Annotated in this window: 41 protein-coding genes; 20 read left to right on the top strand and 21 right to left on the bottom strand. The window is 59.9% G+C overall.

Annotated features, from left to right (window positions below; genetic code table 11):
* Nucleotides 1–104: 104 nt before the first annotated feature.
* The gene (locus tag PHI30_RS07465; RefSeq protein WP_300026032.1) at nt 105–1,139 is read right to left on the bottom strand and encodes a type I restriction endonuclease; all 1,035 of its coding nucleotides are present in this window, start codon (nt 1,137–1,139) and stop codon (nt 105–107) included.
* A 350-nt stretch (nt 1,140–1,489) separates the two neighbouring features.
* The gene (locus PHI30_RS07460; RefSeq protein WP_300026030.1) at nt 1,490–1,765 is read right to left on the bottom strand and encodes a zinc-ribbon domain containing protein; all 276 of its coding nucleotides are present in this window, start codon (nt 1,763–1,765) and stop codon (nt 1,490–1,492) included.
* A 236-nt stretch (nt 1,766–2,001) separates the two neighbouring features.
* Here PHI30_RS07460 and PHI30_RS07455 point away from each other — a divergent pair, with 236 nt between their 5' ends.
* Nucleotides 2,002–3,330, top strand: coding sequence for a TrkH family potassium uptake protein (locus tag PHI30_RS07455; protein WP_300026027.1), 1,329 nt, complete (start codon nt 2,002–2,004; stop codon nt 3,328–3,330).
* A gap of 14 nt (nt 3,331–3,344) precedes the next feature.
* Nucleotides 3,345–3,995 carry a TrkA family potassium uptake protein gene (locus tag PHI30_RS07450; protein WP_300026025.1) on the top strand — a complete coding sequence of 217 codons (651 nt, stop codon included), beginning with the start codon at nt 3,345–3,347 and terminating at the stop codon, nt 3,993–3,995.
* Between the two features lie 37 nt (nt 3,996–4,032).
* Here PHI30_RS07450 and PHI30_RS07445 read toward each other — a convergent pair whose 3' ends face one another.
* Nucleotides 4,033–4,206 carry a hypothetical protein gene (locus PHI30_RS07445; protein ID WP_300026023.1) on the bottom strand — a complete coding sequence of 58 codons (174 nt, stop codon included), beginning with the start codon at nt 4,204–4,206 and terminating at the stop codon, nt 4,033–4,035.
* Between the two features lie 117 nt (nt 4,207–4,323).
* Between PHI30_RS07445 and PHI30_RS07440 the strand changes: the two genes are divergently transcribed.
* Nucleotides 4,324–4,962, top strand: coding sequence for a thiamine diphosphokinase (locus PHI30_RS07440; protein ID WP_300026021.1), 639 nt, complete (start codon nt 4,324–4,326; stop codon nt 4,960–4,962).
* A 129-nt stretch (nt 4,963–5,091) separates the two neighbouring features.
* A complete protein-coding gene (gene xdh, locus PHI30_RS07435) occupies nt 5,092–7,641 on the top strand; it encodes a selenium-dependent xanthine dehydrogenase (RefSeq protein WP_300026018.1) in 2,550 nt (849 codons plus the stop codon).
* A 248-nt stretch (nt 7,642–7,889) separates the two neighbouring features.
* Here xdh and PHI30_RS07430 read toward each other — a convergent pair whose 3' ends face one another.
* Complete coding sequence (locus tag PHI30_RS07430) at nt 7,890–8,471, bottom strand: nucleotidyltransferase family protein (RefSeq protein WP_300026015.1); 582 nt, start codon at nt 8,469–8,471, stop codon at nt 7,890–7,892.
* Between the two features lie 97 nt (nt 8,472–8,568).
* Between PHI30_RS07430 and xdhA the strand changes: the two genes are divergently transcribed.
* From xdhA to PHI30_RS07410, 4 genes are all read left to right on the top strand, one after another.
* Nucleotides 8,569–10,863, top strand: coding sequence for a xanthine dehydrogenase subunit XdhA (gene xdhA, locus PHI30_RS07425; RefSeq protein WP_300026012.1), 2,295 nt, complete (start codon nt 8,569–8,571; stop codon nt 10,861–10,863).
* A gap of 15 nt (nt 10,864–10,878) precedes the next feature.
* A complete protein-coding gene (gene xdhB / locus PHI30_RS07420; protein ID WP_300026009.1) occupies nt 10,879–11,760 on the top strand; it encodes a xanthine dehydrogenase subunit XdhB in 882 nt (293 codons plus the stop codon).
* Nucleotides 11,760–12,269 carry a xanthine dehydrogenase subunit XdhC gene (gene xdhC / locus PHI30_RS07415; protein WP_300026005.1) on the top strand — a complete coding sequence of 170 codons (510 nt, stop codon included), beginning with the start codon at nt 11,760–11,762 and terminating at the stop codon, nt 12,267–12,269. The genes xdhB and xdhC overlap by 1 nt, the downstream gene beginning before the upstream one ends.
* 372 nt (nt 12,270–12,641) lie before the next feature.
* Nucleotides 12,642–13,295, top strand: coding sequence for an AAA family ATPase (locus tag PHI30_RS07410; protein WP_300026003.1), 654 nt, complete (start codon nt 12,642–12,644; stop codon nt 13,293–13,295).
* A 64-nt stretch (nt 13,296–13,359) separates the two neighbouring features.
* Here PHI30_RS07410 and PHI30_RS07405 read toward each other — a convergent pair whose 3' ends face one another.
* The gene (locus tag PHI30_RS07405) at nt 13,360–14,073 is read right to left on the bottom strand and encodes a hypothetical protein (RefSeq protein ID WP_300026000.1); all 714 of its coding nucleotides are present in this window, start codon (nt 14,071–14,073) and stop codon (nt 13,360–13,362) included.
* A 139-nt stretch (nt 14,074–14,212) separates the two neighbouring features.
* Here PHI30_RS07405 and PHI30_RS07400 point away from each other — a divergent pair, with 139 nt between their 5' ends.
* From PHI30_RS07400 to rbsK, 5 genes are all read left to right on the top strand, one after another.
* On the top strand, nt 14,213–15,238 hold the full coding sequence (locus PHI30_RS07400) for an aldo/keto reductase (RefSeq protein WP_300025997.1): 1,026 nt from the start codon (nt 14,213–14,215) through the stop codon (nt 15,236–15,238).
* Between the two features lie 15 nt (nt 15,239–15,253).
* Nucleotides 15,254–15,691, top strand: a complete 438-nt coding sequence (locus tag PHI30_RS07395) for a hypothetical protein (RefSeq protein ID WP_300025994.1) — start codon at nt 15,254–15,256, stop codon at nt 15,689–15,691.
* Between the two features lie 13 nt (nt 15,692–15,704).
* The gene (locus PHI30_RS07390) at nt 15,705–16,052 is read left to right on the top strand and encodes a PAS domain-containing protein (protein ID WP_300025991.1); all 348 of its coding nucleotides are present in this window, start codon (nt 15,705–15,707) and stop codon (nt 16,050–16,052) included.
* A gap of 134 nt (nt 16,053–16,186) precedes the next feature.
* Entirely contained in the window at nt 16,187–17,875 is a 1,689-nt protein-coding gene (locus PHI30_RS07385) for a phosphoenolpyruvate carboxykinase (ATP) (protein ID WP_300025988.1), read from the top strand.
* Between the two features lie 251 nt (nt 17,876–18,126).
* A complete protein-coding gene (gene rbsK, locus PHI30_RS07380; RefSeq protein ID WP_300025985.1) occupies nt 18,127–19,128 on the top strand; it encodes a ribokinase in 1,002 nt (333 codons plus the stop codon).
* A 37-nt stretch (nt 19,129–19,165) separates the two neighbouring features.
* On the opposite strand, the gene PHI30_RS07375 is transcribed toward rbsK, so the two are convergent.
* From PHI30_RS07375 to rsmA, 5 genes are all read right to left on the bottom strand, one after another.
* Nucleotides 19,166–19,708 carry a carbonic anhydrase gene (locus PHI30_RS07375; RefSeq protein ID WP_300025982.1) on the bottom strand — a complete coding sequence of 181 codons (543 nt, stop codon included), beginning with the start codon at nt 19,706–19,708 and terminating at the stop codon, nt 19,166–19,168.
* 256 nt (nt 19,709–19,964) lie between these two features.
* The gene (locus PHI30_RS07370) at nt 19,965–21,296 is read right to left on the bottom strand and encodes a PLP-dependent transferase (RefSeq protein WP_300025979.1); all 1,332 of its coding nucleotides are present in this window, start codon (nt 21,294–21,296) and stop codon (nt 19,965–19,967) included.
* A complete protein-coding gene (scfB, locus tag PHI30_RS07365; RefSeq protein WP_300025977.1) occupies nt 21,296–22,681 on the bottom strand; it encodes a thioether cross-link-forming SCIFF peptide maturase in 1,386 nt (461 codons plus the stop codon). The genes PHI30_RS07370 and scfB overlap by 1 nt, the downstream gene beginning before the upstream one ends.
* 69 nt (nt 22,682–22,750) lie before the next feature.
* A complete protein-coding gene (gene scfA / locus PHI30_RS07360) occupies nt 22,751–22,897 on the bottom strand; it encodes a six-cysteine ranthipeptide SCIFF (RefSeq protein ID WP_300025974.1) in 147 nt (48 codons plus the stop codon).
* Between the two features lie 132 nt (nt 22,898–23,029).
* Nucleotides 23,030–23,887 (bottom strand): 16S rRNA (adenine(1518)-N(6)/adenine(1519)-N(6))-dimethyltransferase RsmA, encoded by an 858-nt coding sequence (rsmA, locus tag PHI30_RS07355; RefSeq protein WP_300026037.1) that lies wholly within the window; start codon nt 23,885–23,887, stop codon nt 23,030–23,032.
* A gap of 111 nt (nt 23,888–23,998) precedes the next feature.
* Here rsmA and PHI30_RS07350 point away from each other — a divergent pair, with 111 nt between their 5' ends.
* On the top strand, nt 23,999–24,685 hold the full coding sequence (locus PHI30_RS07350) for a YjjG family noncanonical pyrimidine nucleotidase (RefSeq protein WP_300025971.1): 687 nt from the start codon (nt 23,999–24,001) through the stop codon (nt 24,683–24,685).
* A 58-nt stretch (nt 24,686–24,743) separates the two neighbouring features.
* On the opposite strand, the gene PHI30_RS07345 is transcribed toward PHI30_RS07350, so the two are convergent.
* From PHI30_RS07345 to PHI30_RS07330, 4 genes are all read right to left on the bottom strand, one after another.
* Nucleotides 24,744–25,769: a G5 domain-containing protein gene (locus PHI30_RS07345; protein WP_300025968.1), complete on the bottom strand. Its 1,026-nt coding sequence runs from the start codon at nt 25,767–25,769 to the stop codon at nt 24,744–24,746.
* A gap of 303 nt (nt 25,770–26,072) precedes the next feature.
* Complete coding sequence (locus tag PHI30_RS07340) at nt 26,073–26,270, bottom strand: heavy-metal-associated domain-containing protein (protein ID WP_300025965.1); 198 nt, start codon at nt 26,268–26,270, stop codon at nt 26,073–26,075.
* Between the two features lie 19 nt (nt 26,271–26,289).
* The gene (locus PHI30_RS07335) at nt 26,290–26,622 is read right to left on the bottom strand and encodes a metal-sensing transcriptional repressor (RefSeq protein ID WP_300025962.1); all 333 of its coding nucleotides are present in this window, start codon (nt 26,620–26,622) and stop codon (nt 26,290–26,292) included.
* A gap of 15 nt (nt 26,623–26,637) precedes the next feature.
* Entirely contained in the window at nt 26,638–28,890 is a 2,253-nt protein-coding gene (locus PHI30_RS07330; RefSeq protein WP_300025959.1) for a cation-translocating P-type ATPase, read from the bottom strand.
* 235 nt (nt 28,891–29,125) lie between these two features.
* Between PHI30_RS07330 and dpaL the strand changes: the two genes are divergently transcribed.
* Nucleotides 29,126–30,340 (top strand): diaminopropionate ammonia-lyase, encoded by a 1,215-nt coding sequence (gene dpaL, locus PHI30_RS07325; protein ID WP_300025956.1) that lies wholly within the window; start codon nt 29,126–29,128, stop codon nt 30,338–30,340.
* A gap of 53 nt (nt 30,341–30,393) precedes the next feature.
* On the opposite strand, the gene PHI30_RS07320 is transcribed toward dpaL, so the two are convergent.
* The 4 genes from PHI30_RS07320 to ssnA all read right to left on the bottom strand — a co-directional run bounded on the left by PHI30_RS07320 (nt 30,394) and on the right by ssnA (nt 37,468).
* Entirely contained in the window at nt 30,394–32,115 is a 1,722-nt protein-coding gene (locus PHI30_RS07320; protein ID WP_300025953.1) for a hypothetical protein, read from the bottom strand.
* Complete coding sequence (locus PHI30_RS07315; protein ID WP_300025951.1) at nt 32,115–33,026, bottom strand: MoxR family ATPase; 912 nt, start codon at nt 33,024–33,026, stop codon at nt 32,115–32,117. Before PHI30_RS07315 ends, PHI30_RS07320 begins: the two co-directional genes overlap by 1 nt.
* Before the next feature lie 112 nt (nt 33,027–33,138).
* Nucleotides 33,139–36,090, bottom strand: a complete 2,952-nt coding sequence (gene ygfK / locus PHI30_RS07310; RefSeq protein ID WP_300025949.1) for a putative selenate reductase subunit YgfK — start codon at nt 36,088–36,090, stop codon at nt 33,139–33,141.
* A 34-nt stretch (nt 36,091–36,124) separates the two neighbouring features.
* On the bottom strand, nt 36,125–37,468 hold the full coding sequence (gene ssnA / locus PHI30_RS07305; protein ID WP_300025947.1) for a putative aminohydrolase SsnA: 1,344 nt from the start codon (nt 37,466–37,468) through the stop codon (nt 36,125–36,127).
* A gap of 330 nt (nt 37,469–37,798) precedes the next feature.
* Here ssnA and PHI30_RS07300 point away from each other — a divergent pair, with 330 nt between their 5' ends.
* From PHI30_RS07300 to PHI30_RS07290, 3 genes are all read left to right on the top strand, one after another.
* Nucleotides 37,799–39,196 (top strand): sodium:alanine symporter family protein, encoded by a 1,398-nt coding sequence (locus tag PHI30_RS07300; protein ID WP_300025945.1) that lies wholly within the window; start codon nt 37,799–37,801, stop codon nt 39,194–39,196.
* 171 nt (nt 39,197–39,367) lie between these two features.
* A complete protein-coding gene (locus PHI30_RS07295) occupies nt 39,368–40,027 on the top strand; it encodes a hemolysin III family protein (RefSeq protein WP_300025943.1) in 660 nt (219 codons plus the stop codon).
* A 14-nt stretch (nt 40,028–40,041) separates the two neighbouring features.
* Nucleotides 40,042–40,734, top strand: coding sequence for a hemolysin III family protein (locus PHI30_RS07290; RefSeq protein ID WP_300025941.1), 693 nt, complete (start codon nt 40,042–40,044; stop codon nt 40,732–40,734).
* Between the two features lie 75 nt (nt 40,735–40,809).
* Here PHI30_RS07290 and upp read toward each other — a convergent pair whose 3' ends face one another.
* From upp to tsaE, 3 genes are read right to left on the bottom strand one after another with little or no spacing between them, the layout of a single operon-like run.
* Nucleotides 40,810–41,442, bottom strand: a complete 633-nt coding sequence (gene upp / locus PHI30_RS07285) for a uracil phosphoribosyltransferase (RefSeq protein ID WP_300025940.1) — start codon at nt 41,440–41,442, stop codon at nt 40,810–40,812.
* A 42-nt stretch (nt 41,443–41,484) separates the two neighbouring features.
* Nucleotides 41,485–42,174, bottom strand: coding sequence for a tRNA (adenosine(37)-N6)-threonylcarbamoyltransferase complex dimerization subunit type 1 TsaB (tsaB, locus tag PHI30_RS07280; RefSeq protein ID WP_300025939.1), 690 nt, complete (start codon nt 42,172–42,174; stop codon nt 41,485–41,487).
* Entirely contained in the window at nt 42,171–42,602 is a 432-nt protein-coding gene (gene tsaE, locus PHI30_RS07275) for a tRNA (adenosine(37)-N6)-threonylcarbamoyltransferase complex ATPase subunit type 1 TsaE (protein WP_300026035.1), read from the bottom strand. Before tsaE ends, tsaB begins: the two co-directional genes overlap by 4 nt.
* Nucleotides 42,603–42,761: 159 nt before the next feature.
* Between tsaE and PHI30_RS07270 the strand changes: the two genes are divergently transcribed.
* Entirely contained in the window at nt 42,762–43,928 is a 1,167-nt protein-coding gene (locus tag PHI30_RS07270; RefSeq protein WP_300025938.1) for an FtsW/RodA/SpoVE family cell cycle protein, read from the top strand.
* A 103-nt stretch (nt 43,929–44,031) separates the two neighbouring features.
* Entirely contained in the window at nt 44,032–45,015 is a 984-nt protein-coding gene (locus PHI30_RS07265; protein WP_300025935.1) for an Ig-like domain-containing protein, read from the top strand.
* The last annotated feature ends 392 nt before the right edge of the window (nt 45,016–45,407 follow it).

Here is a 45,407-nt window from a genome sequence, read left to right as displayed (position 1 = left end):
AGAGGAAGGCTCGCGGATTCAATACATTCAAGGGCTATACCTCCATGATTTACCTCATTGCGGGTAAATTGGAGCTTGCTGTGCCGCGCCCGTTTTAGCAGTCATCAACAAACTTTGGAGTTGAGCCTTTCTTTTTTGTTCGCGTCAGGAATGATTAGCGTTTTCTGTGCATCCGTCAGGCGGAGCCGGCAGATCCATTTGCGAGTATTTCCTTTATACAGGATATTGATGTAAGATTCTGTATCCTTGTAAGTGATATCGTGAATGTTAGCAATTTCGGAAAGCAGGTTCTTTGCAATGAAGTAGAATTCCAGTTCCTCCTCGGTGGTCACAATGTTCGGAACGCGCTTTTCTTCTGCGTTTTCGCCAGGAACAACTTCCTCCGGGGGATCAACAGGCTTGGTGTCAGAGACCGATACGCTGCCGCCGCTGCCGCCAAGTGCGGTTTTGATCTTATCATTCATCATCTCGCTGATTTGGTCATTCAGCGCTTTTTTCAAGATTGGACGGAACTTGTCCAAAACGTTTTGTGTTTTCTGCCCGGAATAGCAGGTTTGTAGAAAGAGGCGCGTAAAGTCGTCCGTCGGGTTTTCCAACAGGTCCGCAAAGATGGCTTTGAAGGCATGCACGTACTTCAACTCCGATGCCGTGCTAAAAATCGAGTTGACATCAAATTCGGCTTTGCAGAATTTTTTCAGTTCCGGAACCTGATTACCGCGAATGTCCAAAATGTTAATCGTTAGAAATGGCGTATCGTCCATTTTGTTTTGATTGTCCAGATCCGTATAGAATCGATACATAATGCCATTTGTGAGGATGGCAAACTTCGCCGCAGTCGTCCCGAAGTAACGGAAAAGCTGGGAGTCGTGCTTGTCCAGATTTTCGGATGCCGCCTTGCACTCAACCAGAATGACGGGCTCCCCGTCTTTTACGATGGCATAGTCAACTTTCTCGCCCTTCTTGATCCCAATATCAGCGGTGTACTCAGGCACGAATTCCAGCGGATTGAATACATCGTACCCAAGCATGGCGAAAAACGGCATAATAAGGGCGGTTTTTGTGGCCTCCTCGGTTTGAACGGTTTCTCGCACGGTTTCGACTCGCTTTGTAAATTGCTTTAGCTGGTCAATAAAATCCATGGATGATCCCTCCCACTTTGTGTTCAAATCCACTTTCTCGGCAGGCAACATACACCGCGGAACAAGCCGAAAAATGTAGTTATATTTACTATACCATGACAAAAAACAACATGCAAGGCGGAGAAGGTCGAAATAGGGAAATAAAGAGGCTGCGGCAAAACGAAAACAGTTTTCGGAAGAAACCAGCAAAGCTGCCGTTTTGAAGCCGATTCCATATAACATTGAAATGGACACAACGTGTACCTGTGAGGCTTAACGGTGATGGTTCCGAGGTTTTTCCGTGCACGGAGCAGCGCATTGGGCAAAAAAAGGCCGCTCCTGTGAAGGAGCGGCCCAGAGGGTAAACGAATTTACTTTCTGCTGAAACAATCGCTGCAATAGACGGGACGATCATTGCGGGGCTGGAAGGGAACCTTGCAGGTCTTTCCGCATTCGGCGCAGACAGCGTCGTACATCTGACGCTCGCCGCTATCGCCGCGGGAATTCTGCTTGCGGTTGCCGCGGCAGGCCTTGCAGCGCTGGGGTTCATTGGTGAAGCCTTTTTCGGCATAGAATTCCTGCTCGCCGGTGGTGAAAACGAATTCCTGACCGCAGTCTTTGCACACGAGAGTTTTGTCCTGATACATGAGATACCTCTTTAAATTTAGTTCGCCACTTTTAGTGGTGATTTTATAATCATAAGCGACTTGCACCGAAAAGTCAACTACAAAATTGATTTATACCGATAAAAAAGGAAAAATATTTTTAAATGGGGCCGCCAAAAGGCGTTTGACGGGGATTTTTTGAGAAAAGACGGGGGAACTGGATATAATAAACCCATTCAGACCGCCCGAATGCGTCATGTTCAAAACCGGAGGTGCCCATGAAAAAAGATCGGCTCCAACTGAATGCGGTCCAGACTTTGGCGCTGGGCTTTGCCGGGCTGATTCTGTTGGGCGGAGGACTGCTGGCACTGCCCGTGGCTTCCCGGGGGGGAGAGCCGCTCCCTTTTTTGGATGCCCTCTTCACCGCGGCGTCCGCGTCCTGCGTCACCGGGCTTACGCTATATGATACATGGACGCGCTTCAGCCTCTTTGGACAGGCGGTGATTCTGCTTTTGATCCAGGTGGGCGGGCTGGGCTTCATGTCCATTTCCATTCTGGTTTCCACGTTGATGGGCCGGCGGATCGGGTTGCACCGGCGCTCCATCCTGATGGACGCGGTGGGTGCGCTTCAGGTGGGCGGGGTGGTGCGTCTGGTCCGCCGGGCGCTGGGACTCACTGCCGTTTGCGAGGGCCTTGGCGCGGCGGCGCTGGCTTTTTGGTTCTGTCCGAGATATGGAATGGCCCGGGGGCTTTGGATGAGTGTCTTTCACGCCATTTCCGCCTTTTGCAACGCGGGCTTTGATTTGCTGGGCACCGGCGCGTCGCTGACCACGGTGTCCGGCGCCGTGGTGCCAAACGTGGTTTTGATGCTGCTGATTATCTGCGGCGGATTGGGCTTTTTGGCATGGGACGACGTGCTGACCCACGGCATTCGGTTTCGGCGCTGGCGTCTGCACAGCAAGATCGTGCTGGTCTCCACATCGTTGCTGTTTGCGGGCGGTACGCTGGCATTTTACCTGCTGGAGCGCGACCATGCCTTTGCTGGGCGGAGCGCAGGGCAGCAGGCGCTGATGGCGGCCTTTCAATCGGTGACGCCCCGCACCGCGGGCTTCAATACCGTGGACCTGCGGGCGCTCTCGGGGGCGGGGACGCTGCTGACGGTGCTGCTCATGCTCATCGGCGCGGGGTCTGGCTCCACAGGCGGGGGCATGAAGGTGAATACGTTTGCGGTGCTGGCGCTCAGCACGCTGGCGCAGACGCGCCGGAGGGAGGATGTGAACGTATTCGGACGGCGTTTGGACGGGGAGACCATCCGCAAGGCGTATGCCTGCGCCAGCTTGTATCTCGCGGCCTGCCTGATGGGGGGCATGGTGCTGTGCATTCAGGGGATTCCGGTGGGAGACGCGCTTTTTGAAGCGGTCTCCGCGATTGGTACCGTGGGGCTGAGTCGTGGGGTGACGGCGACACTGCCGCCCCTTTCCAAAATGGTGATACTCCTCGCGATGTTTGCCGGGAGGGTGGGCAGCATGTCGGTGGCCATGGCGGTGACGCGGTACCGCCCGCCGGACCGGGTCCGAAATGTTCGGGAAAAAATTCTGATTGGTTAGGAGCGCACATTCACATGAAATCCTTTTTGGTGATTGGACTGGGCCGCTTTGGCCGACATCTGACGCAGCGGCTGATAAAGCTTGGCAACGAGGTCATGGTGATCGACCGGGACGAAGAGCGGGTCACCCGACTGGCGGCGCTGGCCACCGCCGCGTGCGTGGGCGACTGCCGGGACGAACAGGTGCTGGCGGCTTTGGGCGTGGGGAATTATGACGTTTGCTTTGTCTGCGTACGGGACGATTTCCAGTGCTCGCTGGAGGCCTCCGCCAATTTGAAGGAGCTGGGCGCGAAATACGTGGTGGCCCGGGCGGATCAGGAAAAGCAGATCAAGTTTTTGAAAAAAATCGGTGCGGACTACGTGATCCATACGGAAATGGACATGGCCTTCCGGGTGGCCATGCGCTTTTCCGCCCGCAACGCCTTTGACTATTTTGAGCTGACGCCCAAATACGCGGTGTTTGAAATGGAAACGCCTCAGGAGTGGGAGGGCCGCACCCTGCTGGAAACGGACGTGCGCCGCCGGTACAACGTGAATATTCTGGGCGTGAAGGAGGGGGACGAGATCGTCCCCCTGCTGGACCCGGCGTACCGCTTTCAGCCCGATACGCATCTAGTGATCGCCGGGGACAAGGCCGACGGCCTGCGTTTGATGAATACAATATAAGATGCCGGGACCCTTTTTTCCGGGTCCCGGCATCTCTTTATTGGATGTGTTCCTCGCAGCAGTTATCCAGTACGCGGAATCCCATTTCCCCCGGCGCGGCCACCGGAAAGGTGGCAATACTCACGGGGTCAAACAGGGGGCACAGCCGCTTTTCCGGCTCAATGCGCAAAGAGGGCCTTTTGGTGGGACGATCATTGCAAGCTTTGGGCATAGGACCACCTCCAAGGTCAGTTTGTGCCGAAAAAGGAGAAATCATGCTCCGGGCCGCTGATTGCCAAAAGCTGTCGGTTGTGGTACACTGACAAAAAAGTTTTGGAGAGTGATCCGTGTGAAGCGCTGCTTTATTTTTGCCGCCGGGACGTTTTACGGTCTGCGGGAACAGCCGAGCCTTCCCGGCGATTTTGTGATTGCCGCGGACGCGGGATACCGCGTGTGCCGGGAGACGGGTATCGTGCCGGATCTGCTACTGGGGGATTTTGACTCCATGGACCAGCCGGAGGATTTTAAAAATATTTTCCGCTGCCCGGTGGAAAAGGACGACACGGACACCATGCTGGCGGTCAAGACCGCGTTGGAGCGGGGGTGCGATACGGTGTATCTGTATGGCGGCACCGGCGGCAGGCGGCTGGACCACACGCTGGCAAATCTCCAGACGCTGCTCTTTCTTCGCCGCCGGGGCGCGCGCGGGTTTCTTTACGACAACGATTTCCTTTGGACCGTCATTGAAAACGAGTCTTTCTGCGTGGAAAAGACGGTGGACTGGGGCCTGCTGTCCGTGTTTTGCCTTGGCGACCGGGCGGAGGGCGTTGCGGAAACGGGCGTGCAGTACCCCTTGCAGGACGCGGTGCTGACGCCGGAATTCCCACTGGGCGTCAGCAATCACATTCTGGAGCCGCAGGCCCGCGTTTGCGTCAGCCGGGGCGCGCTGGCCATCGGCTGGGAGCTGGCGCCGCTATTCTCAAAATAGGATAACGGCTGGGGCAAGGCGCTGTTGCGGAGCGGGGAAAGGTATTGTATAATAAGGAAAAAGGAAAGGTTGACCTTTCTGCAAAATTGGCCCGTGGGACTGGGGCGCGGCGGCAAAGGAGGATGACACATGGCGGTATTTACTGTGAACGGTCAGTCCGTTACCGTGGAAAAAAATCAGAAGCTGCTGCGCTTTTTAAGGGACGACCTGCATTTGACCGGCGTGAAGGACGGATGCAGCGAGGGCGCCTGCGGCACCTGCACGGTTTTGATCGACGAAAAGCCTACCAAGGCCTGCGTTCCCCAGACCGACAAGCTGGAGGGGAAGAACATCCTCACGGTGGAGGGGCTGACTCCCTTTGAAAGGGAAGTGTATACATACGCCTTTGGCGCTGCCGGGGCGGTCCAGTGCGGCTTCTGCATCCCCGGCATGGTGATGTGCGCCAAGGCGCTGCTGGACCAGAACCCCAAGCCCTCCCGGGAGGAGGCGGCCTTTGCCATCCGCAACAACATCTGCCGCTGCACCGGGTATGTGAAGATCATCGACGCCATTTTGCTCTCGGCGGAGGTATTTCGCGCCGGCGCGGTGCCGCCGGGGCCGACGGACTGGTCCCTTGGCGCGCGGGTGCCCCGGATCGACGTGGAGGAGAAGGTCACGGGAGCGGGTATTTACCCGGACGATGTGTACCTGCCCGGTATGCTTTACGCCAGCGCTGTCCGCAGCGCCTATCCCCGTGCCCGGGTGCTGGCCATCCACACGGAGGAGGCCAAGGCCCTGCCCGGCGTGGCGGGGGTGTATACCGCCGCCGACGTTCCCGGGCAAAACAAGGTGGGCCACCTGAAAAAGGACTGGGACACCATGATCCCCGTGGGCGGCATTACCCATTATCTGGGGGACGCCATTTGCTTGGTGGCGGCGGAGACGCCGGAGATTCTGGCAAAGGCCAAGGAGCTGGTGCGGGTGGACTATGAGGAACTTCCCATGGTCCGCAGCCCGCGGGAAGCCATGCTGCCGGATGCTCCGCTGGTCCACCGTGACGGCAATCTGCTGGCCCACAAGCACATTCAGCGGGGGAACCCGGCGGAGGCCATCGCCAAAAGCCGCCACGTGTTGACCCAGCGCTTTTCCACCCCGTGGACGGAGCATGCGTTTTTGGAACCGGAGTGCGCCGTGGCCTATCCGGAGGGGGACGGCGTGATGATCCTCTCCACCGATCAGGGGACCTACGACACCCAGCACGAGACCATGGGGATGCTGGGGCTGCCGGCGGAGAAGGTGAAGGTGCGCAACTGCCTTGTGGGCGGCGGCTTTGGCGGCAAGGAGGATGTGACGGTCCAGCACCATGCCGCGCTCATCGCGTATCTGACGGGGCGGGCGGTAAAGGTGAAGCTCACCCGGGCGGAGAGCATCCTCATCCACCCCAAGCGCCATCCCATGGAGATGGAGTTCTCCCTGGGGTGCGATGAAAACGGCGTCATTCAAGGCGTCGCGGCGGAAGTCATCGCAGATACGGGGGCGTATGCGTCACTGGGCGGCCCGGTGCTGGAGCGGGCCTGCACCCACGCCGCCGGACCGTACCATTACCAGAATTTCGAGATCGACGGCTGGGCCTACTATACCAACAACCCGCCTGCGGGGGCCTTCCGGGGCTTCGGCGTGACCCAGACCTGCTTTTGCATCGAGAGTCTCTTGAACCAGATGGCGGACATTGTGGGCATCTCCCCGTGGGAGATCCGCTACCGCAACGCCATCCGCCCCGGCGAGGAGCTGCCCAACGGACAGATCGTGGACGGCTCCACCGGTCTTGTGGAGACGCTGGAGGCCGTGAAGCCTTATTACAAAAGCGCCAAATACGTGGGGCTGGCCTGCGCCATGAAAAATGCCGGTGTGGGCGTTGGCATCCCGGATACCGGCCGGGTCCGGCTGCGGGCGGAGGAAGGACGGCTCCATATCTATGCGGGTGCCTCCTGCATCGGGCAGGGGCTTGGCACCGTCCTGGTGCAGATGGTCTGCGACCAGACCGGCCTTTCGCCGCAGCAGGTGATCTACGAGCGGTCCAACACCTACCTCTCCCCGGATTCCGGCACCACGTCCGGCTCCCGCCAGACACTTTTTACCGGAGAAGCCTGCCGCAGAGCCTGCGAGGGACTGCGAGAGGCATTAAAGGGAAAGAACTTGTCAGATATTGACGGAAAAGAGTTTTACGGGGAGTATTTTGGGAAAACGGACCCGCTGGGGGCCGACGTGCCAAATCCCGTGAGCCACATCGCCTACGGGTATGCCACCCAGCTTTGCATTCTGGACGAGGAGGGCAAGGTTGCCCGGATCGTCGCCGCTCACGATGTGGGCAAGGCGGTGAATCCCCTCTCGGTGGAGGGGCAGATCGAAGGCGGCGTGGTGATGTCCATGGGCTACGCCCTCACGGAGCGCTATCCGCTGGAAGCGTGCAGACCCACCGCAAAATACGGTACGCTGGGCCTGCTGCGGGCCAACCAAATCCCGGAGATCACGCCCATCATCGTGGAAAAACCGGGGCTGGGCGTTGCCTGCGGCGCCATCGGCATCGGGGAGATCACCTCCATCCCCACCGCCCCTGCCATTGCCGACGCTTACTATCGCTATGACGGCATCTTCCGCACCAGCTTGCCGCTGGAAAATACGCCCTACACCCGGAAATAAAAAAAGCGGGGCATCCGCCCCGCTGAGACTGTCGAAAAAGTGCCGCAGGCACTTTTTCGAGGGGAGCTCACTTCGCTCTGCGCCTCGGTTGTTCGCCTTTGGCGGACAATTCGACGCTCGCTCCGCGCATAGTATTTTCTCCCACGCACATGTCGTGGGAGAAAATGATTCCAATTTATTTCGTTGCCCCGGCAGCGAAAGGAGTACGAGGTTTTTCGACAAGCTGAGCGGGGCATCCGCCCCGCTGCTTACAGCTTTTCCCGCAATACTTCCAGCGCCGCCGGGGTGTCCACGTCGGAAAGCTCCGTAGGGTCGTTTGTCTCTACCAAGGTGAGCGCATCCTCGTGCATCCGGATGACGGAATTTCCCCCGTGATCCTCCGTCAGCTTCAAAAGCTCCGGGAAAAAACGGGCGGGGAAGAGACAGGGGTTGCCCCGGACGCCCCCGTGGGAAAGCGCCGCGATCATCGTGGGCTGCTGCTTCCACTGCTCCACCACCGCCGCAACGCTTTGCCGCCGCAGCAGCGGCTGATCGGAGACGAGGAAGAGCACGCCGTCGCAATCCCGCAGACCAGTGAGCCCCAGCGCGATGGTGTGGCTGATGCCCTCGTCGGGGCGCTGGTTGCACACTGCCGCAAAATGGAATTGGGCGGCAAGACGCATGATCTCCGGATACTGGGTGACAACCACCACTGTTTCAAAAAGCTCCGCGGGAACGGCTTCCAGTGCCCGGAGGATGAGGCTTCGCCCGCCCACAGAGGAGGCCAGCTTGTTTTCTCCAAATCGCCGGGCGTTGCCCGCAGCCATCACGACGCATCCCAACTGCAACATGTGCTTCATCCCCTTTCTGCTTTCAGTATATCCACTTTTTCCCTGATAAGTCAATGGAGAGAAACGAGTTTCACACACATTAAAGGAGGACTGCCCCATGAGCAAAAGCGTCGGGAAAAGTGTTGCCCGGGTGGACGCCTATGAAAAGGCCACGGGACGCGCAAAATACATGGACGATCTGTGTGACCGCAGTGCTTTGGTGGTCAAAATCTGCCATGCCGCCATCGCCCACGGCTATGTCCGGTCCATCGACACCGCACAGGCGGAGACCGTGCCCGGCGTGGTGCGGGTACTGACCTGCTTCGATGTGCCCAACCTGCCGTTCCCCACCGCGGGCCATCCGTGGTCCACAGACCCTGCCCATCAGGATGTGGCGGACCGGCTGCTGCTCAACCGCCATGTCCGCTACTTTGGAGACGAGGTGGCGGTGGTCATCGCGGAGGATGAGGTGGCCGCCATGCAGGGCGTCCGGGCGCTGAAGGTTACATATGACGAGCTGCCCTTTGTGCTGGATGTCCAAAAGGCCATGGAGGACGGCGCACCGCAGATTCACGAGGAGTTCCCAAACAACATCCTCAAACACACCGATCTGCGCAAAGGGGACTATCAAAAGGCCATTTTGGAGCCGGGTCTTATCCGGGTGGAGGGCTGGTACGACACCCCCACCGTCCAGCACTGCCACATTGAAAACCACGGCTGCTTTGCCTATATGGACGCGGGCCGCATGGTGGTGGTCTCCTCCACCCAGATCCCCCATATCGTCCGCCGGGTGGTCGGTCAGGCGCTGGGACTGCCCTGGGGCAAGGTGCGGCTGATCAAGCCCTACATCGGCGGCGGCTTTGGCAATAAGCAGGATGCGCTGTACGAGCCGCTTTGCGCGTGGTGTTCCACCATGGTGGGGGGGCGGCTTGTGAAGCTGGAGTGCACCCGGGAGGAAACCTTTGTTTCTAATCGCGTGCGCCACGCCATCCGCACCCACATCATCTCCTACGTCCGACCGGACGGCACGCTGGTGGCCCGGAAATTTGAGGCATTTTCCAATCAGGGGGCCTACGCCTCCCACGGCCACGGCGTGGTGGCCAAGGGAATGGGGGCATTTCCCCAGCTCTACCCCTGCGACAATCTGGAGTGCGACTGCTGGAGCGTGTTCACCAACCGCCCCGCAGCCGGGGCCATGCGGGGCTACGGCATCCCCCAGGCTATGTTTGCAGGCGAGAGCCACATTGACGACATCTGCAAGGCCGTCGGCATGGTGCCGCTGGAATTCCGCCGGAAAAATCTGATGCCCGTCGGGTATGTGGACGGCTTTTCCAAAAACGAGCTTTACACAGATACCTTCAACCAGTGCATGGACAAGGGCATGGCGGCCATCGATTACGAGAGAAAGCTTCGGGAGTACCAAAATCAGACTGGTCCTGTCCGTAAAGGGATTGGCCTTGCCGTATTCTGGTATAACACGGCTGTATGGCCCATCTCACTGGAATCCTCCTCCTGCCGCATGGTGCTCAATCAGGACGGGTCCCTGCAATTCCAGACCGGCGAGACGGAGATCGGGCAGGGCTGCGACACCGCCTATTCCCAGATGGTGGCGGATGCCGTGGGCGTGCCGCTGAGGGACGTCCATGTGGTTTCCAGTCAGGATACGGACGTCACCCCCTTCGGCACGGGGGCCTATGCCTCCCGCCAGACCTACATCGGCGGCTTTTCCATCGCCCAGACCGCAGCCGCCCTCCGGGAGCGGATTTTGGAGATCGCCCATGAGCAGACCCGGATGCCCGTAAGCAATCTGGACCTTGCGGACGGGCAGATCGTCCGAAAATCCGACGGCAGAGTGCTCAAATCGCTGGGAGACCTCGCCACCGAGAGCCTGTACTCTCTGGAAAACAGCCAGCACATTACCGCCGAGACCACCGCCCAGATCAAATCCAACGCCTATTCCTTCGGCTGCTCCTTTGTGGAGGTGGAGGTGGACATTCCAATGTGTAAAGTGAAACTCCTGCACATGGTCAACGTTCACGACTGCGGACGGCTTATCAACCCCGCCCTGGCGGAGGCGCAGGTCCACGGCGGCATGTCCATGGCCATTGGATACGGCCTGTCCGAGGAACTGAAATTCGACGAGGAGACCGGCAGGCCGCTCAACAACAATCTGCTGGATTATAAGCTCTCCACCTTCATGGACCACCCCACGCTGGAGGTGGGCTTCGTGGAAAATCCGGAGCCGACCTCGCCCTTTGGCACAAAGGCGCTGGGGGAGCCGCCGGCCTGTTCCGGCGCGCCGGCCATCCGCAACGCCATTTTAAATGCCACCGGCGTTGCAATCGACTGCTGTCCCATCACGCCCCACGTCCTCTACCGGCAGTTCAAAGAGGCGGGGCTCATCACCGACTGAGGGAGGGAACACGATATGTATGATATGAAAGCCCTGTATCAGGCCGAGAGCGTTCAGGACGCCGTGGCCCTCCGCTTAAAGCATCCGGAGGCCCAGATCATTGCGGGGGGGTCCGACGTGCTGGTACAGATGCGCGAGGGCAAGCGCGCCGGGGCGGAGCTGATCTCCGTTTATGGTTTGGACGCCCTGCGGGGCGTTTCGCTGGAAGCGGACGGCACGCTGCGCATCGGCTCCCTCACCAGCTTTTCCCACATTACCCGGGACCCGTTGATCCAAAAGTATGTCAATGTCTTGGGAGAGGCCGTGGACCAGGTGGGCGGGCCTCAGATTCGTAACATCGGCACCATCGGCGGCAATACCTGCAACGGTGTCACCTCCGCGGACTCCGCTTCCACGCTCTTCGCCTATGACGCCACGGTGGAGCTGACCGGACAGGACGGCGTCCGCCGCGTCCCCATTCAGGAGTTTTACATCCGGGCGGGGAAGGTGGACATCCGGGCGGGCGAGCTGCAAACCGCCATCCTGATTTCCCGGGAAAGCTACGAGCATACCTTCGGACACTACATCAAATACGCCATGCGCAGCGCCATGGATATCGCCACGTTGGGCACCTCTGTCAACGTTCGACTCTCCGATGACAAAAAATATGTGGAGCGGGCGCGGGTGGCCTTCGGCGTGGCGGGACCCATCCCGCTGCGGGCGGAAACGGCAGAGAAAACGGCGGCGGGAGCGCGCCTTTCCGCGGAGCTGGCGGAAGCGTTCGGCGCGGCCGTGAGGGAGGATATCCATCCCCGGGACTCTTGGCGCGCTGCCCGGGACTTTCGGATGCACATTGCCGTGGAGAGCGCGAAGCGCGCCTTCGCGGAAGCTGTCAGACTGGCAGGGGGTGAGCTGTAATGGAAAAACACTTGACACAGTACCAGACCGTTTGCTTCAATCTGAACGGCAAAGATGTGGAGCGGACGGTGGACGTCCGGGCCAGCCTGACCGATCTGCTGCGCAATGATTTTCGCCAGACCAGCGTCAAAAAGGGCTGCGAGGTGGGGGAGTGTGGCGCCTGCAACGTTCTGATCGATGGGGAGGCCTTCAACTCCTGCATTTATCTGGCGGTCTGGGCCGAGGGGAAGAAGGTGCGGACGCTGGAGGGGCTGCTGGGACCCAACGGGGAGCTTTCCGACATTCAGCAGGCGTTTGTGGACGAGAGCGCCATCCAGTGCGGCTTCTGCTCGCCGGGCTTCATTCTGACAGCCGTGGAGATTCTGGAAAGCGGCAAAGCGTATACGGACGAGGAACTGCGAAAGCTGCTCTCCGGGCATTTATGCCGCTGCACGGGCTATGAAAACATCCTGCGCGCCGTGAAAAAGACCATGTACCGGCGGCTGGGCAGGGAACTGCCCCAGGAATAGACTGATTACGAAAAAACAGGACCCGCCGCGATGCGGCAGGTCCTGTTTTTTCAAAAGAAATCCGGCAGCGCCAGAATCGCCACCGCCAGACGCTTGGCCTGGGGGGAAAGGGTGTCCATCCGGGCGTGTTCGTTGGGAGCGTGCGGGCCTTCCCCCAAAACCCCCAGCGCGCAGGGCGCTGGGATGCCGAGAGAGGCAGTGTAGGCGCTGTGGGGACAGCCGGAGCCGGATAAGCCGTCTCCGTTGCTGCAAATAAAGCGATGAAACTGATTTTATCACATGCCGCGCCGTTTGAGGTGCCCCGTGTGCTTTCGTTTGACGGCGGGAATCGCCTGTGCTATAATAAAAACATCAAAGAGAGGGGGCAGCGCTATGAAAACCATCATTACAATCGGACGGCAGTTCGGCAGCGGCGGCAAGGAAATCGGTATCCGCGTGGCCAAGGAGCTGGGCATTCCGTTTTATGATAAGGAGCTTTTGCAGGAGGCCGCCAAGAAAAGCGGCCTGTGCGAAAAAATCTTTGAAAACTTTGATGAACGACCCAAGAGTCTGCTCTATTCCATCGCCATGGACTCGTACATGTTTGCCCTGCCCGGGACCGGCGCGGGCGATTCTCTGGAGCAGCAGGTGTATCTTGCGACCTTCAACACCATCCGCAACATCGCGGACCAGGGGCCCTGCGTCATCATCGGCCGCTGCGCGGACTATGCGCTCTCCGATAACCCCAACCACCTGAGCCTTTTCATCCACGCGCCCATGGATGTGCGCGTGCAGCGGGTGGCCAAGCGGCAAAGTCTCTCGCCAGAAAAGGCCCGTCAGCTCATTGTCAAAACGGATAAGCGCCGCGCCTCTTACTATGAGTACTACTCCTCTCAGAAGTGGGGCAATCTGGAAAGCTACGACTTCTGTCTGGATTCCAGCTATCTGGGTTTGGGCGGCACGGTGGAGCTGATCCGCGCCATGGTGGAGCATAAGGAGCATCCCATCTCCAGCCCCACGGAAGAGGACCCGACCTGCAAGGAATAAAAAAAAGACCGCTTCGGCGGTCTTTTTTTATTCCCTAACCATGGCCCGCAGCGCTTCGACTGAGTTACTCCTCCCGCACCAGAGTGCCGTCCACCAGCCGATAGGCCTCGCGGGTATGGCTTCCGTCGATCTGATACGTCTCGCTGAGCGTGTAGACCAGCTGCAAAGCGCCCTGCGGATCGTACGCGTAGTATTCCGTGAAAAATCCCCGGCTCCACGTCGTAGAGCACACGATCTGCTCCGTCTCCTGATCCGGTACGGCGTTGGGAAGGCAGAATCCGTACCGGAAGCAGGCGGCACTCTCGTCCCACAGCCAGTAATAGCGGGGAATGTTGGCCCCCGCCGGGGTCCACGCAAAGAGCGCGATGTCCGGAATGCGGTCAAAATTCATATCCTGAGCGCTCATCAGCTCGTCGATGAGCGGACAGTCCGTATACCCCTCGCCCACAGCGCCGCTGACGCCGTCGGTATCGATGGCGTCCTGCACGAGAAGGGTTTGGAGCAGATGCTCCCCGTCGTATACCCGGATCTCCCGGACGCCCCACTGGTCTGCGTCCGCCCGCTTTTTTCCGATGGCCTGACACGTGAGGGTCCTCCCGTCCGCCATGGGCGGCAGCTCCATGGTCATGAGCACGTGATCCTCTGTCTCCACCGTCGCCTCCGGCGCGGGAACGGCGCCCTGCTGGGGGGAGGCAGGCGGCGATTCGGGCGCCGGGGAAGGCGTTTCGGCTCCGCATCCCGCGCATAGCAGCGCCGTGAGAAGAAGACCGATTGCCATTTGCTTTCTCGTGCAGATTCCCTCCCGTATTTTCTTAAAAAATAAGTTTATCACATTCCGTCGGATTTGCAAACAGGGAAAAGTGTGCTACAATATTTGTATCAATTACTGCCTTGCGCGGCGGACAGGAGAAGAGAGTATGGAAAAAATCAGATTGGGCCGTACGGAGCTGTGGGTCTCCCGGACATCCTTCGGCGCGCTGCCGATCCAGCGCATCTCGAAAGAGGAGGCCGCGGGGCTGGTCCGCAGAGCCTATGACGGCGGTGTCAACTATTTCGATACCGCCAACGCCTATACCGACAGCGAGGAAAAGCTGGGCGCGGCGCTGCACGACGTGCGAAAGAACGTGGTGATCTCCACCAAGAGCGGCGGAAAAGACAAAAAGACCGTCCTTGCCCATATTGAGCAGAGCCTGCGCAGCCTCCAAACGGATTACATCGACCTGTTCCAATTCCACAACCCGGCCCAGCTGCCCGATCCGGAGGACCCGGACGGTCCCTTTGCCGCGGCGAAGGAGATGCAGCAAAAGGGCTATATCCGCCACATCGGCATCACGAACCACCGCCCGCATGTCGCAAGGGCGGCCGTTGCCTCGGGCCTTTACGAGACCCTGCAATTTCCCTTTTGCTATCTGGCCGCGGACACGGACTTTGCGATTGTGGAGTCCTGCCGTGAGGCGGATATGGGCTTTATCGCCATGAAGGGCCTCTCCGGCGGCCTTTTGAATCACGCCGAGGCGTGTTACGCCTTTATGCGCCAGTACCCCCATGTGGTGCCGATCTGGGGCGTCCAGCATGCGTGGGAGCTGGACCAGTGGCTGGAGCTTTCTGCCCGGGACCCCGGCATGACGCCGGAGGTGCGCGCCGTGATCGAAAAGGACCGGCGGGAGATGGCCGGGGACTTTTGCCGCAGCTGCGGATACTGTCTGCCCTGCACCGCGGGCATCGACATTCCCCAGGCGGCCCGCATGAGCGCGCTGCTGCGCCGGTCCCCCTACCGGCCCTATATGAGCGAGGAGTGGCACGCCAAAATGCACAAGATCGAAGAATGCGTCCACTGCGACGCGTGCAAGAGCCGCTGCCCCTATGAATTGGACACCCCGGCGCTGCTGGAAAAGATGCTCAAGGACTACGATGCGTTCTACGCGGCGCACCACAACGATTGACAAGGAGCGCCCTATATGCTGTTTAAAAACGAAGAAGCTGCGCTGAAGCTGGATGTGGTGGGCTATGCGCTGCCCGCCGACGGCGGCGATCCCGGCAGCGACGAGCGTAATTTGCTGGTGCTGCGTGCCACTTGGACCGAAGAGGACGGGAAGCTTCTCAAGGATTCCAACAGCTGCCTTTTGACCTATGAGCTCAAGGAGCTGACCGCCGGATTGAAGGTGCTGAACGCCGGTATCAGGGAAAGCTATGAAAGCTTTTTTATGCTGCCGTATTTCCTGCTGGCGGCGGACGCGGAGGGGGACGGTTTCCGCGTGAGCGTTTCCTTCTTCCTGCCAAACACCATGGACGGCGACGACACCGCCGAGGTGGATTGCAAAATGACCCCGGCGGAGATGGCGGCTTTGGTGGCGGAGCTGGATGGGCTTTGCGCCAGATTTCCGGACCGGAATTGAGGGAGGCGGCGCAATGGAGTTTGCATACTGCCGGGAGATTTTGGATTCTTGGCCCATGGGGATTTTGTTCTGCGACCTTGACCACGTGATCCGCTATATGAATCCGGCGGCGGAATACTATTACTACGTGACCCGTTCCTATCGGGACCTTGTTGGAAAGAGCGTGCTGGACTGCCACCGGCCCGAGACCCGGGAGCGGATTCTTGCGCTGGTGGAGGAGCTGAAAGCCGGCGGCGGCGAAAAGCGGATCGGCACCACGAAAATTGAGGGCTACCGCGTGTACATCACCCCCGTGCGGGACAAAGACGGAACGCTTATCGGCTATGTGGACCGATTTGAGGACGGAAAAGACGGGGAGTAAGGGACGGAAAATGAACGGCCCTCCGGTTGAGGAATCGGGATTCCCTTGATTTTTCATCAAAGTTGCAGTACCATACAAATAATTAGCAAGTTTTTCTAACCGTTTCAGAACATTTCTGACAGGAGGATATGAATATGTCTACAAAAGCCTACTATCCCAGAGCCGAAATCGGGTCGGGCAAGGTCGGGTTCTCCAAGACCCGCTCCATCATTGAGGCTCCTTTCTACGGCAACAATGTCATCAAGATCAACACCCTGAGGGAGGCCTATGAGCTGGCAAAAAACTCTCCCGGCACCGTCGTCACCGACATGCCCGTTTACCGGGGCGAAGAGTTCGGACTGGAATCGGACGCCCGAGTGCTGCTCTTTAACGACGGTTCCATCACCGGCCGTTACGCCCCTGCCCGACGCATCACCGGCAAGCCCGGCGTCAACACCGCCGCGTTGGATAAGATCGTCATGGACGCCGTGTACGACAGCCGCTGGAAAACCATGTACCATGCCGAGGTCTTTATCGGTCTGGACTCCGAGTTTATGGTAAAGGCCCATCTGCTGATTCCCGAGGGAGAGGAAAACCTGCTCTACAACTGGATGCTGAACTTCCAGTACCAGTCCGACGAGTACGTGAAAATGTACAAGAACTCCCAGCGTGTCGGCGACGGCAGGGAAGCGGACATCTACATTTTCTCCGACCCTCAGTGGACCGGCGCGCCGGGTCAGGAGGATGTGTGCGATCCCAAGTGCCTGTGCTACTTCAATACGGAGACCAACTGCGCCGCCATTCTGGGTATGCGCTACTTCGGCGAACATAAGAAGGGCACCTTGACGCTGGCCTGGGCCATTGCCAACCGCAACGGCTATGCCTCCTGCCATGGCGGTCAGAAGGAGTACACATTGGATGACGGCAGCAAGTACGTGGCAGCCGTGTTCGGCCTTTCCGGCTCCGGCAAATCCACGCTGACTCACGCCAAGCACGGCGGCAAGTATCCCGCCATCAAGGTGCTTCATGACGACGCGTTTATCATCAACTCCGAGACCTGCGCCTCCGTCGCGCTGGAGCCTACCTACTTTGATAAGACTGCGGACTACCCCGTGGATTCTCCCGACAACAAGTATCTGCTCACCGCCCAGAACTGCTCCGCCACGCTGGATGAGGACGGCAAGGTGGTCCTTGTCACCGAGGATGTGCGCAACGGCAACGGCCGGGCCATCAAGTCCAAGCTCTGGTCCCCCAACCGGGTCGACAAGATCGACTCCCCCGTCAACGCCATCTTCTGGATCATGAAGGACCCCACCATTCCGCCCATCGTGAAGCTCAAGGGCGCTTCCCTCGCCTCCGTCATGGGCGCGACGCTTGCCACCAAGCGCTCCTCCGCCGAGCGGCTAAAGCCGGGCGTGGACCCCAACGCTCTGGTGGTGGAGCCTTACGCCAACCCCTTCCGCACTTACCCGCTGGTGAACGACTACGAAAAGTTCAAGAAGCTGGTGGCGGAGAAGAACGTGGCCTGCTACATCATCAACACCGGCGACTTCATGGGCAAGAAGGTCCAGAAGGAGGATACGCTGGGGATTCTGGAATCCGTTGTGGAGGGCAAGGCCGCCTTCAAGCCCTGGGGCCCCTTCTCTGATATTGAGATCCTCGAGTGGGAAGGCTTTGTGCCCGATCTCACCGACCACGACTATGTGTCCCAGCTGAAAGCCCGGATGCAGGACCGCTTGCAGTATGTGACGAAGCTGGACACCGAGGAAGGCGGCTTCAACAAGCTGCCCGCAGACGCCGCCGAGGCCATCCGCCGCGTAGTGGACGCCGCCAACACCCTGTAATCGAAAAAATCAATCTTCTGAAAAGACGCGCAAAAGTCGGTCCTGTAAAAACGGGACCGACTTTTGCTTATTTTGCAATTCTGATATGTTTTTTTGACTCATTTAATCGTTTTACTATTTAAATTTGAAAAAAGACTTGTATTTTTTACGTAAAGTTTTATAATAATCTCTATCAAGAAAGCCGCCTTGCGGATGATCCTATACATTCTATGACAGAAGAAATCTACTTTCTAACAGGAGTTATCAGCATCATGCAGAGAAAACCGCGTATTCTTGTTGTCGGCAGCTTCGTGATGGACGTCATCGCCACCACGGAGCGCGTCCCCCATTCCGGGCAGACGGTGTATGGAAAAGCGTTTCATATGGCCCCCGGCGGAAAGGGTGCCAATCAGGCCCTGCAATGCGCCCGATTAGGCGCCGACGTCACGATGATGGGCTGCGTGGGCGACGATCTTTTCGGCAAAGCTCTGCTGGAAACGCCCCGGGCCGCCGGTGTGGACGTGAGAAACGTGCTGGTGCGGCCGGGCGTCACCTCCGGCGTGGGACATGTGACGCTGGAGGTAAGCGAGCACAGCGCACAAAACCGCATTGTGGTCATTCCCGGCGCCAACCGGACCTTGCGCGTGGAGGAGGTTTCCTGGATTCAGGAGGAGATCGCCACCTACGATATGGTCCTTTTGCAGCTGGAGGTACCGCTGGAGGTCAACCGTGCGGTGGCGCTTTGGGCCAAGAACGCCGGCGTACCGGTCATGCTGAATCCCGCCCCCGCCACCGAGCTGGATGACGAGCTTTTACGGCTTGTCACTTATTTGACCCCCAACGAGCAGGAGGCCGCCGCCGAGACCGGCCTTCCCTTGGGGATGGACGGCACCACTATCCGGCAGGAGGACCTCAACCGCATCGCCGCCGCGCTGCGGGCCAAGGGCGTGGAAAACGTCATCATCACGCTGGGCGGCAACGGCTCCGCCGTGGTGGAGGCCGATGGCATCCACTACATCCCCTGTGTCCGGATGGACCACGTGGCGGACCCCACCGCGGCGGGAGATTCCTTTGTGGGCGCGTTTTCGGTGGGCCTTACCATTGGGCTTTCTCAGGAGCAGGCCCTTTCCTTTGCCAGCCACGCCGCCGCCATTACCGTCTCCCGCATGGGGGCCATGCCCTCTCTGCCAACGCTGACGGAAGTGACCGCGCTGCTGCGGGAGCGGGACTATCGGGGCTTTGACCTCGCGCTTCTCGATCAACTGCGTGCATAAAAAAGCAGACTCGAAAGAGTCTGCTTTTTTTATGTATTTATGCCTGGGGGGTCAGTTCTCCGGTCTCCGTGTTGATGATGTAGCCGCAAATGGTCACGTCCTTTGGCATCAAGGGGTGGTTGCGCAGCAGCTCCACCGTCTCCGCAACGGAGGTCTCCACGCAGTCAAAGCCCCGGAGCCACGCCTCAAAATCGATGCCGCAGTAGCGCATCATGTCGATATGATCCTGCGAAACGCCCCGCTGGATCAGGTGACGGATCATCATGTCCGCGTTGATGTGGGAAACGCCGCAGTCCGTGTGTCCGATAACCATGACCGCCTCCACGCCAAGCTCCACAATGCCCACCAGCAGGCTCCGCACGGCGCTGTCAAACGGTCCCGTGATCATGCCGCCCGCGTTTTTGATCATCTTCACATCGCCGTTTTTGATGCCCAGCGCCGCGGGCAGCAGCTCCACAAGGCGGGTATCCATACAGGTGAGAATGGCGATTTTCTTGTCCGGATATTTACTGGTCTGAAATTTTTGAAAAGCCTCGGTCCTGACGAATTCGCGGTTATAGGCCAGCATCTCATCGAGCATATTCTGGATTCCTTTCATATTGGGTCTTGTGCATATCATACCGTATCCGTCGGAAAAACGCAAGAGCGGCGGTGGGTTGTTCCCGCCGCCAAATCATGGTATGCTGCGGGTGAGACGAGCCGGTCGTGAGACTTCTGTGTTTCGGAGACTCCAATACCCACGGCTACGGCCCCGCTCCCACGGGAAGCCCTCCCATTTTTCGGGCTGCTCCATAGGAAAACCGCCCCTTCGCGTTTGTGAAGGGGCGGTTCTCACGTTATACGCTTTTTACGACGTTCACAGTTTCCACACCGTAGTAGCGCAGCAGCTCCAAAGCCTCCGGGCCAATCTCCTCGCCGGAGACGGCAATGGGGATCGCAGGCGGGCAGGAAACGGTGGGCGCGCCGCAGATGCGGCCCAGCGCTTCCTGCGCCGCAATGGTCTCGCAGGGGGCGAAGAGCGCCTGCCGCACGGACAAGACCTGCCGTCCCTTTGCCGTCGGCAAGGCGGGCGCAGGGGTGCAAGGCGCCAAATTCTCTCCCAAAGCCTGCTCCACCCGGGTAAAATCCGCCGCCGCATTTTCCGGAGTCGCCATCAACACCAGAAAATCCCGGTCGGCGTACTCACATTCCACGCCGTGGCGCCGCAGCTGCCGGGCCAGGGCGACGCCGCTTCCGGGGGACCGCAGCGTCAGCCGCAGGGGGTCCGAAGGCTCCACCTGCCAGCGGGCCTTCCCCAGCGAATGGCGCAGTGCGTCCAGCTGGGCAACCGTCTCTAAAAGGCGCGGGGGGTACGCCTCCGAAAGAGTGCGGTTGCAGCGGTCCAGAGAGCAAAGCGTCAGGTAAGAAGGGCTGGTGGACCCAAACAGCGCCAGCGCCGCCTTTCCGTTTTCCGAAAAGCCCTGCGGCGCGCTTTTGGCAACGTGCAGGTACGCACCGCCGGTGAGGACGCTCAGCGTCTTATGGGCGGAGTCGCAGCAAAGGTCCGCTCCCAGATCCAGCGGATGGACGGCGGGGCGGAGAAAGTGCAGATAGGCCCCGTGGGCGTTGTCCACCGCCAGCACCGTGCCGTGGCGATGGCACACCGCCGAGAGCGCCGCGATATCCGCCATGCCGCCCAGATAGTCCGGACTGGTGAGATACACCGCGGCAGGGGGGGCGTCCAAGCTTTCAAGCGTTTGTTCCAGCGCTTTGGGCGACACGGGGCAGGCGCACAGGGAGCTGCTCCCCTCCGGCCACAGCCAGACGATCTCAAAATCCAGCAGGGCCGCCGCGTAGACAAAGGCCTTGTGGACGTTTCGCGCCGCCACGATCACCCTGTGGGCCTCCTTGGGGCGATTGGTCAGCGCCAGATACAGCATGGCCCGGATGCACTGGCTGGACCCCTCGGTGGAATAGAACGTCCTGCCCGCGCCGAAGAGGGCGGCGGCGTTTTCCTCGCTCCGGGCGATGATGCCGGACGCCTCATACAGCGCGTCGGCCCCAAAAATCTCTGTAATATCCAGCTTTTCGCAGCCCAAAAACGGTTTTCCCTTGTGGCCGGGCATGTGGAGCCGCGCAACATCAGAGGCGGCGTAGCGCTCCACAAAGTCCAAAATGGGCGTTTCCATCAGTTTTCGGCTTCGGCGGCCTCCGCCGCCTTCATCATGATGGCGCACTCAATGCGTTTGCGAAACAGCTCGCAGCCCGGCTCGTAAACGCCCCGGATGGAGCCGGTGGCATGATAGGCGTTGGCGGCGCAGCCGCCGGAGCAGTAGAGCTTGGCCCAGCAGTCGGCGCACGCGGGCCGGGCGTAGGCGTTGCAAGAGCGAAATTCCTCCCGCAGGGCGGCGGCGGTCACGCCGTTCCACACGTCGCCCAGCTTGTAGCGCTCCTCTCCCACAAACTGGTGGCAGGGATAGAGGTCGCCCCAGGGCGTGACAGCCATGTACTCCGTGCCGGAGCCGCACCCGGAAATGCGCTTGTAGATGCACGGTCCGCCGGTGAGGTCCAGCATATAATGGTAGAAGGTGAAGGGCTTGCCTTCCTTTTCCCGGGCAAGCATCAGCCCTGCCAGCTCCTCATACTGCTCCATCACGATCTTGCGGTCCGCCTCGGTCAAAGCGGCGGGATCGTCCGCTTTGCAGACCACCGGCTCCATGCTCAGCTCCGTAAAGCCAAGGTCCAGCATACACTGGATGTCCTTGAGGAAATCCGGATTTGCGTGGGTAAAGGTCCCCCGCATGTAATAGTTCTTTCCGCCCCGGGCTGCCACCAGCTTCTGGAATTTCGGCACGATGCGCTCCCAGCTGCCGTTTCCGGCGTAGTCCACCCGCAGACGGTCGTGGATTTCCTTGCGTCCGTCCAGCGAGAGCACCACGTTGCTCATCTCCCGGTTGGAAAAGTCGATGACGTCGTCGTCAATGAGCATTCCGTTGGTGGTGAGGGTAAAGCGGAACTTTTTGTGGTGGGGCTGCTCCTGCGTGCGGGCGTAGGCCACCAGCTGCTTGACAACGTCCCAGTTCATCAGCGGCTCGCCGCCAAAGAAGTCCACCTCCAGATTGGTCCGGGAGCCGGAGTGGGCAATGAGGAAGTCCAGCGCCTGCTTGCCCACCTCAAAGCTCATGAGGGCGCGGTCGCCGTGGTACTTCCCCTGACTTGCAAAGCAGTAGGAGCAGTTGAGGTTGCAGGTGTGGGCCACATGGAGGCACAGAGCCTTCACCACGTCGCCGGAGCGCTCTTTGAAGGTGCCCGCCATGTCCTCGAAGGTATCCTCCGTAAAAAGCTTTCCCTCTGCCTTGAGCGCTTCCACGTCCGCGATGCACCCGCGCAGGTCCGCCTCCGTCACGTCAGGGCGGGCGGCATACTTCTCCATTAAAGCCGCTGCGATCTCGTCAGGTGTGTGGTCGGGATAAAGGGCGATCACATCGTAGGCCACCTCGTCCACCACGTGGATGGCGCCGGAGCAGGTGTCCAGCACGATATGATAGCCGCCTAGCTGATACTGATGTACCATAACCGGTATTCTCTCCTTATACATAAAAAGTGCCGCCGGAACCGGCGGCACCTTTCTGATTGCAGATGCTTACTTCTCAGCGCTTTCGCACTTCTGATTCGCCACGCCGCAGCTGGTCTTGCAGGCGGACTGGCAGGAGGTCTGGCACTCGCCGCAGCCGCCGTTTTTGGCGCTCTCACACAGGTTGCGGGTCTCCAGCGTCTTAATTCTTTCCATTGTTCATCGCTCCAATCTCTAAATTTTGGTGTCTTCCCGCCATCTGCCGCAAGCGGCGGACAGCGGCTCTATTTGTCGGAAAAATTTTAGCACACAAGCCCAATAAAGTCAAGGGATTCCGCCGCGCCGTCCTTACCGCAGAGCGGACAGCACGTCCGTGAGCCTTGCAAAGTCGGCAAGGGTAAGGCGTTCGCCGCGAATGTCGGCGCGCAGACCGCAGCGGAGGATGGCGTCGGTGAGGGTCTCCTTGGAAAAGCCCGGCAGCGCGGCGGCAAGACTGTTGGGCAGCGTTTTGCGCCGCAGCAGGAAGGCGCCCCGCACGATCTTGAAAAAGAACGCTTCGTCCGCTACCGCCACCGCGGGTTTTTCCCGGCGGACGCACCGCAGCACGGCGGAGGTCACCTTGGGCGCGGGGAGAAATTTGTCCCGCGGGACGTCGAAGAGGACCTCTGTTTCCATGTGGTATTGCAAAAAGAGAGAGAAGGAACCGCCGTCGGCGGAACCCGGCGCTGCGGCAAGCCGCTGCGCGACCTCCTTTTGAATCAGCACGGTAACGGTTTGGAAACAGGGCGTTTCAATGAGCTTCGTCAGCACCGGCGTCGTGATGTTATAGGGGAGGTTTGCGCACACGATGGGGGTGAGTCCCGCAAATTTCTCCGCTGCCAGCGATGGAAGGTCCAGCTTCATGGCGTCGCCGGAAATGATTTCCACGTTGGGGTAGGGGGCCATGGTCTCCGCCAATACCGGCAGTAAAGACTTGTCCAGCTCAATGGACACCACCTTGCCTGCGCGCTGGGCAAGCTCCGCCGTCAGCGGTCCGATGCCCGGACCGATCTCCAGCACGCCGCAAGCTGCGTCTGCCTGGGAGGCTGCGGCAATGTCCGCGGGGACCTGGGCATCAATGAGGAAATTTTGCCCCATGGATTTGGAAAAATGGAATCCGTGACGCCCCAGCAGCGCCCCGATGGTATCATAGTCGCAAAGATTCATGGCATCTCCGCCTTTCACAATCGATGGAAACAGTATACCAAAAAAGAAAGGATTTGAAAACCCCTGACGAATCCTGTAAAATAGGGTGCATAAAAGAAGGGAGGCTCCACCGTGATCCAACGAATTTTTTTTGATCTGGACGATACCCTGCTGGACTTTCAAAAGGCGGAGGCCGCCGCGCTGACTCGGGCGCTGGGGCAGGCTAGGATTGCGTGTACGCCTGCCGTGCTCGCGCGGTATCATGTGCTCAATCAGGAGCAGTGGCAGCTGCTGGAGCGAGGCCTTCTCAGCCGGGAGCAGGTCCTGCTGCGCCGATTCGATCTGCTGTTTGCGGAGCTGGGCGCGGAGCGCTCCAGCGAGGCGGTGTGTCGGTGCTATGAGGGCTTTCTGGCGGAGGGACACGTGTTTTTGCCGGGAGCGGAGGCGCTGTTGCGGCGGCTCGCGCCCCGATACGAGCTGTATCTTGCCTCCAATGGCGCGTCGGCGGTGCAGAGGAGCCGACTGAAAAGCGCGGATCTGGAGCAGTATTTTCGGGGCATTTTCATTTCCGAGGAGCTGGGAGCGGACAAGCCGCAAAAGGCTTTTTTTGACGCCTGCTTTGCCGCCATTCCGGATTTCTCCCGGGAAACGGCGCTGATGGTGGGGGACAGCCTGACCTCCGACATCCGGGGCGGGCACAACGCAGGGATACGAACCTGCTGGTTCAATGCGCAGTATCTGCCCGCCCGGGAGGATATCACGCCGGAGTACACGATCTTCGCGCTGGAGGAGCTTGTGCCGCTGCTGGAGCGTCTGTAACAAAAACTCCCCCGGTACCTTTTGGTACCGGGGGAGAACCTTTGCATGAGAAAAGGAGTCACTCCAAAATATACACGGTGCAACTCCGGCGGCCGAAGTTGATGCACTGCTGATAGGTGTCGTAATAAAGGTCCACCGTGTTGCCGCGCACGCCGGTGTCCTCGGCGACTGCCGTGCCGTAGACAATGCCGTCGTTGGTAACGATATACATCCGGGTCCCCAGCGGGATCACCTTTTTGTCCACGGCCACGGTGCCAACCCGAACGGAAGTGCCGGTGGCGGTGCAGGTGTCCGCGCCGCCGTATCCCGCGGTGTAGGCGGTGGCGGTCATGGATTTTGCACCGGAAAAGGCCAGCGTGGCGCCAGAGCCAAAGACCAGCGTACCGCTGCCGTCGGCGTTTTTGTTCACGCTGGCGATGCGGTCGGAGGCGACGACCTCCTTCACGGCGGTGCCGTACTCCACGATTTCGTCCACGGCGGTGCTGTCCAGCGCCTCCACAAACTGGCGGGAGATCTGCTTACCGTTGGACCAGACCACTTCGTACACGGCGGTCCGGATACCATTGGTCCCCGTCTGGACCACCCGCTCCGTGCCCTGGGGCAGTTCGGGGTTGGCGACGCGCTGGGACGCAAAGGCGGCGGTCTCCTTCACCTGATCGTAATAGGTGATGTCGGAGGACACGGTCAAAACAACGCCCTCTCCGCTGAGGTCCACGCCCACCATGTCCAATGGGCCGGGAACAAGATGCAGCCGGTCTAACAGGGCGGAGATGGTCTCTTCTCTGGACTGAACGGAGATGCTGGCGCCCTCCTGCCGGACGGTGACCGTCTGTCCGGCGGATAGCGTCACATCGTATCCGCTGGAGCTGGAGCTCACATAGACCAGCTGCTCGGAAAGGTCCGGCACCGGGCCCGAGCCGTCCAGCACGATGGCGGAATCCTCCGCCCCGGTGAGAATATACAGGGCGCTTGCCCAGTTGGTTGCGGCGATGCTGACACACAGGATACAGGCCGTGGCAAAGACCGTCATGCCGCGGCGCTTCCAGAACTCATGCAGGTTTTTCCGTAGGTGATGGTGTTTCAAAATCATACCTCCTGAAAAAGTTTCGCGGCCCGGCTTCCACGGGAGAAACAACTTGTAACTTTTGTTACTGACCGAAAAACTGGTGTCAGTATACACCCTGCTCCCACTTTTGTCAAGTTTGAGCGGTAATTACAGCACGCGGCATCCCACTTTAGACTTAAAACGATGAAAAAACGCTGGAAATAACTGTAAGGTAAAATCAAAAAATTACAAAATAGTAACACAAAAAGCGTAAAAAATACTCCCGTACCATTTTCGTGTGATACGGGAGTATTTTGCTCAGTTTTCGGGAAAAAATTACATTTATTTCTGAATTTCCGGCGTAAAGCCCAAATCTTCCAATTCGCTGACGGCGGTATCGACACAGGTTTTGGAGCCGTCGATGGTGACGCACTTGTCGGTGAGACTTACCTCAAACTTGAGCGCGGCCCCGGAGAGGGCACCGGTGATGCGCTTGACACAGTTCTCGCACATCATATCAGGGACAGAAATCTTGGTCATGGGAAAATCCTTCTTTCCTTTATTTCATTAGTTTTTGAATGGTGACCAGAAGGTCGTCCACGACCTCCGGATGCCCGTTTTGAATGTCCTGCACCACGCAGGTGTGGATGTGATTGGACAGCAGCTCCCGGGAAAAGGCGTTCAGCGCCGACTGGATCGCGGAGACCTGCGTGAGGATGTCCGTGCAGTAGGCTTCTTTTTCCACCATGCCCCGCACGCCCCGGACCTGCCCCTCGATTCGGCTGAGCCGCCTGAGCAGGGCGTCGTATTCCGGGGCGTCCCGGTGCTTGTGGCGACAGCACTCCGGGGAGGTCTCGCAGGGGATGGCGGATTCGTCATTTTTTTTGTTCATGAAAAGTGCCTCCTTTTAAAGCTTGGCCCTGCCGAGGCGCAGGGCGTTGCCCACCACGCACACGGAGCTGAGGGACATGGCGGCGCCTGCGAACATGGGGGAGAGCAGGGGGCCGCCGAAAAGATACAAAAGCCCGGCGGCGATGGGGATGCCGACCACATTGTAGCAAAAGGCCCAGAAAAGATTCTGCCGGATATCCCGCAGCGTCAGGGCGGACAGCCGCAGCGCCCGGGGCACATCCTGCAAGTCGTCCCGCATCAAAACGATGTCGGCGGATTCGATGGCGATGTCGCTGCCGCTTCCGATGGCGCAGCCCACGGTGGCTGCGGTGAGGGCGGGGGCGTCGTTGATGCCGTCTCCCACCATCATGACCTTACGGCCCTCCGCTTGCAGGCGCTCAATGACCCCGGCCTTCTCCTCCGGCAGCACCTCGGCAATCACTTCCTCCACGCCCACCAGAGTGCCGATGTATCTCGCGGCGGCGCGGTTGTCGCCGGTGAGCAGCACGGTGTGGAGACCGAGGGCCTTCATGCGGGAGACGGCCTCCACGCTGGTGTCCTTCACCATGTCCGCAACGGAAATCAGCCCCAGAAGGCGGCCGTTTTCCGCGAAGTACATGGGCGTCTGCCCCTGAGAGGCCAGCGCGTCCGCCTGCCCCAGAAGGGCCGAGAGGTCGATGCCGGCCTCTTCCATCAGTCGGCGGTTGCCCGCCAGCACGGTTTTTCCGTCCACCTCCGCCCGTACGCCGCGGCCGGAGAGGGTCTCAAGACGCTGGGGCGTGGGAAGATCGGTCAGCCCCTGCTGGGTTGCATAGGAAGTGATGGCCTCTGCCAGCGGGTGGGCCGAGGCGGACTCCACAGCCGCAGCGGTGGCGAGCAGCGAGCGGCTGTCCCCCGTGATGGCCTGCACCGTGGTCACAGCGGGTTTGCCCGCCGTGACGGTGCCGGTCTTGTCCAGCACCACGGTGTCTACGCTGTGGGTGATCTCCAAAATTTCGCCGGAGCGGATCAAAATACCGTGCCGGGCGCCCAGCCCCGTGCCCATCATGATGGCGGTTGGGGTGGCAAGTCCCAGCGCGCAGGGACAGGCGATCACCAAAACGGAGGTGAATACCCGCAGCACAAAGGAGAAGGGCTGCCCGGCCATGGCCCAGGCCACGGCGGAGAGCACCGCGATGGCGATGACCGCCGGAACGAAAACGCCCGCCACCTTATCCGCAGTTCTGGAAATGGGCGCTTTTTTGCCCTGGGCATCCTCCACAAACCGGATGATGCGGGAGAGGGTGGTATCCTCGCCGGTGCGGGTCACCTGCACGTGCAGCGCGCCGTTTTGGTTGATGCTTCCGCCGATGACCTCACTGCCCACGCACTTTTCCACCGGCAGACTTTCCCCGGTGAGCATGGCCTCGTTGACGCTGCTCTCCCCAAGGCGCACAACGCCGTCGGCCGGTATCCGGGCGCCGGGCTTCACCAGCACCACGTCCCCGGTTTTCAAATCCCCGGTGGGAATCTCCCGCCCGGAGTCTGCCAGAATGGCGGTGTCGGGGGCCAACTGCATGAGGGACGTGATGGCGCCCTTGGTTTTTTGCATGTTCCGGCTCTCTAAGAATTTTCCGAGGGACACCAGCGTCAGCACCACGGCGGCGGACTCGTAGTAAAGGCTGTGGACATAGGCGTGGGGATCGTCCGAGATGAGAAAGGTCATCACAAGGCTGTACGCAAAGGACCCGGCGGAGCCGATTGCCACCAGTGAGTCCATGTTGGGATTTCCGTGAAAGAGCGCCTTGAAGCCGCCGGTAAAAAAGTGCCGCCCGCAGTAGAGCACGGGGATGGTGAGCAGCAACTGCAAAACCGCAAAATTCACCGGATGGGTGTGCATGGAGAAAAGGTCCGGCAGCGGCAAAGACGGCAGTCCGAAGGGCAGCATCTGCCCCATGGACACATACAGCAAAACCACGGAAAAGACGGCCGCCGCAATCAGCTCCCGCTTCTTTTCCCGCAGCGTGGCTTCCTCCGTGTCCGGGCCGGGCTGCGCTTCGCTGCTGTTTGCTTTGCCCGCGTGGAGCGCGGCCTCAAAGCCCGCCTTTTGCACCTTGGCAACAATTTGCGCCCCGGTGGTCTGCGCTTCGTCGTAGACAATGGTCATGATGCCGGTGGTGAGATTGACGTCGCTGCGCGCAACACCCGGCAGCTTTCGGGTCACTTTTTCAACGGATGCGCTGCACGCCGCGCAGTGCATTCCGATAATGTCATATTTTTCTTCCCGCATAGGAACCTCCTGTTTTTAAGAATACCCCGTGGGGGTATCGTGCTGACACTGAATATATACCCCCACGGGGTATTTGTCAAGCCCTTTTTATCAGGATGCCCAAAGTGGGGGAAAACTTACTCTCAGTGTGCAAAGGGTGGCGAAAGACCTTGACTTATGGAAAGAGTGTGCTATCATGGTGTTAAAGACTAATAAAGATTTTGATAAACTAAAAATTTTTCTGAGGTGAGGAATGGTGAAAGAGACGATCAAGTGGGCTGCAAACCGCATGCCGCCCAGTGAGGACCGACAGCTGGCCATTATGGATTTGGACAATGTTGCCAAGGCGCGTTTGTTCCATACCGGCTTTCCCCAGTATTCCGTGACACCTCTGGCCCGGCTGAACGGAATGGCGGACTATCTGGGCCTTGGCGGATTGTTTGTGAAGGACGAGTCCTTCCGGTTTGGGCTGAATGCCTTCAAGGTGCTGGGCGGATCGTTTGCCATGGCGCGCTATATTGCCCAGCAGATGGGCCGGGATGTTGGCGAGATGACCTATGACTACCTGACCGGAGAGGACTTTCGCAAGGCCTTCGGACAGGCCACCTTTTTTACGGCCACCGACGGAAACCATGGCCGCGGCGTTGCCTGGGCGGCGCATAAGCTGGGGCAGCGGGCGGTGGTACATATGCCCAAGGGCAGCAGCCTTGCCCGCTATGAAAACATTGCCCGGGAGGGCGCGCAGGTAACCATTGAGGACGTGAACTACGATGAATGCGTCCGCATGGCAGCAGCGGAGGCGGGGCGGACAAAGCACGGCGTTGTGGTGCAGGATACGGCTTGGGAGGGGTATGAGGAAATCCCGGCCTGGATCATGCAGGGCTACGGAACCATGGCGGCGGAGACGGCGGACCAGCTGCGTCAGATCGGCGTCAACCGGCCCACCCACGTGTTCGTTCAGGCGGGCGTTGGCAGTCTGGCCGGTGCGGTGGTGGGCTATTTCACAAACCTCTTTCCAAACGACCCGCCCAAATTCGTGGTGATGGAGGCCCGCGCCGCAGATTGCCTGTATCGGGGGGCTTTGGCGGGGGACGGGAAGCCCCAGGTGGTCAAGGGCGACCTGAAAACCATCATGGCGGGTCTTGCCTGCGGGGAGCCAAATCTCCTCTCGTGGGATATTCTGCGCAATCACGTCTCCGCCTTCGTCTCCTGTCCAGACTGGGTCAGCGCCCGTGGAATGCGGATGCTGGGCGTGCCGGTGAAGGGGGACCCCACGGTGATCTCCGGCGAGTCCGGCGCGGTGGGCATGGGCCTGTTGGCGGCGCTGCTGGAGACGGATGAATACAAGGATTTACGGGAGGAGCTGGAATTGGATCGGCTCAGCCAGGTGCTGCTGTTTTCCACCGAGGGCAATACCGACCCCATGAAGTTCCGCAAGGTGCTCTGGGATGGGGAGTATCCAACGGTTTAAGACGATAAAAAAGGGCCGGCGAAGCTACGCTTCGCCGGCCCTTTTGCGGCATTCTAAAGGTTCCGAATCTGGTTTTGAATGAGGGTGCCCACGGTGTCCGCAAACTGGTCCAGAGAGCGGATGCGGGCAAAGTTTCGCCCGTAAATGGTGTGGGCGGCGGGGATGTCTTCGTCATCACCGGTAAAAACGCAGATGACGGCAATCTCCCGGTGCAGCAGGGCGCGCACCTCCATGGCGGTGTTTTGAATGCCCTCTTGCTCCGCGTAGTCCACATAGCCCCCGCCGCGGCGCAGCTTTACAACGTCGTTGGGCTTGGCGTCGGAGAGGAGAATGACGATGCGGTGTTCGCAGGGCGCGTCCTCCAGCTCCCTGGCAAGCGCGCGGATGGCCAGACCGTCCCGGTTGCAGCCGGTGGTGAAATAGTGGAAAATCCGCTCGTTGGCCTCCGTTTCCCGATAGTCCCGGTAGCGGGTGAGGATGGTGTATCCGCTGAGGGAGCAAAAGGAGGTGACCCGGACCGGAATGGCGCAGCGGGTGAGACTTTCCGCAATCATATAGCCCTGCGCCGCCACGGTCTCCTGCCGGCTGAGCTGAGAGGTGGAGCTATCCAGCAGAAGGTCCACGCAAAGGTCGCCGGGGTCTGTCTGCAAGGTGCGGGAAAAGACCTTGTCATCCTTCAAATAGATGCCCCGCCAGACACGGCCCGCGTCCAGCATGCCGGAGGCGGAGCGGACCACGGTGGGCTGGAGATAGGCCAGCATGGCGTTTCGGATGCGGGCTGTGAGACGGGCGATACTGGTCCGGTGACGCACCTCATCCGCACGGTAGGCGCTCCGGTTTCGCTCCATCTGCTTGAGCGCTTCTCGGCGCTGGGCCCCGGCGTAGCCGCGCACGGTGCGCTCCAGTTCTCCGTCGCCCCGGGCGTAGTAGAGGTGACAGCCGGTGTGGTCGCCGGTGCAAAGAAGCGCCTCCAGCTGCCGGGACTGCTCCGGAGCGTACAGCGGGGGACCGAAGAAATCCCGGATATACGTGCGCAGCGCCGCCTCGCTCTGGGCGGACGTCAGGTCCGTGATGCGCCGCTGGGGCGGGCCGGATTCTTTTCCGCCGCCCACAGAGGCCGCGGTGTGTTCGCCAAAGCCATAGCCAAAGCCCCGCACGGCGGGCAGGTCCGCGCGCAGCTTGCGGTGAAAGCCGAGGAAGATGCGCCGCTTTTTTGCCGCCTGTTCCTCCTGCGTCTGGGTCTCGCCGGGGACAAAACCAAAATACTCCCGCAGCAGGGCGAGGGCCCGGTCCGCCAGCGCGTTTCCCTGCAAATCGCCGGGGAATTCCAGCGCGTCCAGAATCTCCCGGTCCCGGGGTTTAATCGGGGGGTCCTCGCCCAGCGCCCGGCGGAAGTGGGCCTCCTCCAGCACGTCCAGCAGACGGTCCGTGGGGTTGGAGGCGCAAAGCGCCACCACCCGCCGGGCGTAGCTTTGCCGGAGGGACGGTAGGGCGGGGCGGGAGGGCGACTGGTGTAAAAAGGCGGCGTTTTCCAGTCCCAGCCACACGAGCCGCTCATAAAGCGGCTCGTCCACACAGCCGTGAAAGCTCTCAAAGAGCGATTTCAAGGTCTCCGGGCCGCAAAGCGTTCGCACGATGCCGATGATGCTGTTCCAGTACAGGTCGGCCCGGCCTTGTTCGTCATAGGCCTTGAAGTCCGGCTCGAAGCGATACTCCCCGGCGGCATTCCAGATGAGATTTTGCGCGCGGCGCTTCTCACTGTCCAGAATTTCCATCAGGCGAACACATCCTCAAAGCGGATGCACTCCGGCAGCCGGGTGCGGATCACATCCGTCACCAGCTGGCGCTCAAAGCTGTCGAAGGATTTGTTGACAAGGCCCAGCTCCAGCGCCCGGTTGCCCTCCAGTCCCGCCCGCATCAGCCGGACGGCGGCAAGTAAGCCCCGCAGGTCCAAGGACTTTGTGGACAGCTCGCCGCCGTCACACTTTTTTTGAATGTCCTGAAAGAGACCGGCAAACTGGTCGGCATAGGCGGGGGAGAGGGCGGGAAATTCCCGCTTCAAAAGCTTCACCAGCCCCTCCGTCGTGATGGCGGGCATGTCGATTACCACGAAGCGGGAGGCCAGCGCCTCGTTCAGCTCCCGGGTGCCGGCGTAGCCGTAGTTCATGGTGGCGATGAACCGGGCGGCGGGGTGCAGCGCGATGCGGTCATAGCCGGGCATGTCGATGGAGCGGCGGAAGTCCAGTGTGGCGTGAAGTACCGCCAGCGACTCGTTTTTTGCCATGTTGATCTCGTCGAGAATGCCAAAGCCGCCATCCTCCGCGCACCGGTAGATGGGGCCCTTGCGTAGCGCCACCGCGCCGCCTGTAAAGGTGTCCGTTCCCAGCAGGGTGGCGGCGTCGGTGTTGATGTAAAAGGAAACGTCCCAGCTGGGGCGGGCAAATACGGCGGCCAGATTTTCCGCCAGCACGTTTTTGCCGGTGGCCTTTGGCCCCACCAGCAGCAGATTTTCCCCGCACACCAGCGCGGTGATGGCCTCCTCCCAGACTTCTTTGCCGTAGTATAGATACCGCGGCTCCGGGATCCGGCATCGCAGTGTCTCCTCCGTTGGATGCTCGGCGCGAAATTTCTCAATTTCTTTCAGAATCCCGGCGTCCACGCCCTCGCTTTTCAGAAAGTTCAGCATAAGAAACCTCCCAACTGTTACTGTCTTTATGATAGCATCTTTTCCAGAAATAACAAGCGCCCGGAGCAAATCTCCGGGCGCTTGTCGGTTTGTTTCCGCAGGGGAAAAATCCTCAGCCCAGCAGGTAGGCGTAGTCGGTCAAAACCGTCAAAATCAAAACTTCGATCTCCGGCGGCAGGTCGTTGGGCTGGTCCAGATCCACATTGAGCACTCGGCCATTGAGTCGGACGAGGACCTTGTGCCCGCCCAGCGGCAAGAAGCCCTGATTCTTCTCGCTCTCCGAAAACCCGTTGCCGTCCAGAAACAGGGTGAATTTATCCCGGTAGGGAGCGGAGTCATAGGGGCAGAAAACGGCGCAGTTGCCGCACTCGTTGCACATCCGGTCCACGTGGAGAATCTCTCGGCGGCCGTCCGGCAGGGTGATGACGACGTTGGCCCGGTTGGGGCAAACGTCCGCGCAGCACTCGCACACCACGTTGCAGGTGAGGCACCGGTCCCCCTCACACTTGGCGGATTCGCAGAGAATGCCCTTTTTGGCGATGGCCTCCTCCCGAGTGGCTTTGGCGTGGGTGGGAATGGAAACCGGGTGCGCACGCCCAATGACCGCATTGGAAAAGCCCTGCGCGTCGGCAATGCCCTCCACCACCGTGGCGGAACCGCGCATGGCGTCGCCGCCCACGTAGACCCCGGGCAGGTTGGTCACAAAATCCGGAATGCCCTTGGCGTCCACGTCAATACCGTTGGCGGTGAACAAATCACTGTCCACCCGCTCGCCCACGGCGGAGACCACGGTATCGCAGTCGATGGAGACGGTTTCCCCGCTTTCCACAGGGCTGCGGCGGCCGGAGGCGTCCGGCGGACCCAGCTGCATTTTCTTGCACACCAGCTTGCCCGCTGCCTGCTCCACGGGGGCAGCCAGCTCCAAAAGCTGTACGCCGTCCCGCAGAGCCAGCTCCAGCTCCTCCGCGTCGGCAGGCATATATTTTTTGGTGCGGCGATAGACCAGCGTGGCGGAGACTGCCCCTGCGCGCAGCGCTGCCCGGGCCGCGTCCATGGCGGTGTTGCCGCCGCCGACCACCGCCACGTGGCCAAGAGAAACGGCCTTGCCCGCCTTCATATCCCGCAGCCAGCCGATGACGGGCACCACGTTGCCGGGAATGTCCAGCCTGCCGGCCTTCCACGCGCCCACGGCGAAGAAAATGTGGGTGTAGCCCTGGGCCTTCAAGCTTGCGACGGAGGGGGCCTCCGTGTTCAAACGGATCTCCACGCCCATCTTTTCCATCAAAGCCACGTCGTTATCGATGGCCTCGTCCGAAATGCGGAAGGCGGGGATCACCTGCCGGACGATGCCGCCCAGCTTGTCGGAGCGCTCAAAAAGCGTGACGGGAATCCCGGCGCGGCCCACGAAGTAGGCGGCGGACATGCCGGTGGGGCCGCCGCCGATCACGGCAACCTTCGCGCCGCTCCCGGAGGGGGCGGGCACGGGCAGCGCGCGCAGGCACTCGTCGTATCCCCGCTGGGCGGCCACCAGCTTGGTGCCCCGGATGTGCACCGGCTCGTCGTAGAAATTCCGGGTGCATTTGGTCATGCAGCGGTGGGCGCAGATGGTGCCGGTGATGAAGGGGAGGGGGTTCTTTTCCGTGATGAGACGCAGCGCGGCGGCGTAGTGCCCCTTGCGGCAAAGCTCGATATACTCCGGAATGTCCTGCCCGATGGGGCAGCCGCCCTTGCAGGGGGCCGTGAAGCAGTCCAGCAGGGGGACCTTTTCATAAAGCTTGCGCCGGGGCAGGGGCTTGAGGGCCTTGACGTGATGCGCGTCGGATTGGGCGGCTCGGGAAAGCGCCTCGATACGGTCCACATCGACGCGGGTGAAGGGGGCGAAGGACAGCGCATCCAGCTTGTCGCCGATCTGCTTGAAGCGCTGATAGCCGCCGGGCTTAAGCTCGGTGGTGGCCATGGTGATGGGCCAGATGCCGCACCCGAACAGCGCTTCGATGTTGAAGGCGTCCGCGCCGCCAGCGTAGGAAAGGCGCAGCTTGCCGTCAAATTCCCGGGAGAGCCGGGCGGCCATGGCGGTGGTGAGGGGGAAGAGGGCCTTGCCCGCCATGTACATCTCCTCGCTGGGCAGCTCCCCGGCCTTCACGTCCACCGGGAAGGTGTTGGAGAGCTTCAGGCCAAATTCCACGCCCTGAGACTGGGCCAGCTTGATAAGGCGGCGGAACATGGGCACGGCGTCGGCGTATTGCAAATCCTCCTTGAAGTGGTGGTCGTCGAAGGCAATATAGTCGTATCCCATGCCGTCCAGAATGGACCGGGCAGTCTCATAGCCCAGCAGCGTGGGGTTGCACTTGATGAAGGTGTGGAGATGTTTCTTTTCAATGAGGTAGGAGGCAATGCGCTCGATCTCGTCCGGCGGGCAGCCGTGGAGGGTGGAGACCGTCACGCTGCGGGAGACGCGGGGGGAGATGGCGTCAATAAAAGCGCCCTCGGCGGGGAAAAATTCGTGCAAAACCCGGATGCATTCCCGGAAGATGGGGGTGGCGGAGGCGTCGGTCATGCCGCTGAGGAAGGCGTCGATCTTTTCCCCCTGAATGCCCGCGAGATCGTAGCCCACAGACATGTTGAATACGAAGCCGTCCGGGTCGCCAAGACCATAGACCTTCGCCATGATCTTCAGCGCGCACCAAGCCTTCACATATTCCCCAAAGGCCTGGGGCACGGTCAGCTCCGTGGACCATTCACAGTTGTAGCACTCGTCCTCCGCCAGAATGCAGGGACGGGAAATGCAGGCGGCAAGCTCCGCGCCGTCCATTTTCTGCACGGTTTTCAGCTCAAAGAAGCGGGCGCCTGCAAAGTAGCCCGCGATGATGTTTTGGGCCAGCTGGGTGTTGGGACCGGCGGCGGGGCCGAAGGGCGTTTCGATGGTCTCCCCAAAAATGGGCAGCTTCTTCACACCGGCATGGTACGGGGTGTGGACGCCGAATACCGTGCCTTGGCGGCGGTATTCCGCGGTGATCCACGTTAAAAGTTCCCGGAAGGGGATGGGAGTCATCTGTTCGGACATCGTGGTTCCTCCTTTATCGTAAAGCAAATTGTTTTCAATAGACGCGGTGGTTGAGCGCGCCCCAGAGGCGCTTGGCGCTCTCCAGAATGTGCGCGTTGACGGCTTCCTCGTCGATTTCGGTCAGCTGGCGGTCCTGCATTAAAATCTTGCCGTTAATCATGGTGGTCTGGCACTGGCGGCCGGTCATGCCAAAGAGGATGTGGCCGTCGACGTTTTCGTCGGAGAAGGGCGTATAGGGCTTGTAGTCCATGACGATGACGTCCGCCGCCGCGCCGGGGCGCAAAACGCCGAGGGTGGGGAAGCCGGTGCGCGATGCCATCCGGGCGTTGTTTTGAAACAGCATGTCGGTGACCTCGCACCAGCCCACGCCGGGCAGGCACGCGTTATGCCGCTGAGAGCAGAGGGCCACCTTGATGGATTCCAGCATGTCGTTGGTGTAGGCGTCCGTGCCCATGCCCAGAAGGATGCCCTTTTTGTACAGCTGGAGGACGGGGGAGATGCCCACGGCGTTGCCCATGTTGCTCTCGGGATTGTTGACGCACATGGTGTCGGTTGCCTTGATGAGGTCCATTTCGGCGGTATTGACGTGGATGCAGTGGCCGAGGATCGTCTTTTCTCCCAGAATCCCATGGTCGTGGAGCCGCTGGACGGGACGGCGTCCGTAATTTTGCAGACTGTCGTACACGTCGTTCATCCCCTCGGAGACGTGGATGTGGAAGCCCACGCGGCCGCCGTTGGCGGCGGTCATGCGGTCAAAGGTCTTGTCCGAGATGGTGAAGAGCGCGTGCCCGCCGAACATGGCTTTGCGCATGTCGCTGGGGTTTTTCTCACAGTAGTCAATGAAATCCTTGTTTTCCTCCACGGACTGGATGGATTTTTCCTCGCCGTCCCGGTCGCTGACCTCGTAGCAAAGGCTGGCCCGAATGCCCATCTCCTGTGTCACCTCGGCAATCTGCGTCAAAGAGCCGGGAATCTCGCAAAAGGAGGCGTGGTGGTCGAAGATGGTGGTGACGCCCTGCTTGATGGAGTCCATCACCAGCGCCTGGGCGGAGGCCCGGGTGGCGGCGAGGTCCAGATGGCGGTCGATGGCCCACCAGGTCCCGTCCAGCACCTCGTAAAAATTGGTGGGGTGGTTGCCCTCGATGGAAAGGCCCCGGGCGAGGGCGGAGTAGATGTGGGTGTGGGCGTTGATAAGTCCCGGCATGATGACGCCGCCCCGGGCGTCCACAAATTCCGCCTGGGGGTATTGGGCCTTCAAATCGGCGGTGTTGCCCACCGCCACGATGCTGCCGCCGTCGGTCACAACGCCGCCGTTTGGCAGGTAGGAAACGCCGAGATCGTCTCGGGTAATGACTTTGCCGTTTGCCAGTAAGATCATGTTAAAAACCTCCTTGTGCCTTTTGTAAAAAGAAAAGGCGTTTCAGACCCGCATCGGCCCGAAACACCCATCAAACGCAAAAGAAGATAGGTGTCAGCCCGTGCGCGCGGCACTACGTTGCAGCTATCCTGATTTGCTTGTATTATCTTTATTGTAGCGGAGAAAGGACAAAAATGCAAGCGGGACGGCTGAAATTTTTTGAGGCCGCTTTTGTATAGAACGCCGGAAGCATACAAAATAAGGAAGGGGAAGTTTTCCCCTTTGGAATTGACAAGAGGGACAACCTTCTGCTATGCTGAACAGGCTTTAAAAGAGGAAAGGAAGAATGAGATGGTCGCGGAGTTGATATCCACCCTGAGCAACTGGCTGTATACCTATATTTTAGTGATCCTGCTGCTGGCGGCGGGATTGTATTTCACACTGCGCACCCGCTTTGTGCAGATTCGTCTCTTTGGAGAGGCGTTTCGGGTATTGCGGGAGAAAACCCACGGAGACGGCGTGTCCTCCTTTCAGGCCCTGATGATCTCCACGGCCTCCCGGGTGGGGACCGGCAACATCGCGGGCGTGTCCATCGCCATCTGCATGGGCGGCGTGGGCGCGGTGTTTTGGATGTGGGTGGTGGCGCTGCTGGGCGGTGCGTCCGCCTTTATTGAAAGCACGCTGGCCCAGATCTACAAGGTCCGGGACGGACACGGCGGCAGCCGGGGCGGACCCGCGTACTATATCGAGCGGGCGCTGGGCAGCCGCACTTTGGCGGCGGTCTTTTCCGTGTGCCTGCTGGTGACGTATCTTGTGGGCTTTAATATGGTGGCCTCCTTCAATCTGGTGGACGCCTTTTCCAGATACGAATGGTTCTCCCTCCGCACGCCTTTCGTGGTGGGCGGTATACTGGCGGTGGTGACCGCCGTATGCATTTTTGGCGGCGGAGAGCGACTGTCCAAAGTCACCAGCATCCTCGTGCCGCTGATGGGCGGAGCTTACGTGCTGGTGGCGCTTATCATGATTGCGATGCACATTCGCCTGCTGCCCAGCGTGATTGCGGCTATTTTCCAAAATGCTTTCGATTTTCAGGCGATTTTCGGTGGGTTTACCGGCTCCGCCATGATGCACGGCATCAAGCGCGGCCTCTTTTCCAACGAGGCGGGCGTAGGGTCCGCGCCCAATGCGGCGGCGGCTGCGTCGGTCTCCCATCCCGTGAAGCAGGGACTGGCCCAGATGCTCTCGGTGTTTCTGGACACGCTGGTCATCTGCACCGCCACCGCCTTTTTGTGCCTTTGCTCCGGCGTGGCGCCCACGCCCGCGCTCAAGGGCGTGCCCTATGTCCAGACGGCGCTGGCAAGCACCTTTGGCACTGCGGGCCATTGGTTCATCACCGGCGCAACGCTCCTCTTCGCCTTTACCACCATTCTCGGCAATTACTACTACTGCGAGAGCAACCTCCAGTATCTGCTGCGCCGGGATGCCCGACGCTGGGAGATGACGCTCTTTCGCCTTGTCGCGGTGCTGATCGTGTTTCAGGGCGCGCAGCTGGATTTTTCTCTGGTGTGGGACACGGCGGACGTGACCATGGGCGCCATGACGCTCATCAATCTGCCGGCCATCCTTCTGCTGTCAAAGCCCGCGCTGCTGGCGCTTCGCGATTACGTTTCCCAGAAGCGGCAGGGGAAGGACCCGGTGTTCCAGGCGGCCGACATCGGACTGCGAGATCAAACGGAATTTTGGAACTGACCAAAGAGGGCGCGTAGGCGCCCTCTTTTTTTGTCAATTTTTTCTCCGTATCGGACAGGAAAACTTGCAAATGCTACTTGAAATCGACGATCAAACCGTGTAATATAGTATACGAAACTAGATTACATGATATTGACAGAACGATTTCTGCGATACAGGGAGAGGGCACTCATGCAAAATTTCTTTACCCACGCGCAAGACCCGGTGAGCTGCGGCACCCACGCCATCGGAGCCGCAGCGGCGCTTCTTGGCGGCGTGTTGTTTTTGGCAAGGGCGGTGCAGGCGGGGGCGTCCACGGCGGCGCTGGCCTCCGCCATGTGTTTTTGCTTTTCCATGCTGGCGCTGTATACCGCCAGCTCCGTTTACCACTTTTATCCCGGCAATGCCAATAGCGGCGGCGTGAAGCGCCGATTGCGGAAGCTGGACCACAGCATGATCTATGTGCTCATCGCCGGCAGCTACACGCCGTTTTCCATCGTGCTGCTGCCCCAGCCCAAGGGACTGCAATTTTGCCTGCTGCTGTGGGCGGTGGCCATTGGCGGCACGCTGGTGAAGCTGCTGTGGATCAACGCGCCGCGAATTCTCTCCACGGCGGTGTACCTTGTGATGGGCTGGGCGGTGCTGTTTGTCTGGCGGGATTTTGCCGCCGTGGGGACCGCCTGCCTTGCGCTGGTGGCGCTGGGCGGCGTGTGCTACTCCGTGGGCGCGGTGCTGTACGCGATCAAAAAGCCGAATTTTTCCCCGGCGTGGATGTTCCATGAAATTTTTCATGTGCTGATTCTGGCCGGGTCCTTCTTTCACTATCTGGCCGTTTATTTTTACGTATTATAAGGGAGGAGAACGGAATGGAAGCTTCCTTTTCAGCAAAACAATATGCCCGGGCGGAGCGAAAAGAGCGGGTGCGGGCCTTGAACGAGCCGCCTCATTTGACGGTGGGCGAAGAGATCTTCAACGCGGTGAGCCATGGGGCGGGCGCGGTTCTGGCAGTGGCGGCCATGACGGTGCTGCTGGCGAAGGCGCCGGACGGTCCGGCGGTGCTGGCCGCCTGCGTGTACGGCGGGAGCATGATCTTCATGATGCTCTCCAGCTGCCTCTATCACGCCATGCCCGCGCGCTCCGGCGTCAAGCGGCTTTTGCGCAGGTTTGACTATACCTCCATCTATCTGCTCATCGGCGGCACCTTCGCACCGCTCCTGCTGGTGTATCTGGGGGGAGAGCTGGGTGTCACGCTGTTTTGCGTCCAGTGGGGCGTCATCGCGGTGGGGGTGACGCTGGTGGCGGTGTTTGGCCCCGGCCGCTTTCGCCCGCTGCACTTCACACTGTATTTTTTGATTGGGTGGAGCGGCGTGATGCTGCTGCCGGACTTTTACCGCAGCAACCGGCCGCTGCTCTGGTGCATTCTGATGGGCGGCGTGGTGTATACGGCGGGCATGATCCCCTTTGCCCGGAGCCGGAAGTACGACCACTGCGTCTGGCACCTGTTTGTGCTGACCGCAGCGGCCCTGCAATGGATTGGAATTGTCCGATTCCTCTATTGAACGATATAAAAAAGCGGCTGAGAATCAATTCTCAGCCGCTTTTTGAAACCGGAAAGCGCCGGTATGCGGGTATTCTTACTTCGTTCCGAAGATGCGGTCGCCGGCATCGCCCAGACCGGGCACAATATAGCCGTTTTCATTCAGGTGATCGTCCACAGCGCCGCAGAAAATATCCACGTCGGGATGAATCTTTTGAATGTGCTCGATACCCTCCGGTGCGGCCAGCAGCACCATCAGCTTGATGTTGACGCAGCCCCGCTTCTTCATTTCGGAGATGGCGGCCTCGGCGCTGCCGCCGGTGGCCAGCATGGGGTCCACGATCATGATGTCCCGCTCCGTGATGTCCTTGGGCATCTTGCAAAAGTACACATGAGGCTCCAGCGTCACCTCGTCCCGATACATACCAATGTGGCCCACGCGGGCGCCGGGAACCATCTGAAGCACGCCGTCCACCAGACCGAGACCCGCGCGGAGGATGGGGACCACGGCGAATTTCTTGCCCTTGAGGGTGGGAGCGGTGGTTTTGCAGATGGGGGTTTCCACCTCCTTGGTGGTCAAAGGCAGGTCGCGGGTGGCTTCGTAGGTGATGAGCATTCCAATTTCGGAGACGATCTCCCGAAAGTCCTTCACGCTGGTATTCTTATCCCGCAGGATGGTCATTTTGTGGGCGACCAGAGGATGGTCCATGATGTGTACTTTTCCGTTCATAATTGCTCTCCTTTATCTCAAAAAAATGTAAAATTAGACTTGTTATTTCTCCTGCAAGCGCTGTGCCTGCACGGGGCGGAGGTAAACGGGCTGCAGCTCGTCGGCGGTGACCAGAGCGCCCTCGGCGGCCAACTGCTCCGCTTCCAGCGCGACAGACACCGCGTTTTGCATGAGCAGGTGGGGCGGTGCCAGATGACACGCGATCCCGGCGGCGGCAAGGTGGCGAAGGCACAGCGCGGCGCCGTCCCCCACCACAAGTTTGCTTCTCGAGTCGGTTTGCAGCTCCTGTGCGAGGTCGCAAAGGGCAATGGCGCGGTCCGGCGTCAATCGGGTGAGGCGACCGTTTTGGGATTCGAAGATGGCGTTGTAGATCTGCTCGCGGCGGGCGTCCATGGCGCAGAGGATCAAGCCGTCCGCAAAGGAGACGTTTCGGGCCATGGCGGCCAGTGTGGAAACGCCCACGGCGGGCTTGTCCGCGGCAAAGGCAAGACCCTTGGCGGCGGAGACGCCGATGCGGATGCCGGTAAAGGACCCGGGCCCGACGGCCACCGCGATGGCGTCGCAGTCCCCGACGGTAAGCTCTGTGTTTTTCAGCAGATGCTCCACAATGGGCATCAGGGTGCGGCTGTGGGTCAGTCCGGTGTCCTGATAGCCGCTGGCAAGGACCTTTCCGTCCTCCGTCACGGCGGCGGAGACGGCCTTGGCCGAGGTCTCCAGGGCAAGTATTCTCATGGGAGATCCGCTCCTTCCACGGTGATGATGCGCCCGTCGTCCGCTGCGGGAGCGCGGGCAATGGTGACATAGACGGTTTCAGCGGGCAGCGCCGGGGTCACCTGCTCGCTCCATTCCACGGCACAGACGCCGCCACGGCTTAAATACTCGTCCCATCCGATGTCGAACAGGGCGTCCTCGTCCGGCAGACGGTACATGTCAAAGTGGAACAGGGGCAGGCGGCCGCCCTCGTATTCGTTGACGATGGTGAAGGTGGGACTGGTGACCCGCCCGGTGTATCCAAGACCCTTTGCAAGGCCCCGGGTAAAGGCGGTTTTCCCCATGCCGAGCCCCCCTCGATAGGCCACCACCGCGCCGGGGGCGAGACTTGCGGCCAGACGGGCGCCCAGCGCTTCCGTCTCCGCTTCGCTGTGGGAGAGAACTTCCATAAACGCATCATTGCCTTTCCGCAAGTTACAAAATTGCCGCAGATAGTATATCACAGTTTGAACAAACTGTAAAAAGAAATTTGCGACGTTTACACAGTTTTCTGTTTGTGGTATACTTCATCTGTTGTATTCTGCCCATTTGAGAAAGGCTGTCTCCCTATGTTGAATCGTCTAAAAGCAATTCTGGCGGATTTTTTCCAGCAGGCCGATCTGGTGCTGCTGGGTCTGTGCTGCGCGTCCACGGTGTTTGGCATTGTCCTGATCTTCAGCGCCACCCGGTATAAGGGGGACAACCGCTACGTGATCATTCAGTCGGCGGCGCTGGCGCTGGGCATTTGCGTGTATATCGCGCTTTCCATGGTGGATCTGGAAGTTGTGATGAAGAAGTGGAGATGGATACTGGCCTTTAACGTGGGGTTTATTCTGCTGCTGCGCACGCCCCTTGGAAAAGCCGTGGGCGGCAACCGGGCGTGGCTGCGGTTTCCCGGAATCCCCGTCAGCATCGGACCGGCGGAGGTGGTGAAAATCACCTTTGTGTTGCTTTTGGCCAAGCAGCTGGAATGGCTGCGGGAGGAAAAGCGAGACCTTCGTTCCATGGGGTCCTTTGCGTTCACGGCGGGACATGCCGTGGCCCTTTGCGGATTGTATTTCGTCGTCTCCAGCGACATGGGCAACGGGCTGGTGTTTTTGTTCATCTTCTTTTGCATGGCGTTTGTGGCGGGCTATGCCCTGCGCTGGTTCGCGCTGATGCTCTTGGGCAGCGGCGCGGCGGTGGCGGCGGCGTGGCAGCTTCAGCTGCTGCCCACGCATATGCGGGACCGGTTCATCGTTTTGTTTGACCACACCTATCAGCCGCTGGACGCGGGGTGGCAGCAGACCCGAAGCCTTTTGACGCTGGGGTCCGGCGGGTTGTTCGGGCAGGGGTATCTGCACGGCACCCAGACCCAGAGCAGCTACGGCACGTCGCTGCCGGCCCGGTGGACGGACTTTATTTTCTCCGTGGCGGGGGAGGAGCTGGGGATGCTTGGCTGCCTTGTCATCATAGCGCTGCTCACGGCGGTGATCGTGCGGGTGCTGCTGGTGGCAAAAAACGCGCAGACGCCCTTCCACTGCTATGTTTGTGTGGGCATGGCCGCCATGCTGATCTTCCAGACCGCCGTCAACATCGGGATGTGCCTTTTTGTGATGCCGGTCATCGGGATCACCCTGCCGTTTTTCAGCTATGGCGGTTCTTCCATCGTCACGCTGTTCATGGCTATGGGCATTGTGTCCGGCATCAAAAAGCGACTGCCCGCCATGAGAAGGCCGGGAAGGCTCCTGCGATAAATAAAGTTGAAAAGCAGCCGGAAACCCGGCTGCTTTTTTGTATAATTCCGGCGAGTGGGAAAACACTACTCCTGTACCAAAATATCGAGGAGGTTCGATCGCCTTGAAACAACTTACCATCAAACGCGCGGCCGCTCTGGCGTTGGCGGCGGCTCTGGTCCTCAGCGGCAGCGCCTCGGCTCTGTTCGGCAAAAAAGCGGCTCCCCAGACGGCAGCGGGCGCTCCCGTGGCCCGGGACATCGAGATCAGCACCTATCGCAACATCCCTTACAAGGCCCAATTCCTGGCCAGCGACAGCGAGGGGGATGACATTACCTTCGCCGTGGTGGACCAGCCGAAAAAGGGCGCGGTGGCGGTGGACGGCGTGAATTTCACGTATACGCCTAAAAACGGCGCCTCCGGCGGCGACAGCTTCACCTATGCGGCCAGTGACAGCGCCGGGAATGCGTCCCTGCCCGCCACGGTGACTGTCACCATCGAAAAGACCAAGTCCGGCGTCACCTACGCCGACACGGAGGGCAGCACCGCCGCTGCCGCCGCGCAGCACTTGGCGGAAGCCGGTATTTTTACCGGAACGAAGATCGGGGAGAAGTTCTACTTTGAACCCGACGCCACCGTGTCCCGCAGCGAGTTTCTGGCCATGGCGATGGAGACTGCCGGCAGAGATGTCTCCGCCGTCACCATGACCGGCTTTTGCGACGATGAGAGCATTCCCACCTGGGCGAAGGCCTATGCCGCAGCCGGTGTGACGGATGGAATCGTGCAGGGCAAGACCACCGCCGACGGCGTGGCGTTCCAGGGAGAAAATACCATTACGTTCAGCGAGGCCGCCACCGTGCTGGACCGGGTTTTGAATCTGGGCGACGTGGATTTGAACGTGTGGTATGCGGACCGGCAAGCGGTGCCCTCCTGGGCGGCGCAGGCCGTGGGCAACATGGAAGCGGTCAGCGTGCTTTCTGCCGGAAGCTTTGGCAGTGAGGGGCTGGAGGAGTCCGTCACCCGGGCGGACGCGGCGGAAATGCTGTCTGCCGCAAAGACCCTGCTGGATGGAGAAAAGCCCGGCGGTATCTTTGACTTTCTGAACTGAGAGAGCATCAATACGCCCCCCGAGCCGTGTATTCACGGCTCGGGGGGCTGCTTTTGCCCGGATTCCGAATTCCGGGGACAAATGTCAAGAAGAATTTGGACAATTACCAGAAATATGGTAAAGTATAGCCGGGGCGAAAGCTCCGGCTTCTTCTTATCCTGCTGGGGACGATAGACCTAAACGTTACTGCATCGGCTGGCGCAGCCTAAAACCAGTGTGCGCACTGGTCCCCGGCTCGCCGAGATCGTCACCATGGAGGACGATCTCAAGAGTTTGCCTAAATTACAAACCTCACCAATTTTCTTTCCGTAGGAAAATTGATAAGATTTGTAATTTAGTTTGCCACTTGACATCTTTCGAAAGCCTTTTATTTTTGCATACAAAAATAAATC

The organism is Oscillibacter sp. (assembly GCF_028693505.1).
GTDB lineage: Bacteria > Bacillota > Clostridia > Oscillospirales > Oscillospiraceae > Oscillibacter.
The sequence above is the reverse complement of the archived record's forward strand: the minus strand, read 5'-3'. Positions and strand labels throughout refer to the sequence as shown.

Bases quoted from the DNA above. Each gene is read 5' to 3' on its own strand.
- PHI30_RS07465 (WP_300026032.1), bottom strand. From the start codon at position 1,139: ATGGATTTTATTGACCAGCTAAAGCAATTTACAAAGCGAGTCGAAACC.
- PHI30_RS07460 (WP_300026030.1), bottom strand. From the start codon at position 1,765: ATGTATCAGGACAAAACTCTCGTGTGCAAAGACTGCGGTCAGGAATTC.
- PHI30_RS07455 (WP_300026027.1), top strand. From the start codon at position 2,002: ATGAAAAAAGATCGGCTCCAACTGAATGCGGTCCAGACTTTGGCGCTG.
- PHI30_RS07450 (WP_300026025.1), top strand. From the start codon at position 3,345: ATGAAATCCTTTTTGGTGATTGGACTGGGCCGCTTTGGCCGACATCTG.
- PHI30_RS07445 (WP_300026023.1), bottom strand. From the start codon at position 4,206: ATGCCCAAAGCTTGCAATGATCGTCCCACCAAAAGGCCCTCTTTGCGC.
- xdh (WP_300026018.1), top strand. From the start codon at position 5,092: ATGGCGGTATTTACTGTGAACGGTCAGTCCGTTACCGTGGAAAAAAAT.
- PHI30_RS07430 (WP_300026015.1), bottom strand. From the start codon at position 8,471: ATGTTGCAGTTGGGATGCGTCGTGATGGCTGCGGGCAACGCCCGGCGA.
- xdhA (WP_300026012.1), top strand. From the start codon at position 8,569: ATGAGCAAAAGCGTCGGGAAAAGTGTTGCCCGGGTGGACGCCTATGAA.
- xdhB (WP_300026009.1), top strand. From the start codon at position 10,879: ATGTATGATATGAAAGCCCTGTATCAGGCCGAGAGCGTTCAGGACGCC.
- xdhC (WP_300026005.1), top strand. From the start codon at position 11,760: ATGGAAAAACACTTGACACAGTACCAGACCGTTTGCTTCAATCTGAAC.
- PHI30_RS07410 (WP_300026003.1), top strand. From the start codon at position 12,642: ATGAAAACCATCATTACAATCGGACGGCAGTTCGGCAGCGGCGGCAAG.
- PHI30_RS07405 (WP_300026000.1), bottom strand. From the start codon at position 14,073: ATGGCAATCGGTCTTCTTCTCACGGCGCTGCTATGCGCGGGATGCGGA.
- PHI30_RS07400 (WP_300025997.1), top strand. From the start codon at position 14,213: ATGGAAAAAATCAGATTGGGCCGTACGGAGCTGTGGGTCTCCCGGACA.
- PHI30_RS07395 (WP_300025994.1), top strand. From the start codon at position 15,254: ATGCTGTTTAAAAACGAAGAAGCTGCGCTGAAGCTGGATGTGGTGGGC.
- PHI30_RS07390 (WP_300025991.1), top strand. From the start codon at position 15,705: ATGGAGTTTGCATACTGCCGGGAGATTTTGGATTCTTGGCCCATGGGG.
- PHI30_RS07385 (WP_300025988.1), top strand. From the start codon at position 16,187: ATGTCTACAAAAGCCTACTATCCCAGAGCCGAAATCGGGTCGGGCAAG.
- rbsK (WP_300025985.1), top strand. From the start codon at position 18,127: ATGCAGAGAAAACCGCGTATTCTTGTTGTCGGCAGCTTCGTGATGGAC.
- PHI30_RS07375 (WP_300025982.1), bottom strand. From the start codon at position 19,708: ATGCTCGATGAGATGCTGGCCTATAACCGCGAATTCGTCAGGACCGAG.
- PHI30_RS07370 (WP_300025979.1), bottom strand. From the start codon at position 21,296: ATGGAAACGCCCATTTTGGACTTTGTGGAGCGCTACGCCGCCTCTGAT.
- scfB (WP_300025977.1), bottom strand. From the start codon at position 22,681: ATGGTACATCAGTATCAGCTAGGCGGCTATCATATCGTGCTGGACACC.
- scfA (WP_300025974.1), bottom strand. From the start codon at position 22,897: ATGGAAAGAATTAAGACGCTGGAGACCCGCAACCTGTGTGAGAGCGCC.
- rsmA (WP_300026037.1), bottom strand. From the start codon at position 23,887: ATGAATCTTTGCGACTATGATACCATCGGGGCGCTGCTGGGGCGTCAC.
- PHI30_RS07340 (WP_300025965.1), bottom strand. From the start codon at position 26,270: ATGACCAAGATTTCTGTCCCTGATATGATGTGCGAGAACTGTGTCAAG.
- PHI30_RS07335 (WP_300025962.1), bottom strand. From the start codon at position 26,622: ATGAACAAAAAAAATGACGAATCCGCCATCCCCTGCGAGACCTCCCCG.
- PHI30_RS07330 (WP_300025959.1), bottom strand. From the start codon at position 28,890: ATGCGGGAAGAAAAATATGACATTATCGGAATGCACTGCGCGGCGTGC.
- PHI30_RS07320 (WP_300025953.1), bottom strand. From the start codon at position 32,115: ATGGAAATTCTGGACAGTGAGAAGCGCCGCGCGCAAAATCTCATCTGG.
- PHI30_RS07315 (WP_300025951.1), bottom strand. From the start codon at position 33,026: ATGCTGAACTTTCTGAAAAGCGAGGGCGTGGACGCCGGGATTCTGAAA.
- ygfK (WP_300025949.1), bottom strand. From the start codon at position 36,090: ATGTCCGAACAGATGACTCCCATCCCCTTCCGGGAACTTTTAACGTGG.
- ssnA (WP_300025947.1), bottom strand. From the start codon at position 37,468: ATGATCTTACTGGCAAACGGCAAAGTCATTACCCGAGACGATCTCGGC.
- PHI30_RS07300 (WP_300025945.1), top strand. From the start codon at position 37,799: ATGGTCGCGGAGTTGATATCCACCCTGAGCAACTGGCTGTATACCTAT.
- PHI30_RS07295 (WP_300025943.1), top strand. From the start codon at position 39,368: ATGCAAAATTTCTTTACCCACGCGCAAGACCCGGTGAGCTGCGGCACC.
- PHI30_RS07290 (WP_300025941.1), top strand. From the start codon at position 40,042: ATGGAAGCTTCCTTTTCAGCAAAACAATATGCCCGGGCGGAGCGAAAA.
- upp (WP_300025940.1), bottom strand. From the start codon at position 41,442: ATGAACGGAAAAGTACACATCATGGACCATCCTCTGGTCGCCCACAAA.
- tsaB (WP_300025939.1), bottom strand. From the start codon at position 42,174: ATGAGAATACTTGCCCTGGAGACCTCGGCCAAGGCCGTCTCCGCCGCC.
- tsaE (WP_300026035.1), bottom strand. From the start codon at position 42,602: ATGGAAGTTCTCTCCCACAGCGAAGCGGAGACGGAAGCGCTGGGCGCC.
- PHI30_RS07270 (WP_300025938.1), top strand. From the start codon at position 42,762: ATGTTGAATCGTCTAAAAGCAATTCTGGCGGATTTTTTCCAGCAGGCC.